The organism is Clostridium sp. HBUAS56017 (assembly GCF_007115085.1).
In the GTDB taxonomy this organism is placed as follows: Bacteria; Bacillota; Clostridia; order Clostridiales; family Clostridiaceae; genus Clostridium; species Clostridium cibarium.
The window spans coordinates 10,074-60,815 of sequence record NZ_SULK01000025.1 but is presented as its reverse complement, the minus strand read 5'-3'; the positions used below and the strand labels follow the sequence as shown (position 1 = coordinate 60,815).

Sequence of the window (50,742 nt, the reverse complement as noted above, 5' to 3'; positions counted from 1 at the left end):
TTGTCTTAAGCTAATGGTTGGCACTATCAACCCCCATATCGGACTTTCACCGACTAGTACGTGCCCATGCTGGGCACACATAAATTAAAAGGCCGCATCTATAAAATGCGGCCTAAAAGGGGGATGGGGGGTTTTAGCTTCTATGAAGAAAATCTTCATTTAGCTATAGGAGAATACTTTCTCCGGTACAATAATATTATTGACTTAATATGAACAAAATATACAATTATTTATCATCCAACATTCCTCCGTTATATAATTCAATAATCCTATCAATTAACTCTATCTTAGCTGGATCAACTATTTTTTTTAAAGCAATTAGTAGTTCTATGTTCTCATCTTCTTCATTACAACTTACTATCTCATCAGCAGTCTCTTTATGTTTTTCTTTTCTAACTCTTCTATTTCCTTCATTATCCCTAGATTTTTTAATGTCATTATTTTTTATAGTATTTCCATTAACACCATTATTAATATTATTAGCATTAATTTGTTCATTAATTGAATTTAAATCAAATCCGTCCTTGCCCATATTCGATAACATGTTTCCTAGTCCAGTCATATCTATATTTCCACCTAATAATCCTAAAAGTTGTTGAGGACTTATACCGAAAGGATTACTATTCATAGACCCGTTCAATTGATTCCTAACCATTCTATTACCTTCATTGGATTTATGTCTATGTTTTGACATAATCTATCCTCCTACTAAAGCCTTATATTAGCTATTATATGTATATATCAATTATTGGTTAACCTTTTAATTCAATTTTTTTGGAGGGCTTAAACTGCCCTCCACTCAACTTTACTAATAACCATACCCGTTGTTGTATCCACAATTTGTTTCGCTCCAACCGTAAAGTATAAATAGTAATATTATTAATATTGAATTGGTGTTTAATATTCCTGCTCCACAAGCTATTAGCCAAAATAATATAGCTTCCCATGCACCACAGCTATCGCAGCCACCACCAAAGATGCCATTTCCACCAAATATGCCATTTCCGCCATAATTATTGCAGCAGCAGCAACAACAATTGTCTTTTTTATGCTTCTTCTTTGACATAACTATCTCTCCCTTCTGATAGCATTAGTTTGTAACTCATTATGCAAAGTTACCATTTCCGTTATTACAGCCACAACCACCACAAATAAATAGAATAACTAATAAGAATAACCACCATGATCCACCTAGGAATGAATTATTGCGATTCATATCGCAACATGGGTCATAATTTTTCTCTTTGCAACAACATGGTTTACAGCAACAAGGTTCACAACAACATTGGTTGCCATATCCGCCAAAGCCGCCACAATTACCTCCGCAACCGCCACAGAAGAAGAATAATATTATAATCCACCATATCCAGCCGCAGTTTCCAAAACCGCCACAGTTTCCAAAACCACCACAATTTCCACTGTTTATATTATTATTGGATTCTCCGTTACAGTTTAATCCGTTAATAATGTCATTAATCTCCATTGTTTTTCCTCCTTGGAATTTATATTTGTTTTTATACTATATACTATTCTCCCAAGGTCTATTTGCCACAAAATTTTAGGATAAAACTCTTTCTATAGTTAATCTTGTTAACTACTATCGAATTCTTTATTGCTTAACATTACAAATGAATAAAAAAAAGAGCTTTCGCTCTTTTTTATTCTTCACTTGCCAAATCTCCAAATAAATTGTCAATTAACTCATCTCTACCCTTTTTGTTTAAAGACGAGAAAAAATACAACTTGTCTTCTGAAGTTAATTTCAATGTATCCCTTATTAATTTTTCACTTTTTCTTAAATCATTGTTTGACAGTTTATCTTTTTTAGTCGCTACAACTATTACATCATATCCATAATGTTTTATCCATTCAAACATTGTAATATCGTCAGCCGTCGGCTTATGCCTTGAATCAACTAACAGTACAACTCTTTTTAATTCTTCTCTACCATGTAAATATGTCTCAATGGTTTTTCCCCAACTTGCTTGTTCTTTCTTTGAAACTTTTGCATACCCATATCCAGGTAAATCCACAAGATGAAAATCATTGTTTATAAGAAAGAAATTAATCAACCTTGTCTTACCAGGAGTTTGACTAACCTTAGCTAGTTTTTTCCTATTTGTTAATGCGTTTATTATAGAACTCTTTCCAACATTAGATCTACCAACAAAAGCAATTTCCACTCTATTATCAGTTGGATATTGTTCCCTCTTTACTGCAGATATTATAAATTCACTTGTTTTAATTAACATTAGTACCCTTTCCAATTAAAGCATTCTCAAGAACAGTGCCAACTTCTTCTGCTTTTATTATTTTTATTTTATTTCTTATGCTACTTGGTATCTTTTCTACATCACTGGCATTTTCTTTTGGTATTATTATAGTATTAACACCAGCTCTAAATGCTGCCAATGACTTTTCTTTAAGCCCACCTATAGGTAATACCCTACCAGTTAAAGTAACTTCTCCAGTCATAGCTACATTTCCTTTAACTTTTCTTCCTGATAAAGCTGAAACTAAAGCTGTAACCATAGTTACACCAGCTGAAGGACCATCTTTAGGAACAGCACCTTCTGGAACATGTATGTGTATATCTTTTTCTTTATAAAAATCTTCTTTTATTCCATACTTTGAAGCATTTGATCTTACATAAGAATATGCAGCCTTAGCTGATTCTTGCATAACTTCTCCAAGTTTTCCTGTCAACTGTAACTTCCCATTTCCCTTCATGACCATAGCCTCTACAGGTAATGTATCTCCACCATATGCAGTCCATGCAAGTCCTGTAACAACTCCAAGTTTATCTTCTTTCTTTATCTCATCAAAAGTAAAAATTCTAGTTCCCATTAGCTTTTCTACCTTCTTTTTATTAATAGTTATAGTTTCCTTATTGTCCTTTAATAATTCAGCTATAGATTTTCTAATAAGCTTTCCTAAAGCTCTTTCAAGAGATCTTACACCAGATTCTCTAGTATAACCATCAATTATTTCTTTAATTGCATCATCTTTAATTGTTACTTTATCATTATTCAAGTTATATTCCTTAAATATCTTAGGCATTAAGTGGTTTTTAGCTATATGGAATTTCTCTTCATAAGTATAACCCGATACTTCTACAATTTCCATTCTATCAAGTAATGGTCTTGGTATCGTATCTAAGCTATTGGCTGTAGTAATGAATAAGGCTTTAGATAAATCTATTGGAAGCTCGATGTAATTATCTCTAAATGTCTTATTTTGTTCACTATCAAGAACTTCTAACAATGCATCAGCTGGATTTCCTTTATAGTCAGTACTTAATTTATCAATTTCATCTAATAATATTAAGGGATTCAATGCTTTTGCTTCTTTTAACCCATAAATAATTCTCCCTGGAATTGCAGCTACATATGTTCTTCTATGGCCCCTTATCTCAGATTCATCTTTAAGTCCACCGAGAGACATCCTTACATATTTTCTATTAATAGCTTTAGCTATAGATTTAGCTATAGAAGTTTTACCTACACCTGGAGGACCAACTAAACACAATATAGGTCCTTTTAGCGATCCGCTCATCTTCTTAACAGCAAGATATTCTAAAATTCTTTCCTTAACATCTTCTAAACCATAATGTTCTGAATTTAATACCTCTTCAGCTTTCTTAATATCAAGAACTTCCTTAGTATATTTACCCCAAGGAATGTCTAACAACCACTCTAGGTAAGATTGTACTGTATTTCCTTCTGAGGAAGAAATATTCATTCTCTTCAGCCTTCCAAGTTCATTAAGCGCCTTTTCTTTTACTTCCTTAGGAAGTTTAGTTTTATTGATTTTCTCTTCAAACTTATTTATTATAACCTTTTCTTCATCATCTTCTCCAAGTTCTTCCTGAATAAATTTAAGTTGTTCTCTTAAATAAAATTCCTTCTGAGAATCATCTACACTCTTTTTCATCTTATTTGCAAGTTTCTTTTGAACTTTTATAACTTTTAGTTCTTTTTCAAGAGAAATTAGAAGTAATTCTATTCTCTTTTTTATATCTATAGTTTCTAGTATTTCCTGCTTCCTCTCTTCCGATAAAGGAAGATAACTTGCCACTATATTCACAAATTCATAAACATTCTTTTCAAGCTTAATATTAGTCATCATTTCAGGACTTTCTTCCCCAGCTGCTTTAATAAACTTTTTAAATGTTTTCTTTAAGCTTTCAAAATAGCCATCTAACTCAGCATCTTCCTTATCATTACTAGGACTATCATCAATTTTCTCTATTACTACTTCAAAATACTTATCATTATCAATATATTTTTTTATTTTCCCTCTAGCTTTACCTTCCACTAATACTCTTATAGTATCTCCAGGCATCTTTATAATTTGTTTTATCTTACACAGTGTTCCTATATTACTTATATCTGAACTGCTTGGATTATCAAGTTCCATTTGTTTTTGAGTTGCAAGAAATATTTCTTCACCATTTAACATAGCTACATCAATAGCCTCAATTGATTTTTCCCTTCCTACATCAAAATGTAGTACCATATTAGGAAAAATAGTTAATCCTCTTAGAGGAATTAATGGAAGTGTATCTTTATTATCCATCTTTCTTCCCTCCATCCACATAATATTTATTTAGTCTTAATTAGTATACCATAATAACTTGTTTTTTCAATAAATAAACCCTTAAATTGGGCATTCTTTTTAACTATTAGAATATCTATAATTCTACAATTAACTCATTCGTAATAGCCCTATAAATTGATTCTTTCAATTATAAATTACTCTTTTCTTCATTTCTTAAACTAGCAGATAATATCTCAATTTTAGTATCATTTACAATTGATGTTTTTTCAAATACAATATCAAAAACATCACCTATGCTCTCAACTGAATGAATCTTTATATCCTTCATCTCTTCTAGACTTTCACTCCAATTATCCTTTGGAATAATAACAACTTTTGCTCCTCCTTTTTTTGCCCCCATTATCTTAGCTTTTACTCCTCCAATTGCTTTTACTCCTCCAAGAACACCAATTTCCCCTGTCATAGCTATACAATTATTTATTTTAATCTTTTTTATAGCACTATATATTGCTGTTGCAATAGCTATACCTGCTGATGGTCCATCTACTGGCATTCCACCTGGAAAGTTAATATGTATATCATATTTGTTACATTCTAAGTTATATATATTATTCAGTACTGTAATAACATTTTCAACAGATGATATTGCTGTACTTTTTCTAGTTATCTTTCTGTTGCTACTTGATATACTCTCTTCTTCTACCATTCCTGATACTTTTAAGCTTCCAAAATCTTTTGATTTCTTTGCTGAAACCTCAATCAACATCAAAACACCTTGATTTGCCCCATATACTGCTAACCCGTTTACAACTCCAATCGTTGGTTCTTTGTTTATAGTAGGTTCAATTCTTTTTATATATTGTCCATTCTCTATTACCCATTCAACATCTTGAACTGTTATAATTTTTCTGTCCTCATTAATTGCTATTCCAGCTGATAACTGTACTAGGTTTACAACTTCACGTCCATTATAGCAATACTCTCCTATTAATTTTTTTGCATTTTCCTCTATAGATAGCCCTATTTTTTTTGCAGCATCATTTCCAATTTTTATTATTTCTTCTGGCATTAATCCACGGAAAAATATTTCTACACATCTTGATCTTATTGCTGGCAATATCTCATCTGGACTTCTTGTAGTTGCCCCTATAAGTCTGAAATCAGCAGGCAATCCATTATCAAATATCTCTTTTATATAGTCAGGTATGTTAGGATCTTCAGAACTATAATAGGAACTATCTAAAAAAACCTTTCTATCTTCTAAAACTTTCAGCAATTTATTTAATTCTATAGGATGTAACTCTCCTATTTCGTCTATGAATAATATTCCTCCATGCGCTTTTGTTACAGCTCCTGGTTTTGGTTGTGGTATTCCTGCTACTCCAAGAGAGCCAGCCCCTTGATAAATTGGGTCATGTACAGAACCAATCAAAGGATCTGCAATTCCCCTTTCATCGAATCTTAAAGTTGTTGCATCTATCTCTACAAATTTTGCATTGTTCCTAAAAGGCGATTTATTATTCTTTTTGGCCTCTTCTAACACCAATCTTGCAGCTGCTGTTTTACCAATACCCGGAGGCCCATATATTATAACATGTTGAGGATTAGGTCCACAAAGCGCTGCCTTTAAAGCCATTATGCCATTTTCTTGGCCTATAACCTCTTCAAATTTTCTTGGCCTACTCTTTTCAGTTAAAGGTATTGTTAATGATACTCCTTTCATCTTATTTAATTTATCCATTTCTTTTCTATTTTCTTTATTTATTATAATTTTTTTAGAATTAGTATGTTTATTACTATAAACCATATAGTAAATTATTATAACCATTAATATTACTTGTAAAAGAATTAATATTTCTGCCATCACTGATTCCTCCGTTAGTTATATTTCTAGTTATAATTATTAACCTACTAACAGAACACTATACAATGGATTTTTTTACTTTTGAAATAATTCTCATAAAAAAAAGTGATAGTCTTTACTATCACTCTCTCTATACTGCACTAAGCAGTTTCCATACCCTTGCTCTTTTTAGCTTTCTTAGGCTTAGGTAAAGCAACTCTCTCCTCACCTTCAGCTAATCTATGAATTTCAGGTTGTTCTTTATTTGTTATCGTTGGTTCTGTAATAATAACTTTAGTAACCCTATTATCAGAAGGTATGTCAAACATTATTTCAGTCATAACATCTTCTATTATTGACCTTAATCCTCTAGCTCCAGTTTTTCTTTCTATTGCTTTTTCAGCAATAGCTTCTAATGACTTTTCAGTAAAATCAAGTTCAACATTATCCATCTCAAATAACTTCTTATATTGCTTTACTAAAGCATTTTTAGGTTGACTTAATATATTTACAAGAGCTTTCTTATCTAATGATTCTAATGTTACAACTATAGGTAATCTACCTACAAATTCAGGTATTAATCCAAATTTCAAAAGATCACTTGGCAGAATATCCTTAAGCAAACTTCCCACATCTTTTTCCTTCTTAGATTGTATGTCTGCTCCAAACCCTATAGAACTCTTTCTTGTTCTCTTTTCTATAATCTTATCAACTCCATCAAATGCACCACCACAAATAAATAATATATTTGCAGTATTTATTTGAATAAATTCTTGGTGAGGATGTTTTCTTCCTCCTTGAGGTGGCACTGAGGCAACGGTTCCTTCTAATATTTTTAACAATGCTTGCTGAACACCCTCTCCCGAGACATCCCTAGTAATAGATGGGTTTTCTGACTTTCTAGCAATCTTATCTATTTCATCAATATATATTATTCCTTTTTCAGCTTTTTCAACATCATAATCAGCATTTTGGATAAGCCTTAAAAGTATATTTTCAACATCTTCTCCTACATATCCAGCTTCTGTTAATGTAGTAGCATCTGCTATTGCAAAAGGTACATTTAAAAACTTTGCTAATGTTTGTGCTAAAAATGTTTTTCCAGATCCTGTTGGCCCTAACAACAAAATATTACTTTTTTGTAATTCTACATCATCACTAGTATCATTTGAATTAACTCTTTTATAGTGATTATAAACAGCTACTGAAAGAGCTTTTTTTGCACTTTCTTGACCTACTACATAATCATCTAAATAATTTTTTATTTCTTGTGGTTTTGGTAATGCTTTTGCATCAAATTCTACTGTTTCTTCAAATTCATCTGCTATTATTTCCGAACATAAATCAATACATTCGTCACATATATAAACTCCAGGACCAGCAATTAATCTCTTAACTTGGTCTTGACTTTTTCCACAAAATGAACACTTTAGTTGCTTTTTTTCATCATATTTAGCCATATATTCACCTCACTCAGACTATATATCTACTATTTATCCTTCCCTAAATCATGACTTGTTATAACTTTATCCACTATTCCATATTCAGCTGCTTCATCGCCGTCCATGAAGTAATCTCTTTCTACATCTTGAGAAATTTGTTTTAACGATTTACCGGTATTTTCACTTAAAATTTTATTAAGTTTTTCCTTAGTCTTTAATATTCTTTTAGCATGAATATCAATATCTGTTGCTTGCCCTTGGAATCCGCCTAAAGGTTGGTGAATCATTATTTCTGCATTAGGAAGTGTAAATCTCTTTCCTTTTGCTCCACTAGACAATAAGAATGCTCCCATTGATGCAGCGAGTCCCATACAGATTGTAGATACATCTGCTTTGATATAATTCATTGTATCATATATAGCCATTCCCGCTGTTACTGAGCCACCTGGACTATTTATGTATAAATAAATATCCTTATCAGGATCTTCACTTTCTAGGAATAATAATTGGGCAATTACAAGATTTGCGGAGTCATCATTAACTTCTCCACTAAGCATAACTATTCTATCCTTTAATAATCTTGAAAATATATCGTAAGATCTTTCCCCTCTACCTGTTTGTTCTACTACCATAGGTACTAATGCCATAATTCTACCTCCTCTTTATATTACTCTATCTTATCTAGAGTCTATTCTCATATTGTAATTATACAAGATTTTAATGTTTTTGTTAATGTTTTATTTGAAATAATTGCCAGAAATAATTTCTGGCAATTTTCTTATAATCATTATATTAAATTATCAAATATATTATTTTACGTTATCTTTTAATAGCTTAATAGTCTTTTCAATAACTATATCTCTTTCAATCATAGACTTTTGAGCATTTATTAACATTTCTGCCATCTTTTCGTGTTCAGAAGCTGAATACATCTTAGCAAGCTCTAAAGCTTTTTCCTTTAATTCTTCTTCTGTAGCTTCAATACTTTCTTTTTTAGCTATTGCATCTAAAACTAAATCTGCTCTAACTTTTCTATCAGCATTTTCTCTCATGTAGTCTCTCATCTTTTCATTTGTATTTCCTGTAAACTCCATATACTGATCTAAAGTTAATCCTTGATATTTTAATCTATTTTCAAGATCTCCAACCATAACATCTATTTCTTTTTCTACCATTACTTGTGGTAAATCAATTTTTGAAACTTCAACTGCAGCAGTTATAATTGCATTTTCAAATTCTCTATCTGCTGTTTCAGCACTTTGTTCTTCTAACTTTTTCTTTATATCTTCTTTAACCTCTGCTAATGTATCAAATTCTGATACTTCTTTAGCAAATTCATCATCTAAAGCAGGAAGCTCCTTAACTTTTATTTCCTTTATAGTTACTTCAAATACTGCTTCTTTTCCATTAAGATCTTCTTTTCCATAGTTTTCAGGGAAAGTAACCTTAACTTCTCTCTTTTCTCCAACAGCTGCTCCTACTAATTGTTCCTCAAAATTATCAATGAATGAACCTGAGCCTATTTCTAGTGAATAATCATTTCCTTCTCCACCTTCAAAAGCAACTCCATCAATAAATCCCTTAAAGTCGATAACTGCAACATCTCCATCTACTACTGTTCCTTCAGTCTTAGTTTCAATCCTTGCATTTTTTTCTTGCATTGACTTTAATTGTTTTTCAATATCTTCTTCTTTTACTTCATATGTTGGTCTTTCAACTTCTAAACCTTTGTATTCTCCAAGTTCAACTTCTGGATATACTGTAACTTCAGCAGTATATACAAGATCCTTATCTTCTCCAACTTCAACAACATTAACCTTTGGATAGTCAACAGGTCTTATGTTATTTTCTTCTAGTGCTTTTCCATAAGTTTCATCTATTGCAAAGTTAATAGCATCTTCAAAAAGAACTTCTATACCATAGAACTTCTTAACCATTGCCATAGGAACTTTACCTTTTCTAAAACCTTGAACATTAAAATTTTGCTTGTTCTTGTTATATGCCTTTTTTAAAGCAGCATTAAATTTTTCTGCCTCAACTCTTACTTCAATTTTAACTAAATTTGCTTCTATTTTTTCCATTTTAGCTTCCATTAATTATATTCCTCCTAAAATAGTCCTTTTTCATATTTATAGACTAAAATATTATATCATATCATATTAAATATTATCAAATAATTTGTTTATTTGCTAGTTTTTATTAACATATTTTATTTTGTAACTGTCTCATCAGCTTTTAGATATGATACTACACCATCAACAGTTATAGTTATACCTTTATCTGGTACTATATCCCCTATTGTTATATTTGTTCCAATTAATGCCCATATTGTCTTATCTTCACCTGATGCAATATCATGAATCCATACATATTTCTTTTGTCCAGCATTTCCAAAGTAAGGCAATTCGCTCACATATACTACTTTTGCATCATCTATAAATCTAGCTTGCGAATGCCATATATATGTTGGATTATTAGCTAATATTTGATCCTTCGGAAAGTTACTTCCAGATTGAGATATATATGCTGTTTTAGTTATATCCTTTATTGCACCTTCAGTATCAGAAATTTTCATATTCTGCGCACTATCTAAAATTAACATTTGTCCTTTTGAAGGGCTAATATTAAAAGTATATCCTTGAATTTGATCTACTGCAACAAACTGTTTCTTACCTTCTTGTAAAACATATTCTGCCTTCACCTCTACCCCTGGTGCTATATTTATATTCACATAAGTTTTTTCAGGTTCTTTAGGTATTTCTTTTTCAGGTTCTACAGTTTCCTCTTCTTCTACTTTAGTCAACTCTTCCTCTTGTTTTCCACTATCTACCCAAGCTTGTATATTAGCTTTTACATTTGAAAAATCAATATTTTTTATTTTTGAATTAAAGATTACAATTGAGATTCCTACTAATACCAACAACACCACTAAAAATATTGTTCTTTTTCTTTTTCTCATCCTCTTCTCATAATCCTTACTAAAAATACTTGGTTTTGCCAACTTCCTAACCTCCTGCAGAAAATATCTATAATATCATTTATTCGTTATACATATTTCATTATATCCTATTACACACTATTTTTGTATATTTACACGTTAAAATTTTATTTCTTGCAACAACCACCACTGCAGGCACTACAGCCCCCACTTTTTTTAGAACAGCCTCCACACTTACTTGATTTTACCAAGTTCTTTGAATACGCTTCATATTCAGGCGTTTCTTTAAGCAAATCTTCATGCCATCTTCCTATTACAACCAAACCTTTCTTACTACTTTCTTCGTTCTCATCTTTTGTTAAAAGAATATAACTTTCTATATCAACAAATCCTTCCTCTTTAAAGAATTTTTGAAATTCTTCTCCCTTTAAATCTATATCGTCAATATCATTATTTACATACCTTAAAATTATAAACCCATTGTTGTTTAAATTCCATGACTTTTTTCTTAATTCTAATTTAAATTTATTCAAGTCTTCTATATTTTCTCTTAATAATAAAATACCATTAAAACTTTTTTTCTCATCTTCTTCATAAAAATCATATCTTCCATTCTTTATATATATAAATAAATTATCTTCTCTCTCTAATGTATCTACTAATAATCTACCTTCACTAATTTTTTTCATAACAAATTGCATAGATTTATCAATCTCTTTTTGAATGTCAAACTTTTTCATTACTTCCTCCTCTGAGCAATGCATTTTATGATTGCATTGTAATATATATATAATATACTATCTATACTAGAATTAATACTTATATTTCTAATCCAGCAATAATTACTAAATTATTTCTACATTTCTGAAATAATTCAATTTATCCATTGGCAATTGTTTATTTTTGTCTTATAATATAAGTAACTAATTATATCAGACAATTTAGCCCATACATCTTAGCTATATATAATAGTTAAGTTGATATAAACCCCACATTATGTTCATTTATCCCTTTCAAAAAATGGACATAACCCTTTAACCTGTACTTACCCGAGTACAGGTTTTTGATTTATATTAAAACAATATCCATTTCATTAATAATATAGAACAATGATAAAAGCGATTTAGAACTGTTTACTAATTCTAAATCGCTTAACTTATCTTATCCTAAATACTGCATAGGATTTGTATGTTTTCCATTAATCCTTACTTCAAAATGAAGATGAGGGCCTGTACTATTTCCTGTTGAACCAACCTTCGCTACAACTTGTCCTCTTGCTACATTTTGTCCATATGATACTAAAATTGAACTACAATGTGCATATAAAGTTTGAACTCCACCACCATGATCTATTATAACAGTATTTCCATATCCACTTTGAACACCAGCAAATACTATTCTCCCACTCTTTGATGCATAGATCGAAGAATTATTAGGTGCGCCAAAGTCTACGCCTGTATGAAATCCATTAGTTCCAAAAATAGGGTGAACTCTAGGACCATATGGGCTTGTCACAGCCCCATTCGCAGGTTTTAAAAACCCCTCACCATTAGAAATTTTATTATCTACATTACTGTTACCATTAATATTATTAAAGAACTCATCTATTTGCTTTTGTAACCCTTCATTAAAGTCATTTAAGTCTCCTATTTTTTCCTGCAATGCTTTTTCTTCTGAACTTAACGAATTTACAACTTTTTGTTTCGCATCTTCTAAATTCTTTAATTCATTCATTTCAGTCTCATACTTATTTTTCTCCAAAATAAATTCTTTCTGAGCATTTACTTGTTCATTCTTTAATGCTTCTACCTTTAGGCTTTCCTCATTGAGATTATCAACCTTTTTCTGTAATGTAACTTTTTCCTTTTCAAGAGCTTCTTTTATTTCCTTTACTTCTTTCATTAGTTTACTATCCATACTCATTAATTTGCTTATAGTAGAAATAGTATTTATCATTTCACTTATGCTTCCGCTTTTTGCTATCACATGTATAATTTGGCTAGACATGTTGTTTTTATAATAACTTCTAAGCCTATCATCTAGCATTTTTTCTCTTTCTATAATCTCTTCTTCATTATCTTTTATAAGCAACTCTTTAAGTTTAATCTCTTCATTATTAGCATTTATACTACTCTGATAATTACTAATATTACTCTGTAATTCATCTATCTTACTTTGAAAGGATTGTACTTTTTTATTTGCTTCTGCTAATTCAGCACTTTTTGCATTTACTTTTTTCATTACATCATCAAGATTTTTTTCTTCATTTGCTTTCTGGTCTTGAACACCCTTTTCCTGTTTTTCCAAGGCATCAATCTGCTGATTATTCTTATTCATTTTATCTTGTAAGCTTGAAGTACCAGCCGCATATGTAATTTGCGAATTTGTAATAAGAGTAAGTGTAATAAATATCGTGACTAGTTTATTTCTTTTTTTATTCATAAGTACTCTCCTCTTTATCTTTTGTTTATAAACTAAAGTTTTCTACATCATCAATTTTCCATCCATTTTCATCATAAATAAGTTTGGTAAAAAACAATTTTGAATTATTACTTTTATTTAAGCCTAAAAAACTTTTCTTTATTTCATAATCAACCTTTACAACTAATATTGCCCTATATATTCCATCTTTATAGTCATACTGACTTTTCTCATTATCTATATTTACATTTTTAATTGTATACTCATTTTTCAAAAATATATATTTCTTTTCCAAAATATCATATATCTTATCTCTTGTGGTTTCTGTTGCTGCTTTTATGCTATTTTTATCTTCATAATTTAATGATTTGAATACGCTATTATAAAAGTCATTTGAAGCCTCTTCTAGCTCTGATTTCATCTCATCGTTTTCCATATTAATATCTAATTTCATGTTAGGAGTATTTCTAACAGCTACATCCTCACTTTTAATTCTTCCCCATGGAAAGTCATTCTCAATATGCAATAAAACAGATCCATCAGTGGCAAATGGTCCTATCTCTTCACCATCCTTTACCTTTATGTTAGTATCTTCTTCATTTACAAATATCTCACTATCTTCATATTTTGATTCAACCTTAACTTTTATTGCTGGAAAATCAACATCTATTTCTTCATCTTTCATGAGAACTAATTCTTTTGAACTTTCTACATCTCCATAATCACTTTTTAATTTTCCGTCAACAGAATATATTCCAGGAATAAGTCCCTTTTGTTCTTCATCCCCATTAACATAATCCTTATTATTTATAGTAAATATCCCTTCTTCAAAATTGCTTTTCACCTTTAATTTATATGTATTCAAATCTATATAGTAGTCCGTTCCAAATAACGAATTTCTAGATTCAAGTTTGAAAGCCTCTGTTTCTCCGCCAACTTTTAAAATTCTTATAGCAGAATCACCTCTAGAAGAATCTACATTATAATAATTAATTAATGGTTTTAGTTTTTCTTTATCTACTTTCTTCCCATCTAACTTAACAATCTTGCTTAACTTACTAACATCTCCATCTTTTAATGCCACTTCTAACTTCCCTATTATCCTATCTCTGCTACTATTAACTCTACCAATAAAGTAGCCTAAAAATAAGAAAATCCCTATTAATATTACTATTATAAGTTTTAATCTTTTTCTTATAAATTTTCTAATATTGCTCTCTCTTAAATTATTCATTAAATCTAAAAAATAATTTAAAAATTTATTTTTTCCATTTATTAATTTGTTCATAAATTCGTCTCCTATCACAACTCTCAAAGACCTTATTCACTAATTTTATTTTAATTTGGAATTAGTAAAATAACAAGGTTTTTAGCTTAAAGAATTTTTAGAATATAATACCAACAAAGAAATCCTTTTGCAAATATCAAAGTATTTACAAAAGGATTTCTTTTATTCTAAAATATCTATTATCCATTTTCCACAGTCAACACATTTATATACTCTTATGACAAAAAGATCTAGCTCTTCTTTTTTTAATGTATTATTAAACATTTCTAACTCTTCTTTAGTAATAAATTCATCATCTTTGTTTATATATCCATGAATTTGGATAAAATAGTTATCTCTACTCTTTCCACAGCACTCATTTTCTTCTGTTACTGCAATTTTTTCATATTGTAACTTATTTTCTAATTCCTTTATTATAGGAATTATATCCTCATATTCACTTAAATCGTCAAGAAAGTCCTCAGCATAAAATGATAAATCTTTAATTTTAAATAGCTCTTTCATAAAAAGCTCCTTTCAAAATTCCATTGTTGCCTTATTATAACACCTTTAAAGGTTAATTAACAATTATAATTTTTTCTTATATTAATTATGCCTTAACTTTAACATTTTAATCAAAGATTTTGAATTTCTTTTCTTTCGCCTTTAAAATTGTTAGTTTTACTTTCTCTTCTAATAAGCTCTTCTTCTACCATTTCTACAGGTATTTCTAACTCTGCCATCAATACTAAAAGATGATATGTTAAATCACAGATTTCATTTACTTGATCAACTTTATTTTCTGAAAGACTGCTTATTACAACCTCTGTTGCTTCCTCACCAACCTTTTTAAGTATTTTCTCTTTTCCTTTATTAAATAGGTATACAGTATATGACCCTTCATCGCCACCTTTTTTCCTATCTAAAATAGTTGAATATAATTCTTTTATTACACTACTCATGTTTCCTCCTACAACTTTCTAAAAAAACAACTTCTATTACCTGTATGGCAAGCTGCCCCCATTTGTTCTACCAGAAGTAGTATAGTATCGTTATCACAATCTATCCTAACTTCCTTTACATATTGATAATGCCCAGATGTAGCTCCCTTATTCCAAAGCTCATCTCTACTTCTACTAAAATACCAAGCTGTTTCGCCTTCTAACGTTTTAATCAAACTTTCTTTCGACATATAAGCAAGCATTAAAACTTCATTACTCTTAAAATCTTGAACAATTGCTGGAATTAATCCATTGCCTTTTGCAAAATCCACCTTTTCTACCTTACTTATTATTTCTTCTTTCATAATTCCTCCATTAAAACCTTACAGGAATGTCTCTCTCTCTTAAATATCTCTTTACTTCTTCTATAGTAAGTTCACCGTAATGAAATAACGATGCTGCAAGTGCAGCATCTGCTGCTTTCTCATTAAATACCTCATAGAAATGCTCAAGACTACCACACCCTCCTGATGCTATTACTGGCACGTTAGTTATATTAGATACAGCCTTAGTAAGTTCTATATCAAAACCTTTTTTAGTACCATCTGCATCCATAGAAGTTAATAATATCTCTCCAGCTCCAAGCTTTACACCTTCTTCTATCCACTTTAAAGCATCTAATCCAGTATCTATTCTTCCTCCATTTATAACTACATTCCATCCAGATTTATCTTCTCTTTTTTTTGCATCTACAGCAAGAACTATACACTGATTTCCGAATGTAAAAGCACTTTTCCTAATTAAGTTTTTATCTCTAACAGCTGCTGAATTTAAGCTAATTTTATCTGCACCTGCTCTTAATATAGTTTTTATATCTTCTAAACTTCTTAACCCTCCACCTACTGTAAATGGAATAAATATTTTTTCAGCTACTCTTTCAACCACTTGCTTCATTATCCCTCTATCTTCATGTGTAGCAGTAATGTCTAAAAACACTATTTCATCTGCTCCTTCTTTATAATAATGTTCTGCAAGTGCTACAGGATCACCTACTTCTTTTATATCAACAAAGTTTATACCTTTAACAACTTTTCCAGCCTTAACATCTAAGCAAGGAATAATTCTCTTTGTGTGCATTTTACACTTCCCCCTTTGTAAGCTTTATGGCTCCCTCTAAGGACAATGTTTTTGCATATATAGCTTTTCCAGTTATAGCTCCATAAATATTCATATCATTTAATGCTTTTATATTTTCTATATCTCTTATTCCACCCGACGCAGTAATATTAATATTCACTTCACTCTTTAGATTACTTAACATCTCTAAATTAGGGCCTTCTAAAGTCCCGTCCTTGCTTATATCTGTAACTATTATATTCTTAACTCCATACTCCTCAAGTTTCTTAGCAAAATCAATATAATAAAGAGAACTTCCTTCTAGCCAACCTCTTCCATAAACATATCCATCTTTACAGTCTATTCCAACAGCTATTTTTTCGCCAAAATTATCTATGGCTTTCTTTAAAAATACTTCATCTTCCATTGCACTAGTCCCAAGTATAATCCTAGACACTCCATTTTCAATTAGATATTTTATGGTTTCATAGGTTCTAATTCCCCCCCCTACTTCCACTGGAATGCTTACTTTATTAGCAACCTCTATAATAACTTCTCTATTAATTAATTTACCAGCTTTAGCTCCATCTAAATCCACAAGATGAATATACTCTGCCCCTGCATCTTGAAATGACTTAGAAGTTTCTAATATATCATCTGCTACTATTTCTTTCTTATTATAATCTCCTTGATAGAGTCTTACCGGCTTACCATCTATTATATCTATAGCAGGTATAATTATCATAAAACCAACTCCTTAAAATTTTTGAGAATTCGAAGCCCATCTTCTCCACTTTTCTCAGGATGAAATTGTGCTCCCATAATATTATCTCTTCTTACCAGCCCTGGAATCTTAAGTTTTCCGTAGGTTGAATATCCTACTAAATCCTCATCTCTATATTCTTGTGCATAATATGAATGAACATAGTAAACATAAGAATTTTCATTTATTCCATCGATTAAAATATCATTATTATTTTTTTCAAGATTGTTCCATCCTATATGAGGAATTTTTTCATAAGGATCTACCATTTTCCTTACTTCTCCTTTAAGTAGACCTAACCCCTTCTTCTCTTCTCCCTCATAACCTTTTTCAAACAATACTTGCATCCCAAGACATATGCCAAGTAGCGGTTTTCCCTTTACTACCTCTTCCTTTATAATATCTGATAATCCGGTTCTCTCCAAATTGTCCATGCAATCCTTAAATGCTCCTACACCTGGTAATATTAATGCGTCTGCTGTTCTTAAATCCTCTTTATCAGAAGATATCTTTGAATGACAATCTATTTTATTTAAAGCATTGAAAACACTTTTTAAATTGCCCATCTCGTAATCTATTATTACTACCATAATAACCTCCTACAGCATACCTTTACTTGAAGGTATGACCATATTACTTTTATCTACTTCTTTAGCTTCTCTTATTGCTCTCCCAGTAGCCTTAAATAAAGCTTCTATTTTATGATGGTCATTTTCTCCATAAATAATCCGTTCATGTAAGGTAATTTCTGAATTAAATGCAAATGCTCTAAAAAACTCCTTTACCATTTCAGTAGAAAAGTTTCCAATACTCTCTCTATTAAAATTACAATCAAATACTAAAAAACTTCTGCCACTTATATCAAGTGAAACTTGAGCTAAAGATTCATCCATTGGAAGAAAAAAAGTTCCATATCTTCTTATTCCTCTCTTATCACCCAAAGCTTTTAAAAAAGCTTTTCCAAATATTATTCCTACATCTTCTACTAAATGATGATCACATACAACCAAATCACCTTTTGCTTTAATGTCCAAATCAAACATTCCATGAAAAGCCATTAAATCAAGCATATGATCAAAAAAACCTACTCCTGTTTCTATAGATGTTTTCCCTGTTCCATCAAGATTTAAGCTTAACTTAATTTGCGTTTCTTTTGTATTTCTTTCTAAAGCTACTATTCTTTTTTCCATATTACTCACCTCCATAGACAAATATTCTCCGTAAACTTTGAAGAAGTTTGCTATTTTCAAAAGGTGAGCCAATTGTAATTCTAAAACTATCATCTTGAAAATCTCTTATATTAATCCCATTCATTTTTAATCCATGAATAAGAGCTTCCTTATATAGAGTTCTCCCAAAAATATAATTTGCTTTAGATTTAAAAAATTCTATCTCTAATGCTGCTTCTTTCTCTATTTTTTTAAGCTCTTCATAAACTTTTTCTCTTTCTTCTACTATCTTTCTGCTATCTTCCCTAGCTCTAGTTTGATCATTCAATGCAACTTCTGCAACAACCTGTGAAAGAGAACTAACACTATACGGTACTCTATTCTCATTAAACTTCTTAATATTATCTTTATTTGAAATCAAAAATCCTATTCTTAATGCTGCAAGGCCCCATGCTTTTGATAATGTCCTCGTTACTAATAAGTTATTATATTTATTTATCTCCCCTACTATACTCTCTCCATAAAATTCATAATATGCTTCATCAACAACAACATAAATATCCTTAAAAGCTTCAACAACCTTTTTTACTTCTTCTAGTGTAAATGCATATCCAGTTGGATTATTTGGATTAGAAAACATAATCAAATCTACATTTTCTTTTTTTCCTAGTTCTATAAACTTATCTACATCTACATAACCATCCCTATTACTCTGATATTTTACAATCTTTCCACCTTGCATAGATACATAATAATCATACATAGTAAAATCAGGAAAAACTGTGAGAAGTTTTTTATTTTCATCTATTATAATATTAATAATTAGCCCTAACATTTCATCTGAACCATTACCAATTATTATATTATCCTTAGTTATTTCATCTCCAATGTAACTAGCATATAATTCTTTGATTTTGACATTATCATTATTAGGATATCTATTAAAATCAATCTTATTAAATGAACTTTTCATCATTCCAAGCAATTCTTTTTCTATTCTTAAAGAACTTTCATTACTATTTAGATTTATTTCATTCTGGCCTTTTAAGGTTATATAAGAATTAATATCTTTCATTATTTTAGCCTCACTTTCACAGAATTTGCATGTGCAGTAAGACCTTCCTTGTTGGCTATGTTAATTATCTTTTCACCATCTTCTTTTATCGCTTCTTCTGAATAATATAAGAATGATGATTTTTTTATAAAACTGTCTACTGAAAGTGCTGAAAAAAACTTTGCAGTTCCATTTGTAGGCAACACGTGATTTGTTCCCCCAAAGTAATCTCCTATAGGCTCTGGTGTATTATACCCAAGAAATACTGAACCAGCGCTCTTTACCTTACCTAAAAGCTCCATTGAATTCTGAACCATTAATTCAAGATGTTCAGGAGCTATTCTATTTGAAACTTCAATACATTCATCAATACTACTGCAGATAATAGCTTTTCCATGATTTATTAGTGAATCTTTAATTATATCTTTTCTTAAAAGATCATTAATCTGTTTTTCTAATTCCGAATTAACTTTTTCATATAGTTCTTTACATGTAGTAACAAGTATCGAAGATGCTAATTTATCATGTTCTGCTTGTGACATTAAATCTGCCGCTATATAACTAGCTTCAGCCCCTTCATCAGCTATTATAAGTATTTCACTCGGACCAGCAATCATATCAATATCAACTGTTCCAAATACAAGTTTTTTAGCTGTAGCCACAAATATATTTCCTGGCCCAACAATTTTATCAACTTTTGGAATAGCTTCAGTTCCATAAGCTAATGCTGCCACGGCTTGAGCTCCCCCGACTTTATATACAGTATCAATTCCTGAAATTTTTGCTGCTACTCCTATATAAGGATTTATTTTTCCGTCTTTATTGGGTGGTGTAACCATAACTATTTGCTCTACTCCAGCAACCTTTGCTGGTATTACATTCATGAGAACTGATGAAGGATATGCAGCTGTACCTCCTGGCACATAAACTCCTACTGAATCTAAAGGCAGGATTCTTTGTCCTAAAAATACGCCTCTTTCTTTATTTAGTATAAAGCCTCTTCCTTTTTGAGCTTTATGATAGTATTCTATATTTTCCTTCGCTTCTTTAAGATTGTTAATAAACTCAACATCTACTTCATTAAAACACTCACTTAATTCTTCTTCACTGACTTTGAAATCTTTAATTTTTACTTTATCAAACTTTTCAGTATATTCTTTTATAGCAATATCTCCTCTTAATCTAACATCTTTTAGTATCTTAGATACAGATTCCAATATCTCTTCACTTTCTGAATTCGCCCTTTCATTTAATTCTTTAATAAGAAGATTCCATCCTTTTTCTTCTAAATTAAAAAGTTTTAACATTTTCTACTCCACCTTTGCTTATTGCTTATTGCTTATCTAATACTTTTCTTATTCTTTCAATAAATGATTCTATTTCTCTCTTTTTCATTTTAAAGCTTGCTTTATTCACTATTACCCTAGCACTAATGTCACAAATTGTGTCATATATAATTAATCCATTTTCTTTAAGAGTAGTGCCTGTTTCCATAATATCAACTATAGCATCACATAATCCTAATATAGGCGCTAATTCAACTGATCCCTCTATTTTTATTATTTCAACATCCATTCCTTTCTTCTTAAAATACTCTTTTGCTACTGTTGGATATTTCGTTCCTATTTTTATATGACCAATTTTTTTTAGAAATTGATTTTCAGGTAATGAAGCTACTATAAATTTACATTTACCTATCCCAAGATCTAAAACTTCATAATAATTATTATCTGATTCTAACAATGTGTCTTTACCAACTACCCCAATATCAGCAACACCATGTTCTACATAAGTTATAGAATCAGCAGCTTTTACCAAGAAATATTTTATATCTTCCTTAGTATCATTAAATACTAATTTTCTACCCTTATCTTTCAATTCGTCTGTTCCAAAACTTGCTTTATCAAGTAACTTAACAGTTTCTTTTTCCAATCTTCCTTTTGTTAATGCTATACTTATACTCATCTATTATTACCTACTTCCTGAACATTAATTTCATCTTGATTGGAATCACAAATCATATTAACTATAAACCCTTGTTTTCTAAGTTCCTCCGCTTTTTTAAAAGCTTCAACTTGAAATTTTTCTCCATAATGAAGTTTATATGATTGTTTATCTACTATTTTCTTATTCTTCATAATATCTAGTACTGAGTCAAGATTTATAGAGAATCCAACAGCTTTTCTATTTTCTCCAAAATATGAAATTAAATTATCATATCTTCCACCACTTAAAACTGTAGCTCCTACGCCACCTACATATCCTCTAAAAATTATCCCAGTATAATAATCAAGTCTAGGTACCATTCCTAAATCATAAGTTACCATTTCTCCATAACCTAGTTCATCTAATACTTTTGAAAGTCTTTCTAGATACTCTATACTATTTTTAATTTCATCATTGAAGCAATAATTTTTACCTTCCTCTAAAACTTCCTTTCCTCCAAAAAGCCAAGGAACCTTTTTAAAAAATTCTTTATAAACTTCTGCCACATCTAGAAAATCTAAATATTCATCTAGCTCTTTTAAACTTTTTCTATCAATAAGTTCTGCTAATTCTAACTTTTCTTCTTCCTCCAAGCCCAAGTCCTTAATTACAGAATTAAAAAAATTGATATTTCCTATTTCAAGCTTATATTGCCTCACCTCTAATGCTTTTAACACATCCAAGGCCGTAAGCAAAATTTCCAAATCTGAACACTTATCTTCTGCTCCAATAAGTTCAACTCCGCAGTCAGTATATTCATTCTTTTTACCACCAAGACTTTCGTGAACTCTATAAACATTGGAACTGTACCTAAATCTAATAGGTCCAGGAATATCTTTAAACTTAGTCGCAACTACCCTTGCTATAGGAATAGTCATATCCGGTCTAAGCACCAATATTTTTCCTTTATTATCAAAAAATTTATACACCTCCTCTTCTTTTAAATTTTGAAATCCACAATTAAAAGTCTCATAAAATTCTATTGTCGGTGTTACAACTTCCTTATAGCCCCATTTATCTAGTAATTCCTCAATGTCAATTTGTAGTTTTTTCTTAATAGCACATTCACCTAAGACTAAATCTCTTGTTCCTTCAGGTATTATATATTTTTTCCCCATAGCCCCTCCTTACTTTATCGATTTAGCGTACTAAATTGATAAATTATATTTTAATAATAATATATCATATTATCACTGTCAATAATAACTTTTGCACAAATGTATTAAAAAATTCATATAATTATTAAGCATATGATAATAACCACTATATTTTTCTTAACGAAAAAGAGTGAAATAAATTATTTCACTCTTTAACATTCATCTTACAGCCTACTCCATAGCTATAAACTCAACTTTTTCAACCCTATCTAATTTTGATAAATCCCCAACTAGTGTTTTTATGTCTCCGTTTAAATTGCTCATATCTATAGTTAAACTGACGTAAGCATATCCGTTTAATGGTATTCCTTGATTTATTGTCAATATACTTCCACCAACACTTGATATATAATTCAATATAGTAGACAACACACCTGTTCCATCTATTATCATTATATTGAATGTAGCTTTTTGCCCTTTGGGACTCTCTGAAAACTCAAATACAAAATCCCTATACTTATAATATACACTTCTACTTACTCCAGCTAACCTTGTAGCCTCTGTTACTTCTTTTACTTTACCTTCTTTTAGTAATTTCTTCGCTTTTACAACTTTTTCATATACTTCTGGTAAAACTCTTTTATCAATTACAAAAAAATTTCCTTGCACTCCTCATCACCCTCTAGTACTATTGCCCCTAATTTATCCACTGATAACTCATAAACATTCCAATCTAAAGATTTAAGCTTTAAAAATTCTTGAATTTTCACTTTAAATTCTCTATCCTGATTCAACGATAGAGCCATAATGGTAGGTCCAGCTCCACTTAAATAAGAAGCTAATCCTTGAGCTTTGTAAATTTCTTCTTTTACTTCATAAAATCCACTTATGAGACTACTTCTATATTTCTCATGAAATGCATCCTTACAAGCATGTTTAAGTAATTCTAAATTTCCATTTGATATTGCAGCAACTAAAAGTGATGCTCTTCCTACGTTATAAACTCCATCATTTAAAGATATTTCACTTGGCAAAACCTTTCTTGCCTCATTGGTAGAAAGTTTAAAATTAGGTATAATAGGAATGAACTTAATTTTTTCATTAACATTTATCTTTTGATAATATATCTTTTTCTCTTCAGTTACAGCAACTACCATGTTTCCAAGCAATGCTGGCGCAACATTATCTGGATGCCCTTCAATTTCAACCGCCATTTCAAGTATTTCATCTTGAGAAAACTTTTTACCTAAAATTTCATTAGCTCCAACTAGTCCCCCAACTATACAGCTAGAACTACTTCCAAGTCCTCTCGATACTGGTATGTCCTGTTTTAAAGTTGATATTTCTATCCCCTTAGGTTTGTACCCAGCCTTACTAAAACATTTCATCATGGCTTTGTAAACTATATTGTCTTCATTGCAAAATTCCTCTGGAACTCCATTAAAACTCAATCCATTATCTATTTCTCTAAATCCAAATATATTATAGAGATTTAGAGCTACTCCTAAAGAATCAAAGCCTGGCCCCATATTAGCTGAAGTAGCTGGTACTCTTATTTTAATCATGGTAGTACCTACTTTAAGTATGATAAAAGAGCTTGTTTCATCTCATTTTTATCCCATACTTCTTTATGTAAAATGCTTTTTTTAGCTAACCCTACTAAATTTGTAGGAATTTCAACTTTTGTTTCTTCAAATAATTTATTTAGCACTTCAAAATCATTTAATTCCTCTATATTAATATTAAGTGAAGAGCAAATACTTCTAGGGAATTTATACGGGCTTGCTGTTGATCCTATTAACACTTGTCTATTATCCCCTGTCTCTTTTACATATTTTTCATTTACTACTTTAGCTACAGCAGTATGAGTATCTATTAGATATCCCTCTTTTTCATATATATCACTTATTGCTTTTGAAACTTCTTCTTGATTTGCAAAGTTTCCATAAAAATCTTTTAAGAATTCACTAATTTTGTTTGAAACTTTATAAACTCCTTTCGCCATTAAAGAATCCATAAGTCTCTTAATCTCTTCTCCATCTCTTCCACTTCCTTCAAATAACAATCTTTCTAAATTTGAAGAAACTAAAATATCCATAGATGGTGATTCTGTCAAAATAAGTTCTCTTCTTTTATCATATATTCCTGTCTGAAAGAATTCAGTTAGTACCTTATTTTCATTTGATGCACAAATAAATTTATGTACTGGCAATCCCATTCTCTTAGCATAATATGATGCTAAAATGTTCCCAAAATTCCCTGTAGGTACTGCTACATTTATTTCTTCCCCTAATTTAATCTTTCCTTGTCCAACTAGTTTGAAATAACCGTAAAAATAGTAAACAATTTGAGGTACAAGTCTCCCTATATTAATTGAATTTGCAGAAGATAAAAGATAGCCACCTCTTCTTACCTCTTCTTTAAAAGACTCATCTCCAAAAATTTCTTTCACCCCGGTTTGTGCATTATCAAAATTACCTGTAATACCAAACACTTTAACGTTATTTCCTTCTTGTGTAACCATTTGCCTTTCTTGAATAGTACTAACTCCATTTTTAGGATAATAAACAACTACTTTAAATCCATCAACATTACTAAAACCCTCTAAAGCAGCTTTACCAGTATCTCCAGATGTAGCAGTCAATATAACTATTTCCTCTTTTAATCCTAAAGCCTTTTTTGCTCTTTTCATAATTTGAGGAAGAAATAATAAAGCAGCATCTTTAAATGCACAAGTTGGTCCATGATATAACTCTAAAAAATCCTTATTTACTTTAACTTCAAAACGATTCTTATACGCATCATTTATTGCATCTTTTAAATCCTCTTCATTAATATCAGTAAAATACTCCTTTATTATCTTAAAAGCTAGTTCTTCATATGATAAATCTTTATCATACTTTATCAAGTTAAACAAATTTGGAAAAGATTCTGGAACATATAGACCTCCATCTTTAGCTATTCCTCTAATTATAGCCTCAGCCGAAGATACATCTTTCTCTAACCCTCTTGTACTTTGAAATTTCATTTTATCACCCCAAGTATATTATTATGTGAAATTTTCTTAATACAATAATATCATGTTCTTCTAATAAAAACAAGTGTTTTTATTAGAAGAACACTCGTGTTTTACAAACTCATCAATATAAGTGCCCCTTTTATAGAGACATTATGACTTTCTACAAACTTTTTTGCATCACTTATTTTTAATTTAAAAACTTCTAAATCCTCATCAGCTTCTGCATGTTCATTTGTTATCTCACCTTCAACCACCATCTTTACTATCGCTGTAGTCTCATCAGTTAATCCTACTGAAGTGTAACTTGGTTTTAAATATACTTCATAGCTCTTTGCTATAAGTCCTGTTTCCTCATATAGTTCTCTTTTAGCTGCACTTTCTATACTTTCTCCTGGATCTACTATTCCTGCTGGAAGTTCATACAAGTAGTCTGATATTGCTGGTCTGTACTGCTTAAGCATTACGATTTCTCCATCTTCTGTTATAGGAATTATCATAACTCCATCGCAAACATTATGATCTTTTGTTACACAACTTAAATGTAATCTATCTCTCCTACTTGCAACAAAATAATCCTTTGGATTCCCCTTTCTATTTATTAATTTTAGCTTATACATGTTTAAAAACTTATTATTTGTTAGTTGTACGATATCAATTAGTTTCATTTATATTTCCTCCTCATTTAAGCATAATTTTCTAAATTTACATTTTCTACATTTACTTATATTATCACACATCAAAAAGTGTTCTTTATGTCTCGGTTTATTTTTATCCTTATCTTCCAAAAAAGCATTTATAACATTTAAGTCCATATTTATTCTATTATTTATCTCTATAATATCATCTAGATTAAATTTATACTCATAATTTTCTCCAATTAATAAATATTCTAGACGTCCTATGACTTTATCTATTGTTACTTTATATCTTTCCATAACATACAATACATAAACCATTAATTGTTCTTTATCATGTTCACTAAATTGGCCAGTTTTCCAATCAACAATAACATAATTACCTTTTTCATCTATATATAGAACATCAATAAGAGCATATACCTTTATACCTGAAACAAAGATAAAATCAAATTTTTCTTCATCTACTTCTAGAATTTCTTTTGCTGTGTTTTTAATTTCATTATACGACTTAGATACTATCAATCCCTTAGTGCAACTTTCTATTCTCTTTTTTATCTCTTCTACATCCTTCTCCTTAAGTTTCTCTCCATAGTAATATTCCTGAAGCATTTCCCCCTTAGGATACTCATCCCAGTCTCCATTTCTATACTTTTGCAAGCTTTCCTTAACACCTAGGTTAAGTTTAACTCTCATATGTTCTTTTATTTCACCTACATTTATTTCACTTCCATCATCTTTCACCAAACTTTTTATTAATTCATGTAACTTATCACCAAACATGATCCATATATTAGTCAGTTTTTTTAATCTCCATGATATTTTTTGCTCATCAGTAGATTGATAAAGCCATCCATTATGAGAGCCATAGTATGTATAGTAATATTCTCTAAAGCAATTATCTATTACCTTCATCTTTGATATACTCCAAGACTTTTCAGGATAATCCATAATTCTATATTCACTCGCCATGAACTCTCCTCCTCTTATACTATTTTTTACTTACTGATATAATTATATCTCTAATTTAATAAAATATATTAAATTTATTTTTTTCTTAATATCATCTTAACTTTTAATTATATTCCAATTATTATATATACTTTTTATTATTCTCGTTTATAATATAATAAAGATATTCTTTCACCATTTTTAGGGAGGATTAATTATTATGGATTCAAAGAAAAAATTATATAAAATTTCAGCTGAACAAAAAATATTTGGTGTATGTGCCGGTTTTGCTGATTATTTTGACGCTGATGTTACTTTAATAAGAGTTTTGTGGATTTTAATTACCTTATTGTCTTTCGGACTAGGCTTTTTTGGTTATATTGCTTGTGCTTTTGTTATGCCAGATAAAAATATTTATTAACAATACAACTTTTAGCTAACTTAATAAAGACTAATTTTCAAGTGAAAAAGCTTGAAAATTAGTCTTTATTTATTTTATTATATTTTCAAAAAATTCTACAATTTTATCTTATATTGATAATTTTTTATTTCATGCTACAATAATACTTGTCAGTATTTTAACAAACTGAACTGTAAATCTAAACTTCAAGATTTGCCGAATTATATCCATTAAGGAATAAGAACGGAGGAAATGTAATGGAAAATCACAAAAAAAGTTTTTTAGAAGTTAGACAATTAGCTGTCATAGGAATGCTCTCTGGAATCTCCATATTTATGGGGTTAACAGGAATAGGATTTATTCCACTTCCTTTTATGAAAGCTACAATAATGCATATACCGGTAATAATTGGCGCTATTATTGAAGGTCCTATTGTAGGTGCTGCTGTTGGGTTAGTTTTCGGTTTATTTTCTATATATCAAAACATTACTGCACCAACAATTTTATCACCAGTTTTCATGAATCCTGTAGTTGCTATTATACCTAGAGTATTAATCGGAATTATATCATATTATGTATATAAATATATTAAAAATAAATTTAACACTCCAAAAATTGCTTATGGATTTGCAGCTGCATTAGGTACAATTACTAATACTGTTGGAGTATTAGGATTAACTTTCATTTTATTTCGTGACCAATATGCTGTATTAAAAAACTTGAGTCCTGAAGCTGTTGCTGGAACACTTGGTACAATTGCATTAACTAATGGAGTCCCAGAATGTATAATCTCAGTATTAATAGTAATCCCTGTGGTAACTGGACTATTAAAAATTTATAGAAACAGAAAATAATTAATAACCATATTATAACTGAAATATAGTTTGTACAATTTTCCTTCTTTACCTATTAAAACATAGTTTATATATTTTGTGTTTACACACAATAATAGTGCAAAGCAGAAATGCCTAGCAAAAAAACTCGTTAGAGGAGGAATTTAATATGTCACAAAACAATAATAATGCATTAGTTCCAGAAGCTAAGAATGGATTACAAAAATTCAAAAATGAAGTTGCAAGTGAAATGGGAGTTCCTTTCACTGAGTACAACGGAAACCTTTCTTCAAAACAATGCGGAAGTGTTGGTGGCGAAATGGTTAAGAGAATGGTGCAACAATATGAAAATGGTTTAAAATAACATATTATGAGGTCACGGCAAAACCGTGACCTTTCCTTTTTTATGTCCATTCAACATCAACATTATCTAGTATTCCCACAATACCTTTATCATATGCATTTAAATGAATATCTTTTTTTAACAATTCTTTAATTAATTCGTCTTTTTCATCTTGAAACATACCAGATTCTCTTATAGCCTCTAGTAAAGTATCCATATCATAAATTTGACATTCACCGTTATCTACTCCGTAAATAATACCTGAATCCTGCATATCGTCAAATTGCCACATATCAAACATATGTCCTTTTCTGGGTTCTTCACATAATGCTAAAATATTTTCTAAATCATATGAGTCTACTGCTCCTACAGCTTCATCAATTTCTACATATCCTTGCATATCCCCATTTGGATTAACTACTACATAATTATTCATTGCAGTTATATACTCCATAAAAATTCCTCCTTAAATTATTCATAATCAAAAATTGATTATAAATTTTCAAAACTGAGTAATTCTTTATATATATATTTTCTGCATTTTATTTTTTTTGATACAAGCTATTTTTACCTTGTAGAAAGTGTTATTTCTTCTCCGTCTCCATCTACCAGTACATTTGAACCATAATGAACATCACCTTTTATAATTCTTCTAGCAAGACTATTTTCAAGGGTATTTTGGATATATCTCTTAAGTGGTCTAGCTCCATAAACTACATCATATCCCTCTTTTGCCAAAATATTTTTTGCACTCTCTGTAACTTCTAATGTAATATTTTTATCTTTTAATCTATTTCTAACTTCTTCTAAGAAAATATCAATTATTTTCTTTATACCTGTTTCTGATAAAGGTTTGAACATTATCGTATCATCTACTCTGTTTAGAAATTCTGGTTTAAACTTACTTCTCAAAGCAGACATAACTAAATTTTTACTTTTTCCACTTATTTCCTCTTGATTTTCATTTTCTAATAAATATTGAGATCCTATATTGGAAGTCATTATTATTATTGTATTTTTAAAATCAACAGTTTTACCTTTATTATCAGTTAACCTTCCATCATCTAAAATTTGAAGAAACATATTAAATACATCTTCATGTGCTTTCTCAATTTCATCAAATAAAAGCACACTATATGGCTTTCTTCTAACAGCTTCTGTCAATTGACCTCCTTGTTCATATCCAACATAGCCTGGAGGCGCACCAACAAGTCTTGATACAGCATGCTTTTCCATATATTCAGACATATCAATTCTTATCATGGCATCTTCACTATCAAATAATGTCCTAGCTAAGGTTTTTGCAAGTTCAGTTTTACCAACTCCTGTTGGTCCTAAGAATATAAATGATCCTATTGGCTTGTTTTCATCTTTTAGTCCTGCTCTAGCTCTAAGTATTGCACTAGATACAGCCTCTATTGCATCATCTTGGCAAATAACTCTGCTTTGAAGTTCTGAATCAAGTCTTAATAATTTTTCTCTTTCTCCTTCAAGAAGATTACTTACAGGAATTCCAGTCCATTTTGATAGAACCTGTGAAATTTCTTCTTCTGTAACTTCTTCTTTTAAAAGAGCACCTTCATAATTTTCCTTTACTTCACTTTCTCTCTTTTCTATTTCTTCTTCTAATACTGGTATAGTGGAATATTTAAGCTCTGCAACTTTATTATAGTCATAAGCTCTCTCATATTTTTCTATTTCACCACGTGCATCATCCAGTCTTGTTTTTAATTCTCTTAAAGATGTAATATGCTCTTTTTCCTTTTCATATTTTGCAGTCATTTCGTCATTCTTTTCTTTAAGTTCTGCTATTTCTTTCGAAATCGCTTCTAGCCGTTTTATAGAACCTTCATCATTTTCTTTCTCTAAAGCTCCCTTTTCAATTTCCAATTGAAATAATTTTCTTCTTATAATATCTAATTCTGTAGGAAGAGAATCTATCTCTGATCTAATCATAGCTCCTGCTTCGTCTATTAAATCTATAGCTTTATCTGGTAAAAATCTATCTTGAATATACCTATGAGAAAGTTTTGCAGCCGCTACTATTGCATTGTCATGAATTCTAATACCGTGATGTATTTCAAATTTTTCTTTTAATCCCCTTAATATAGAAACAGTATCTTCTACTGTTGGTTCATCCACTATTACCGGTTGAAATCTTCTTTCCAAAGCTTTGTCTTTTTCAATATATTGCCTATATTCATCAAAAGTAGTTGCTCCAATACAATGTAATTCTCCTCTTGCAAGTAATGGCTTAATTAAATTACCAGCATCCATTGCTCCATCTGTTTTACCAGCACCTACAATAGTATGGATTTCATCAATGAAAAGAATTATTCTTCCTTCACTTCTTTGAACTTCTTTTAAAACAGCTTTTAATCTCTCTTCAAATTCCCCTCTATATTTTGCACCTGCAATTAATGATCCCATGTCAAGTGAAAAGATTACCTTATCTTTTAAACCTTCGGGCACATCACCCTTTACTATTCTTTCTGCTAAGCCTTCAACTATAGCAGTTTTACCAACTCCCGGTTCACCAATTAAAACAGGATTGTTTTTTGTTCTCCTTGAAAGTATTCTTACAGTCCTTCTAATCTCTTCATCTCTTCCAATCACAGGGTCTAACTTATGTTTCTTAGCTAATTCAACTAAATTGCTACCATACTTTGTTAGTGCATCATAAGTCCCTTCTGGATCCTGTGTTTCAACTCTTTGATTTCCTCTAACTTCTTCTAATACTTTCATAAAATCTTTTTTTGTAATATTAAATTTTTTTAATATTTCTCCAACTATACCCTTAGAATCAACTTCCATAATGGATAACATTAAATGTTCAACACTAATGTATGAATCTTTAAATTTTTTCGAAATATCTTCTGCTTTTACAAGTACTTCATCTACTCTTCTAGTTATATATACACCCGAAGAATTTGCTCCTTCTCCCATAACTTTAGGCATAGCTTCTAATTTGTTATTAATTTCTGATCTTACATTCTTTATATCAACACCAATTTTAGTGAAAATATTAGGAATTAACCCGTCTTCTTGTTCCATAAGGGCAGCAAAAAGATGAACTACTTCAATTTGTTGATGATTAAATTTAACTGCTATAGAGTTAGAATCACTTAAACATTGTTGTACTCTTAATGTCATTTTATCAACATTCATATATTACTCCTCCTTACTACTGTAAATAGTTTTTTCTATATTTTTATAATAATACAAAGGTCAAAGAAAGTCAAAGTTTTATTTTCATTTTTTTACTTTTTTAAATAACTAATAATTGTTATAATTTCTATATACAACAGGAGGTGTTATTTTGAGAAAAGAATTCATTAACTTTGCATCTGATATGCCTGTTAATATTTCATTTTGTTCAGTTAAGGAATATCCTATACATTGGCATAATTCTATTGAAATAATATATGTAATAAAAGGTAAAGTTAAAATATCCATAGATACAGATAGCTTTGAACTATTTGAAAATGAATTAGAAATAATAAATGTTGATGAAACTCACAGTATTACTTCTAACTTTGATAATATGTTATTAATATTCCACATTGATCCTAGCTTTCTATCTAAATACTATAAAGATATTAAGAATGTTTATTTCTATACGAATACTTCTGACCTTGGAGCTCAAGAAGGTGCTGAGTATGACGAATTCAGAGCATTTTTAGCCGAACTTCTATATGAATATGTACAAAGACAAGAAAACTATGACGAAGAAATTGAAAATATATTAATTAATTTACTTTTTCATCTAATTAATAATTTTCATTATCTCCTTTATGAACAAGAAGATTTAAAAGATAACAAAGAACAATTAGAAAGGTATCATAGAATTTCAAAATATATATATAACAATTATAACAGTAATATAACTCTACAAGAAATAGCTAAAAAGGAATTCTTAACACCACATTACCTTTCACATGAAATCAAAAATGCTACTGGTTATAGCTTTACGGATTTACTTAACCTCACTAGGGTTGAAGAATCGGTAAAACTCCTTTTAGATACAGATATGAGTATTTCAGAAATATCAGATGAAATAGGATTTTCTCATACTAGGTACTTAAATAAGCATTTTAAAATTTATTATGGTTGCACTCCACTTCAATTTAAAAGAAAAAATAAACTTTCTCCTAAATTATATGAAAAAGCAAAAAAGATTACCTATTTACCAATATATGATTCTATAGAACTATTATCATCTTACCTAGATGATTATGAAAGATATAATTACGAAAACAAACTTTGGAATATACATGTTGATATGAGCTTGACTAAAGGAAAATTCACAAAAAAATTTAGAGAAATTCTAACTCTAGGTGACACTTTCGACCTTCTAATTGAAGAAAATAAAAATATTCTGGAAGAACTTCAAGAGGAGCTTCATTTTAATTATGGAAGACTTGAAAACTTCTTTAATGAAGATATGGGAGTATTTAAAGGAAATGATTTTATTAACTGGAATAGGATAAGAACAGTACTTGAATTTCTTGATTACATAAATTTGAATCCTCTTATTGTTCTTGATAATACTAGCTTCTCTGACCAGGATTATATAACAGCATTAGAAAGTTTTAAATCATATTTTTCAGATATTGAAATCTTTGATCTTTCTAAAATTAAATTCCAGCTTTCTTCTAATCTAAATTATATGATAAAAGAAAGTTTAAAAAATTATATTACTAATTCTCTTAAGTTTAGCATTCTAGATAATGAGTTTACTCAAAATAGAGAATTGAACACCATCTATGATACATCATATATGGTTCCATATATAATTCATAAAGAACTATTTACCAACGATGATATGAGCCATTTGAGAGCTTTTGATGTTTTAGAAAGAGAAACTCATTTAAATAACGAAGTTTTTATTGGAGCTTCAGGACTTGTTAACGATATGGCTATAAGAAAGCCTTCGTATTATGCATATTATCTTATGAGCAAACTAAATGGCGACATAGTTGAAATGGATAATGGCTATATAATAACAAAATCATCCGATGGTTTTAGTATACTTTTATATACATACACTGAAACTTTAGAAAGTATTTTTAACAGTCATAACTTAATTAATAAGCGCGGAATGTCTAAATCTACAGAAAAGAAAATTTCATTAAATTTAACTAATATAAATAAAGATTCAAGAATAACCTTTTATGAAATTAATGAAAAAGTAGGTTCATCTTATAACTACTGGGTTTCTATGGGAAAACCTGACAGGTTAAGTAAAGAAGAAATGGAGATTCTATCAAAGGCTTCTTTCCCTAAAATTGAATTTAAATATGCAAAAAGAAGTTCAGTTCTTAATATAATAACCAAATTAAAAGGCTATGGTGCTGTCCTAATTATAATAAAATAAAAAGAACTGGATTAAATGAATTCATTTAATCCAGTTTCATTTTATAGAATATTCTTTTCTTTCGTCATAGCTAAAGAGAAATATTTTAAAGAATCTTTTACATCACCTAAATTATAGTACATACTTGCCATATCCATATATCTTCTTCTTCTTTCTTCCTTAGTTCCAAACTTCAATAATGAATCTAATGCAAGATTCATATACATTTCTGCTTCCCTAAAGTTACCTTTCCTTTGCAATATACTTCCTTTAAAATAGTATGATTTTTCGATAAGTTTTATTTCACCTGTTTCAATAGCTAAATCTAATGCTTGTCCTGCTAGATCATATGCCCTATCATATTCTTTATATTTATATAATGTTTCAATCGATTCATTTAAAAACTGCACATACTTTTCTTTGTTATGTCTTGGAAACATTTTTATCCCCTCTAGAATTTCTTCTACAGCTTTATCATTTTGTCCAACTTCAAAGTAAGCTTTCCCATATTCACCTTTTGCACTAGCTACTATCATTGGATTGCTTTTCTGATATTCATATGTTTTTTTTACATATTTTTGAGCATCCTCAGCCCCTAGTCTTATACATACCATAGCATATGCCTGGCATACTTTTCCCTTATTAATATCTCCTTGTAGGTAATCTTCATATCGTATTGATTCCTTTAATAAATCATATGCTTTTATATCATTATGCAATCTGCAATAACAAATTCCTTCATTGTATGCTACAGTTGAAAACAACTCTTTTCCTGTAGAATCCTCAATATCTATTATTTCTCTAAGCCTTACATAGTAAGCTATAGCTTCACTGTATTCTTCATTTTGAAGAAGATATTTTGCCATATCATTATAGTATACTATTGTATTTTCATCTTTATTATTTTTTTGATAAAGATCATAATATTGAGATATTATTAGTTGAACTTTCTCATATTTCTGCTCTTCTAGATAATAAGAAAATAATATATGTATCAAGTCAAACGCAAGTTCGTAATATTCATATTCCACAGCATAATATAAATTATGTTTGATATCTTCTTCGATATTTTCGCTATTCCCCTTACCAGCTTTAATAGTAGCTAGATTCTCTACTATCTGTTCATAAACATCCTGTATTAAGTAATCATAATCAAGTTCAATTTTATTAGCAATAAATTGTACTATTTCCTTATCTGCCTTGACCTTTCCATTCTCAATACAACTCATTTTTGAAATTGATATTTTATCTTCGCACAAATCTTTTAAGGTTATTCCCTTATATATCCTAGCTCTTTTTATTTTTTCCCCAGTAGACAATATTTCCATTTTTCTCACCCATCTAATTCTAATTTTGTAGAACTCCTACCTCTTTAAATAAACTTACTCCCTGATCTAAATACCTTGTAGCTTCCTCAACCTTTTTATTATCCATATAATATTTACCTAGTATTATTGCTATCTCACCTGCTTTTTGTAGTAATCCACCGTCTTTCGCTATGAGATAACTTTCATTTAACATTCTTTCAGCATTCTCAAAATCATCTTTAATTGTATAAAGCCTATACTTAATTAGATTATATTCTATCATTTTATCTATATTACCTTGCTTTATCTTGCCTATAATTTCATCTAATAGCATTTCACATTTATCAATATTTTTTAATTTCAAATGATTTTTGCAAATGTTTAAGCTTGTCTCTATTAATAAATCATCATCACAATTCGGCGCAAATCCATTAGCAATTTCAAAATGTTTAAAGGCTTCTTCAGTCTTTTCAAAATTATAAAATATCTTTCCTAAATTATTTTCAATATAAGATAGATTCTTTAATTTGTTTATTTCTTCATATATTTTTAGAGTTTTATTAGAGTATTTAATAGCATTAACTAAATCTCCGTTTTCATTATACTCCTCCGAAATATGAAGTAATGTCTTTGCATATTCTTCTCTATTGTAAATTTGCTTAAATTTGTCTTTTGCTAAACATGCATATTTATTGGACTTTTCTTCATCTTCCATGGCAAAATATATTATTGAAATATAATAATATATTTCTCCCAGCATGTAATCATTTCCAATTTTGTTGTCAATATAAACTTTTTCTGCTTGCTTTAAATAACTACCAGCTGAGTGATAAGCTTTTAAATTTATAGTTATTTTTCCAAGATTCAGAAATGTTTCAACTATTTCTTCATAATTATTATTCTTTATGAATATTACATTTGATGACAGAAAAAATTGTTGTGCTAATGCAATTTCCCCCTTAAAAGTACTTATTTTCCCCCTTAAAGATAGTATTTTTGCTTTTCTATATTCTAAGTTGTATTTTTCAGCATAGATTAAAGCTTTTTCAATATAACTTTCTCCTAAACTATATTCTCCACTTAAAATATAAGATTCAGCAACCTGTGAATAATATGTACTAATCTTTTCAGCTTGACTTTCTTCAGACTCCATAAGATATTCTACTGATGTATGTAGATTTACAGATAAATATTCTAATAGATCCATTGAAGGATTTGATCTTCCTGACTCTACTAAACTTATCTGTCCAGGAGTAATTCTATCCTTGGCTAAGTCTTTTAAAGTCATATCTAGCTCTTTTCTTCTTCTTTTTATTTTCTCTCCTAATGACAGAATTTCCATTATATCCTCTTCCTTTTTTAAATTTTATTATTTCATACAGGTAAATAATCAAATTAATAACTAAATTATAACATAAATTTGTAAAAGTAAACAACTTAATGTAATATTCTCAACACATATTAACCAATTTGTTAACATTTATTTTAATAATATAAAAAAAAGCAGAGTAATCAACTCTGCTTTTCCCAATTAAAACATTTTGGTCATTCCATCATAAGAATCCTCAACATAATCTAGTATTTTTTGTCCGGCTTTTCTCACGTTTTTCTGAGTTCTCCTATCTAGTTGAGGTAATACCATCATTCCAACTGTAGCTCCAACTACTACTCCAGCTATCATTCCATTTACATATCTGCCCATATAAAACACCTCTTTTTAAAATTATCTAAATTGGATTCTATATTTATATTATGTATTTTTTTTTCTTTTAACCTATGAAATGATTTCCAAAGCCTTCTTTGCAAGTTTATCTGCTATATCATTATACTTGTCTCCACTATGACCTTTAACTTTTATGAATTTTATGTTAATTTTTTTCATATTTTCTTGCATTGATTTATGATATGCTTCTGTTAACTCCTTATTCCTCTTCCAAGTTCCCAGTGCCCAGCACTCTACTCCTTGATAATCATAAACTATTTTAACATCTTCATATCCATTGCTAATAGCATATTCAACAGCCTTTAAGGATCCTAGCACTTCACCTGCCACATTTCTTAATGCAATTGCATCCGAATCTTCCCCAGCTCCACAATCTCTATAAATCTCTTCTCCATTTCTAATTGCTACTAATCCATATGAATAGTTACCCTTTTCTAAAGAAAAACTTCCATCTACATAAATAACTAATCCATTCATATCTAAATGTAAACTTTTTTCTTCATCCACAACATTTGTGCTAGAAATCTCACTTTTCCCTTTTGAACTTAAAGATAAAAATTCTATAGCTTCCTCCTCTGTTTTAAAACTTTTATATATTGCCCCCTTACATCCTATGACTTCTTTTTTGCATTCTTCCCAATTTGTAAGAATCTTAGGTATTCCTGATTTCCCTCTATATACTGAATAATATTTTGTCATACTTTTACCTTCCTATAATGTACTTAATTCTGTAATAACGTTATAAAGTTTTTCTACATTTCTTGCGTTTGTGAAGTTCACTAAATATTCTACCCCTTTTTTAAGTACTAAAACCAATTCCGTTTTCCCTTCCCAGTTCTCAGCTATAACCTGCACTGGAACAGTACTTGCAACCTTATTTAAGGCAAAAAAAGCAACTGCTAATTCATCAATGTTACCTATAAAAGGAATCCTATCTGGTATTATGTCTATAGGAAACATCATATATCCAAGTGATGCTGCTATAGATAATTTTGTTTTAAGAGGTACCCTGTTATCCTTTAATAATCTAGATATTAATGCTATTACATCTGGAACTACAAGAATAATATCACTAGCTTTTTTAACACCTTCTGGTAGCTTGTCCTCTATAAATTTTCTTCCAGTAGTATATCCATCTTTAACTTTTTCAACAGGCAACTCTAATTTCTCCACATCTTCTGTTAATTCCTCTTCAGCTTCTTCTTCCTTTATTAAGCCTCCATTAACTGATATGTTAATTTCTTCAACTTCAACTAAAAGAATATCTTTTCTTACATAAGCGGCTGAGATATCTAAATCAACATATGGTACTGGATTTAATAACTTGTGTATATTTAATACTATTACATCTTTATCGTTTTCTATTCCACTTATAGCAAGATATTTAAAAGCAGTTTTTAATGCAAAACTGCGTATAATTCTAAAGATACCAAGCTTTAGCACCTTAAACTTTGACAATCTGCAGTATATCTTTCCGTCTCTGACACCCTCTATCGCTAAACTTCCTTTGAAACCAAAAGATATTCCTTTTTTGAAAGTACCTTCTATTGTAATTTCATTATCTATATTTACTTTATTAAGAGTTAATCCTTCAACTTTAACAAATTCATTTATTATACTTAAAATATCTTGTCCAGTTAGTTCTGCATTTACCTTTGAAATCTTCATTATATTTTCCTCCACTAACATATAATCTTAATTTATTTTAACCTGATTTTTATTTATTGTAAAACTATATATATTTATTGCCTGATATAAGCAATGATGAACAAAAGGAAAATTCAACGATATTTAAAATCACAAATTATATACCAAATAAAATATTTGTATATAAAAAAAGAATTGATTACAATTTGTAATCAATTCTTTTTTTCATTAAAATACTGGAACTACAGCACCCTTATAAGTATCAGTAATATATTTTTTAACTTCATCAGAAGTAAGTGCCTTTGTTAAAGCCTTAATCTTTTCTGAATCTTCATTTCCTTTTTTAACCGCTAATATATTTCTATAATTTTTTATAGATTCATCATTTTTATCTTCTGTAAATAATGCATCCTTTGTAGCATCTAATTTAGCTTCAAGCGCATAGTTACCATTAATTACAGCACCATTTAATTCATCTAAAGTTCTTGGAAGTTGTGCTGCTTCTAATTCTTTGAATTTTATATTCTTAGTATTTTCAGTAACATCTGCAATTGTTATAAGTTCTCCATCTTTAACTTTAATTAGACCTGCTTTTGCAAGTAATCTTAAAGCTCTTGCTTCATTTGATGGATCATTAGGAATTCCTATTGTTGCACCATCTTTTAATTCATTAAGATTCTTAACCTTTGTTGAATATAAAGCCATAGGTTCTATATGAATTTCTGCTGTGTAAGTTAAATCATAGTTTTTCTTTTCATTTGTTGTATTCAAATAAGCAATATGTTGGAAGTAGTTCGCATCAATTTCTCCATCTTGTACTGCTGTATTTGGTAATTCATAATCATCAAATTCTTTTATCTCTAACTTATAGCCTTCCTTTTCTAATATAGGCTTAATTTGTTCAACTATTTCTTTATGTGGAACAGGTGATACTCCAATAGTTATTGTTTTATCATCTGTTTTCTTTGCTCCGCATCCAGCTAATCCTAGTGCTAATATTCCTGCTAATACTACTGAAATTATACTTTTCTTTTTCATTTATAAATCCCCCTTTAAATCACTAAATCTATTTAGATAATCTGTTATATAAATAATTGCCTAAACTTTGTAATCCTTGAACTATAATAATAAGTACTATTACTGTCACTATCATTACATCTGTTTGAAACCTTTGATATCCATATCTTACAGCTAAATTTCCAAGACCACCTGCTCCGATAGTCCCTGCCATAGCTGAATATCCTATAATACTTATTAATGAAAGTGTTATACCTGAAATGATTGCAGGTACAGCTTCTTTAATCATTACTTTAAATATTATTTGAGTTGTACTAGCCCCAAAAGCTTTTGCTGCTTCAATAACTCCTGGATCGACTTCCTTTAAAGCTGATTCTATTATTCTAGCTATAAAAGGTGCCGAAGCTACAGTTAATGGCACTATAGAAGCTACTTCTCCAATAGAAGTTCCTACAATTAATTTCGTAAATGGTATAATAACTACCATTAATATAAGGAACGGTAAACTTCTAAGTGTGTTTACTATAAAGTCTAACCCTTTATAAACCGCCTTATTCGGTTTTAATCCATTTTCATCTGTTAAAGTTAATATAATAGCTGGTATAAAACCAATTATCACTGCTAATATAGTTGATGGAACAACCATTACTAAAGTTTGTTGTATTGCTGGCCAAAGTAATTCCCACATACTATATTACCTCCCATTCTATATTTTTATCTTTTAAATAATTCATAACTAGGTTCTTGTCCTTTTCTTCTACATTTATTACTAAGCTACCAAGAACATTACTTCTAAACTTTTCTAGTTTGCCCCAAACTACTGAAAAATCTACATTTGTTTCTCTAGCCATTCTTGTGATTATTGTATTTTCAGAACAATCTGCTGGGAAGAATAACTTTATATTAACTCCTGTATCAGGTAGAGTTTCCTCCTCTTCTTCTCCTAAGAACTTCTTTAGAGATAGTCCTGGTTTTAAGAATAACTCATCTGATCTTCCTTCTATTTTAATTTTGCCCCCTTCGATTAATGCTACTTTTTCACATACTTCTTTTACTACTTCCATTTGATGTGTAACCATAACTATGGTAATTCCAAGTTCTTTATTAATCTTTAATAGCAAAGATAATATATCCTTTGTTATCTTTGGATCTAATGCCGATGTTGCTTCATCACATAAAAGTACTTTTGGTTCAAGTGCTAAAGCTCTTGCTATAGCAACTCTTTGTTTTTGTCCCCCACTTAGAGATGCAGGTTTACTGTTAATCTTTTCTTCTAGCCCAACTAATCTTAACAGTTCCATTACTCTCTCATCTATTTTTTTCTTACTGTAGCCCCAAACTTCAAGTGGAAGAGCAATATTTTGATATACTGTTTTTCTTTTTAGTAAATTAAAGTTTTGGAATATCATACCTAAGTCTTTTCTAAATTCTCTAAGTTCATTATTATTAAGCTTAGAAACTTCTTTCCCCATCACAATTACAGATCCATTATCATATGACTCAAGACCATTTATGCATCTAAGCAAAGTTGATTTTCCTGCCCCACTATGCCCGATAATACCGTAAATTTCCCCTTCATTTATGCTTATTGAAATATCTTGTAAAACTTCTACATCCCCAAAACTCTTACTTACATTTTTAATTTCAATCACTAATTGTCTCCTCCTCTATGAATGTAAGATAAAAAATAAATGCGCTAGAGAATAAATCTCTAGCGCAATAATAAACACTAAAATATTATTCTCTCATCTTTCAGTAATTTAAAAAATTTACCGCAGGATTTAGCACCATAGTAAAATAGTAAATGAACTATTATATTGGTTGCTGGGCTTCAAAGGGCCAGTCCCTCCACCACTCTTGATAAGATATCGTTGTATTAAATTTTCTGAGCAATTGCTTCATGTTATTTATAATATTATCTTAATTGCAATTTGTCAATATCTTTTTATGAATTTTTAACAAGACAAGCAGCAATTGAAGCAATCTCTTCTTGTTTTGCTGTTTCCTCTTCTTGCTTCTCCAACCCTAGCTGCCTCTATAGATACATTTATCATGTTAGTTTGATTAAACTATTTTCTTTATAAGAAAATTAAAAACTTTTATCGTAGTATTTTGTATAATTTCACATAAAAAAAGTTGCATTAATCAGAAATATCCCTAATCAATACAACTTTCCATTAAGCCAATTTTATAAACTAATTATTATTTTCTACAGCTTTTTGTATATTATCAATTGCTTCTCTTAAACTTTCACTCTTTTCATTTACAATATCTGCAACCTTATAAATATCAACTATCATCTTAAGCATTTCATTTTGATCTTTAACTGTTGATTCAGCCACCTTACTACTCATATCAGATAACTTCTTAACTTCTGTTGCAACTACTGCAAATCCTTTTCCAGCTTCTCCAGCTCTAGCAGCTTCAATAGATGCATTTAAAGAAAGCATATTAGTTTGAGATGCAATTCCCACTATTTCTTGTGAAGAATTTTTAAAACTATTCACCATATCCTTCATACTGTCTACTTTGCCATAAAGACTTTCTGCTGTACTCTTCATTTCATCAATTTCTTTACTAATTTTTTCAATAGACTTACTTATTGATTCCATTTGTTCCATGATATCCTACTCCTCTTTCCTATAGATTCCCAACCTAATTATTATTATATACCATTAAAATACTAAAACCAATATTCTATTATTGATTTCATACTATCTACCTAAATTAGCATTCAAAATACTTTTCAATTCTTTTGTAGTATTTCGTATATTTTGCTTTTGTAAAATCGCTGACACCACGGCTATTCCATCTATTCCTGACCCACTTAATTCATTAACATTCTTGTCATTTATTCCTCCAATTGCAACTACCGGAATACATAACTTACTTTTAATTTCTTTTAATGAATCATATGTAACCTTAACAGTATCTTCTTTCGTACTTGTAGCAAATGCAGCACCACAGCCAATATAATCTGCCCCATCTGCTTGAGCCTTTAATGCTTCATCCAAATTATGTGCTGATACCCCTACTAATTTATCTTTACCTAAAATTTCTCTAGCTACTTTGCAAGGTATATCACTTTGTCCTAAATGAACCCCTGAAGCATCAATAGTTTGAGCTATATCCAGTCTATCATTTATTATTAATGGTATATTATATTTATCGGTTACAACCTTAATTTCCTTAGCTATTTTATAAAAATCTAATGAAGATATTTCTTTTTCTCTAAGTTGAACTAAAGTCACTCCTCCAAGGATACTCTCTTCAACTGCTTTACTCAAATTTCTTCCTTTTAATACAGATCTATCTGTAACTAGATAAAGTGAATAATCAATAACTGATTTGTCCATTTATTTTTCCCCTTTTCTAAAACTCTTATATAAATTATCAATAAAAATTCCTAATTGCTGTATAAAAACTTACAATTCTCTTGTATACTATTATAGCTAATCAACTCTTTCATGACCATAGTATAAAGTGGTATTATTTTTTATATTTGAAATAATGTTATATTTACATTATACTAAGTATGTTTATATGAAATATAAGTAATAAATTTTCAGGAGGTGCTAACTATGAATATTTATTTAGATAATGCAGCAACAACTAAGCCTTCAAGCGAAGTAATTAACGCTATCTGTGACAGTATGAATAACTTCTATGCTAATGCTTCATCTCTTCATAAGCTTGGTATGGAATGTGATAAAAAAATAAATGAATGTAGAGAGGAAATTGCAAAAACTATAAATTGTTCTAAAGATGAAATTTATTTCACATCAGGTGGAAGTGAAGGAAATAACTTTATCCTAAAAGGACTAGCAAAGAAAGATCTTCATGTAATTACTACTAATTTTGAGCATAGTTCTATAAAAAATACAGTTCAATTTTTAGAAAACAATGGAGTTAAAGTTACTTACATTCCTGTTGATTCAAACGGATTTATAGATATAGACAATTTAAAATCTGCTATTAATAAAGATACTGTATTAGTATCGATCATGTATGTAAACAATGAAGTAGGTACAATACAAAACCTTGAGGAAATTGGGAAAGTTATAAAAGAAATAAGTTCAAGAGCAAAATTTCATGTAGATGCCGTTCAAGGTTATGGGAAACTTCCTATTAATGTAAGCTCTATGAAAATCGATGCATTAACTGTAAGTGCTCATAAAATCAATGGTCCAAAAGGAATTGGATTTTGTTATATAGGAAAAGGTATTACTCCTATTCCCAATATAATTGGTGGAGCTCAGGAAAAAGGGCTCAGAGCAGGAACTGAAAACTTACCTGGTATAGTAGGTCTTACAATAGCCGCTAAGGATAAAATTAACCATCTCAAGGAAAACTATAAAAAAGTAGAAGAATTAAAAAATTATATGATTAATAAACTTAGCGATATTGATAACATTAAAATTAATAGCCCTATGGATGAAGGTTTTTCTCCATACATACTAAACGTATCTTTTGCAAAAATACGTGGAGAAGTATTACTCCATTTCTTAAGTGAGGAAAACATCTTTGTTTCAACTGGATCAGCTTGTACTTCTAAAAGTAAAGGTGGAGTTGTTGGAAGCCATGTGTTAGAGGCAATGTGCCTCACAAAAAGCGATGTTGAAGGTGCAATAAGATTTTCATTTTCACCTGACAACACTAAGGAAGAAATAGACAAGACCATTGAGATTTTAAAAAAAGGATTATTATTGTTAAGGAGAATTAAAAGATGAATAAATTAATTTTAGTTAAATATGCTTCGGAGATATTCTTAAAAGGTCTAAATAGGAATACTTTTGAAAAAAAATTAAGAAATAATATTTCAAGAAAACTTAAGGGCCTAAATTTTGAAATTATAATGGACCAAGGTAGACATTTTATAAAAGTTGACGAAATAGAAGAAGGAATAAAGAGAATTAGAAATGTCTTTGGAGTTTCTGAAGTTTGCTTAGTAACTAAAGTAAATAGAGATCTAGATGTAATTAGAAATGAAGCTGTTAAATGTATTGCCGATGTGGATTGTAAAACTTTTAAAGTTATTACTAATAGGGCTAATAAAACTTTTCCTCTAAATTCTATAGATACTTCTAGAGATGTTGGAGGATTCATTCTTCATAATTCACATAAAGAACTATCTGTTGATGTTAAAAATCCGGAATGTGCAATACATATTGAAATAAGAGAACATGCTTATATTTGGTCTAGTAAAGATAAAATCAAAGGAGTCGGAGGTCTTCCTTATGGTATTAATGGAAGCACAATGCTTATGCTCTCTGGTGGTATAGATTCTCCTGTTGCAGGATATCTTATGGCTAGAAGAGGTGTTGCACTTAATTGCGTCTACTATCATAGTCACCCTTACACATCAGAACGTGCTAAAGACAAAGTAAAAGAACTTGCAAAAATCTTAGCTAGATACACTGAAGAAGTTAATTTATATATAGTTCCATTTACTGAAATTCAAATGAGTATTATAGAAAAATGTAGAGAAGATGAATTAACAATAATAATGAGAAGATTTATGATGAGAATAGCTTGTACTTTATCCGAAAAACTTGGTATAGATTCTATTTCTACTGGTGAAAGTATAGGTCAAGTTGCAAGTCAAACTATGGATGGACTTATAGTAAGTACAGATTGTGCTGATAGACCAGTATTTAGGCCACTTATTGCTATGGATAAAGAAGATATTATGAACATAGCTAGAGAAATAGATACATATGAAACTTCAATTCTTCCTTACGAAGATTGCTGCACAATATTTGTTCCAAAACATCCAAAAACTCATCCAAAAGTTGATAAAATGAGAAAGAGTGAAGAAGTCCTTGATATAGCTTCATTAGTTAACTTTGCTATAGAAAATATGGAAGTTATTAAACTAAGATAAAAAAGATGTCTCTTAATCGAGACATCTTTTTTATTAATTATTAATTATTAATTCATTGTCATTCCTAATATTATCAACATTCAGTTGAATTATCACCTTTTCTATTCTTTTTTCATTCACTTCATGAACCTTAAAAATTACTCCATCATATTCTATAACTTTCTCATTCTCTTCTGATGGAATTTTGCCTATAGTATTTATTAAGAATCCACTTAAAGTATCTATATCTTCCGTTTTAAAGTCTATGTCCAATTTTTCTTCAAGGTCTTCTAAAGGCATAGTACCTTGAGCTAAGAAAGAATTTTCGCCAATTTGTACTATATCCTCTTCTTCAATATCATACTCATCGTTGATTTCTCCCATTATTTCCTCTACCAAGTCTTCTATAGTTACTATACCTGAAAAACCACCATACTCATCTATTATTATTGCTAGCTTACTCTTTGATGCTTTCATTTCTTTAAATAAGTCTTTTACTCTTTTACATTCAGGTACGAAACTAGGTTCTATAAGTATATCTCTAAGATCCACATTTTCAAAACCTTTTTTCTTTGCTTCAATTAAAAAATCTTTCATGTAGAGAATTCCAATAATATTGTCTATATTTCCTTCATATACAGGTATTCTTGTATATCTCTTTTCTAGCAATTCATCTATATAATCATCTAATGTATCCTCTATGTCTATACAATAAACCTCTGTTCTTGGTGTCATTACCTTTTCAGCACGCTTATCATCAAACTCAAGAATGCCATCAATCATTTCTTTTTCATTTTCATTTATAGTACCACTCACTTGACCTTCTTCAAGAATAGACTTAATTTCTTCCTTTGTCACTTTTTCATTTAAGTAATCTTTGTTAAGTCCTGTTATTTTAACTAAAAAGTTAGTTGATACAGCTAAAATTTTAATGAAAGGTGATAATACCTTTGAAATAAGCATTATAGGTCCAACAAATGACATAGCTATATTTTCTGAATTATTCAAAGCTAATCTCTTTGGAAACAATTCTCCAAAAACAAGAGTAAAGTAAGATAATATAATAGTTACTCCTATAAAAGCTATCTCTTCTCCATAGGAAATATTTAAACTGATTAATAATTCTCCTAACTTTTTTGATACTCCTGTAGCTGCACTTGCACTGGCAAAAAATCCGGCCAATGTTATACCAACTTGAATAGTTGATAAAAACTTGGTAGGCTCTTCAATAAGTTTACAAACTACCTTTGCCTTCTTATTCCCTTCATTCGCTAACATCTTTAGTTTATTTTTGTTTACTGATACTATTGCCATTTCTGCAGCTGCAAAAAAAGCATTAATTAAAGTTAATGCTACTAATAATAAGATGTATGAAATATTACTAGCATTCGGTCCAGGTCCTTCGTCCATTTCTTTCCTCCAATATCTTTTTATATTCCTTGAGTATTATAACTTACTCATATCTATATAATAACATATTTCCTATACTTGCTTCCACATCTTACACCTTAGCTTATTCTTTTAACACCTAACCATAGATTGGCCACAATGATACTAATTAAAATAGCAACAATTCCTATTGATAATAAAGTTATAAATATGAAATTATAAGTATATATAAATTTAATTATAAGGTTTGTATCCATTTTTAAACTTACAAATATAGTAGCAATCGCCATATTTATAAATAGTAGAACTATTGCTCCAAAATAGCTATTTTCTATATCAGGTTTGCTTAATGACATGTGAGAACTTATAGAAATAGCTAAAATCATAAATATCCAAAATTTATAGTCTGAAATATTTTTTACTGAAAAAATAGTTTTTACTATATACGTAAGGTCAAATTCTTTCATATTAAATAAAGCGTTAAAAGTATCTGGTAATAACCATCTACTAAGAGTAACAATAATAATACTACCTACAATTAGTGGTCCAATTCCAATAAAGAAATCTCCTACCCTTTGGTATAAACTATCATGTCTACTATGCCTGACATATCCCAGCACTCCACCTTTTTCTACTGCACTTGGAATAAACCATTTCACTTCTACAACCCTATGCATAAACAATATGCACATTATAAAATGCCCAAACTCATGTACTGGAGTTCCTATAAAAGATGTTATATATAAAGCTGGTTTTCCAAAAGCTCCATAAATATAATTTCTACTTCTATTATTTAACCATCCTATCAAAAAACCAAATATAACAAAAACTCCTACCATACCTATGGTTAAATATAATCCTAATTTTATTACTTCCATTAAACTACTTCTCCTTTTAAATATTATATTACCTATTATAAATTACATTTATAACAATTATATGTCATTATTATTAATATGAATTTTCATTCATATAGAATGCTATTTAAAAATTTCTCTTTATATGATTACTTTTTCGAAACAAAAGAATTCACCCTTTCTAAAGGTTATAATGCCCCTTTTTTCATAGCCATTCTTTGCATATAACCTGCATGAATATTTATTTAAAGTAAATGTATCTAAGCGTATCGATTCATAACCTTTCTCTTTTCCTAGCAATTCCGCATATTTTAGAAAACTTGTTGCAATTCCATTACCTTTATACCTGGGATCAATACACACTCTATGAATCACTAAACTTTTCCCTTTAGTATATTGCCAATTTATTTCTTTATATTCTATATCCTGAAATTCATTTAATGTAATAATTCCTTTAATAATGCCATCTTCTTCATATACAAAAAGATTTTCTTCAATAATATCATTAGTTATTACTTCTTCGTTAGGGTATAGATCATCCCATTGCATTATATTTTCTGATTCCATATCACTGGTAGCACTTTTTATTATACTTATTATTCTTTTAATATCTTCTTTTTTTCCTTTTCTTATTTCCATATGTATTGCCCCCTAAATATATTTTTAAAAAAGAGCGTTTTAATATTCTAATATAGAATACTAAAACGCTCTTTTCATTGAATTTGGCTAGGGTAAGAGGATTTGAACCTCCGATACTCAGAGTCAGAATCTGATGCCTTACCACTTGGCTATACCCCATTACACAAGATATTATACCACATTTTATATAAATTACACACATATTTCATAATTTTTTTTAATTACTTCCACTCTATTTTAAAGTAGAAATTTAGAATAGCTGTTGACTAACCAAGTTTTTACCATAACTACAGATAATGATTATTTTATATTCACATTAGTACCAATATATACATAAGATAAATTAAGAACGTAAAACAAAATATATTATATGAGGATGATGAACTATGGGTAAAAAAGAATATAATGAAAAAGAGTATGTAGAAAACTTTTATGAAGAAGAAAGCATATATAGAAGACCTAATCCTTGTGACTGTGATGAAAACTACGAAGAAGAAATAGAAAATCTCATTAACTTCATATTGAGAGAATTATGCGAAGTTGAAAGAGACGTTGATGAAATCGAAAAAGCTTTCGTAAGACTTGCTAAATTGTTGGTAAAAGAAGCTTGCTTAGATGATGAAGAAACTGAAGTTGTTTGTACTGTTGCAAAAGATCTTAAAGCTCTTGATTGTTTAGTTGATAAAACTATAAGAGATATGAAATGCTTAAGAAAGGTTATCCTAAAGTAATTTTGTAATAAATATCACCAATACCTTGGTATTGGTGATATCCTAAATTATCCTCATATGAAAAAGGCTATAAGAGTAATTCTCTTATAGCCTTTGCAACATTCTCTTAGAAACTATCTTCTGTTGTTTTGTTGCTTCTTAGCTCTTCTGCAGTCTGGGCATCTCTTTGGTTCGTTTTCGAATCCTTTTTCTTTGTAGAACGCTTGTTCTCCTTCAGTGAAGATGAATTCCTTACCGCAATCAACACATACTAAAGTCTTATCCATTTTAATTCCTCCAATTTAAAGACCATTTCGATTAATGAATCCTAAACCGGAGAACATTATTATCTACTGAATCTTTAATTTCTAATTTTATTTTGTATTTCTACAAAATCATAGTATCATATCTAAATAAAAATTGCAAGAAAATTTTCTGAATTTTTTATAATATTTTTAACCTTTTAAAAAGCTTTACATATGTTGATTTTGAGCCAAATACAGCAATATATAGATATGTAAGTTCTTCATGAATATTTTCCCTTAATTTTCTATAAAAGTTCGCTTTTTACCATGCACTTTTATAGATACAAATAAAGATTTTCTGAAACAAAAATTCCTAATATGATATTAACATTAATTGTATTAAAATGAATAAAAAAACATAGCCATATCTACATGGCCATGTTCTAAAATATATCTATTCTTGATTATTATTTTTTTGTTCCATTCTCTCGTTTTTAGAAAAAACACATCCACAGTAATCTTGCCTATAAAGACCATATTCCTTAGAAAGCTCGATAGATCTTTTATAACCATTTTTCTTCTTAAAATCAGAGAACAAATAATTTGTCCCATGTTTTTTAGCTACTAGTTCACCTATTTCATTTAACTTCTTTGCATTTTTATGTGGACTTATAGTTAATGTAGTTGTAAAGTAATCATAATTTTTTTCTTTAGAAACAATAGCTGCTTCATTAAGTCTTAATTCATAACACCTAAAACAACGTTCTCCACCTTCTCTTACCTTTTCCAACCCTTTTGAAATAGCATAAAAACTTTCTGTATCATATTTTCCTATAATAAAATTTATATCATACTTAGTATTAAGTGATGAAATAAATTTTTTTTGTTCCTCTACCCTTCTTAAATATTCCTCTTCAGGATAAATATTAGGATTATAGAAAAAAACTGTTATCTTAAAGTAATTTGATAAATACTCTAAAACATAACTACTACAAGGAGCACAACAACTGTGTAGTAAAAGTCTTGGAACTTTTTCCTCTTTCACTAAATTTTTTATAAGAGAATCTAATTCTTTTTGATAATTTATATTGACATCCATACTTTTCCAGTCCTTCTTAAGTAAATTTTCTTTAGTTCTTATTATACCATGTCTTTACCCTCAATATAAATCTGATGCCACAAACAAAATATAAATATTGTCCAAATCTTTC

At 29.5% G+C, this 50,742-nt stretch carries 53 protein-coding genes, 1 tRNA gene and 1 riboswitch; of the genes, 7 read left to right on the top strand and 47 right to left on the bottom strand.

The genetic code is table 11. From position 1 onward, the window contains the following. Positions 1-226: 226 nt before the first annotated feature. The 29 genes from FAY47_RS17275 to FAY47_RS17135 form a co-directional block, all read right to left on the bottom strand. On the bottom strand, positions 227-694 hold the full coding sequence (locus FAY47_RS17275; protein ID WP_143318183.1) for a hypothetical protein: 468 nt from the start codon (positions 692-694) through the stop codon (positions 227-229). 114 nt (positions 695-808) lie between these two features. Next, the gene (locus tag FAY47_RS17270) at positions 809-1,066 is read right to left on the bottom strand and encodes a hypothetical protein (RefSeq protein ID WP_143318182.1); all 258 of its coding nucleotides are present in this window, start codon (positions 1,064-1,066) and stop codon (positions 809-811) included. 39 nt (positions 1,067-1,105) lie between these two features. Next, positions 1,106-1,483 carry a hypothetical protein gene (locus FAY47_RS17265; RefSeq protein ID WP_143318181.1) on the bottom strand — a complete coding sequence of 126 codons (378 nt, stop codon included), beginning with the start codon at positions 1,481-1,483 and terminating at the stop codon, positions 1,106-1,108. 175 nt (positions 1,484-1,658) lie between these two features. Continuing rightward, a complete protein-coding gene (gene yihA / locus FAY47_RS17260; RefSeq protein WP_143318180.1) occupies positions 1,659-2,252 on the bottom strand; it encodes a ribosome biogenesis GTP-binding protein YihA/YsxC in 594 nt (197 codons plus the stop codon). Then, positions 2,242-4,578 carry an endopeptidase La gene (gene lon / locus FAY47_RS17255; protein WP_143318179.1) on the bottom strand — a complete coding sequence of 779 codons (2,337 nt, stop codon included), beginning with the start codon at positions 4,576-4,578 and terminating at the stop codon, positions 2,242-2,244. The genes yihA and lon overlap by 11 nt, the downstream gene beginning before the upstream one ends. Positions 4,579-4,747: 169 nt before the next feature. Continuing rightward, positions 4,748-6,424, bottom strand: a complete 1,677-nt coding sequence (gene lonB, locus FAY47_RS17250; RefSeq protein ID WP_143318178.1) for an ATP-dependent protease LonB — start codon at positions 6,422-6,424, stop codon at positions 4,748-4,750. A gap of 140 nt (positions 6,425-6,564) precedes the next feature. After that, positions 6,565-7,863: an ATP-dependent Clp protease ATP-binding subunit ClpX gene (gene clpX, locus FAY47_RS17245; protein WP_143318177.1), complete on the bottom strand. Its 1,299-nt coding sequence runs from the start codon at positions 7,861-7,863 to the stop codon at positions 6,565-6,567. A gap of 29 nt (positions 7,864-7,892) precedes the next feature. Beyond that, a complete protein-coding gene (clpP, locus tag FAY47_RS17240; RefSeq protein ID WP_143318176.1) occupies positions 7,893-8,492 on the bottom strand; it encodes an ATP-dependent Clp endopeptidase proteolytic subunit ClpP in 600 nt (199 codons plus the stop codon). Positions 8,493-8,654: 162 nt separating this feature from the next. Then, entirely contained in the window at positions 8,655-9,938 is a 1,284-nt protein-coding gene (tig, locus tag FAY47_RS17235) for a trigger factor (protein WP_143318175.1), read from the bottom strand. 116 nt (positions 9,939-10,054) lie between these two features. Then, a complete protein-coding gene (locus tag FAY47_RS17230; protein WP_143318174.1) occupies positions 10,055-10,846 on the bottom strand; it encodes a hypothetical protein in 792 nt (263 codons plus the stop codon). 104 nt (positions 10,847-10,950) lie between these two features. Beyond that, positions 10,951-11,523 (bottom strand): hypothetical protein, encoded by a 573-nt coding sequence (locus FAY47_RS17225; protein WP_143318173.1) that lies wholly within the window; start codon positions 11,521-11,523, stop codon positions 10,951-10,953. Positions 11,524-11,944: 421 nt separating this feature from the next. Then, on the bottom strand, positions 11,945-13,225 hold the full coding sequence (locus FAY47_RS17220; protein ID WP_143318172.1) for a peptidoglycan DD-metalloendopeptidase family protein: 1,281 nt from the start codon (positions 13,223-13,225) through the stop codon (positions 11,945-11,947). A gap of 25 nt (positions 13,226-13,250) precedes the next feature. Continuing rightward, positions 13,251-14,492 carry a hypothetical protein gene (locus tag FAY47_RS17215; RefSeq protein WP_143318171.1) on the bottom strand — a complete coding sequence of 414 codons (1,242 nt, stop codon included), beginning with the start codon at positions 14,490-14,492 and terminating at the stop codon, positions 13,251-13,253. A gap of 162 nt (positions 14,493-14,654) precedes the next feature. After that, positions 14,655-14,996 carry a hypothetical protein gene (locus FAY47_RS17210; protein WP_143318170.1) on the bottom strand — a complete coding sequence of 114 codons (342 nt, stop codon included), beginning with the start codon at positions 14,994-14,996 and terminating at the stop codon, positions 14,655-14,657. A gap of 110 nt (positions 14,997-15,106) precedes the next feature. Next, positions 15,107-15,433 (bottom strand): phosphoribosyl-ATP diphosphatase, encoded by a 327-nt coding sequence (gene hisE / locus FAY47_RS17205; protein WP_143318169.1) that lies wholly within the window; start codon positions 15,431-15,433, stop codon positions 15,107-15,109. An 8-nt stretch (positions 15,434-15,441) separates the two neighbouring features. Continuing rightward, positions 15,442-15,777, bottom strand: a complete 336-nt coding sequence (gene hisI / locus FAY47_RS17200; protein WP_143318168.1) for a phosphoribosyl-AMP cyclohydrolase — start codon at positions 15,775-15,777, stop codon at positions 15,442-15,444. 10 nt (positions 15,778-15,787) lie between these two features. Continuing rightward, positions 15,788-16,549 carry an imidazole glycerol phosphate synthase subunit HisF gene (gene hisF / locus FAY47_RS17195; protein WP_143318167.1) on the bottom strand — a complete coding sequence of 254 codons (762 nt, stop codon included), beginning with the start codon at positions 16,547-16,549 and terminating at the stop codon, positions 15,788-15,790. Between the two features lies 1 nt (position 16,550). Further along, positions 16,551-17,273: a 1-(5-phosphoribosyl)-5-[(5-phosphoribosylamino)methylideneamino]imidazole-4-carboxamide isomerase gene (gene hisA, locus FAY47_RS17190; RefSeq protein WP_143318166.1), complete on the bottom strand. Its 723-nt coding sequence runs from the start codon at positions 17,271-17,273 to the stop codon at positions 16,551-16,553. Further along, positions 17,270-17,881 carry an imidazole glycerol phosphate synthase subunit HisH gene (hisH, locus tag FAY47_RS17185; RefSeq protein WP_143318165.1) on the bottom strand — a complete coding sequence of 204 codons (612 nt, stop codon included), beginning with the start codon at positions 17,879-17,881 and terminating at the stop codon, positions 17,270-17,272. Before hisH ends, hisA begins: the two co-directional genes overlap by 4 nt. Positions 17,882-17,890: 9 nt before the next feature. Continuing rightward, complete coding sequence (gene hisB, locus FAY47_RS17180; RefSeq protein ID WP_143318164.1) at positions 17,891-18,481, bottom strand: imidazoleglycerol-phosphate dehydratase HisB; 591 nt, start codon at positions 18,479-18,481, stop codon at positions 17,891-17,893. A gap of 1 nt (position 18,482) precedes the next feature. After that, positions 18,483-19,535 carry a histidinol-phosphate transaminase gene (gene hisC, locus FAY47_RS17175; RefSeq protein WP_143318163.1) on the bottom strand — a complete coding sequence of 351 codons (1,053 nt, stop codon included), beginning with the start codon at positions 19,533-19,535 and terminating at the stop codon, positions 18,483-18,485. Continuing rightward, on the bottom strand, positions 19,535-20,821 hold the full coding sequence (gene hisD, locus FAY47_RS17170; RefSeq protein WP_143318162.1) for a histidinol dehydrogenase: 1,287 nt from the start codon (positions 20,819-20,821) through the stop codon (positions 19,535-19,537). The genes hisC and hisD overlap by 1 nt, the downstream gene beginning before the upstream one ends. 25 nt (positions 20,822-20,846) lie before the next feature. Then, entirely contained in the window at positions 20,847-21,479 is a 633-nt protein-coding gene (gene hisG / locus FAY47_RS17165; RefSeq protein WP_143318161.1) for an ATP phosphoribosyltransferase, read from the bottom strand. Further along, the gene (gene hisZ, locus FAY47_RS17160) at positions 21,476-22,618 is read right to left on the bottom strand and encodes an ATP phosphoribosyltransferase regulatory subunit (RefSeq protein WP_143318160.1); all 1,143 of its coding nucleotides are present in this window, start codon (positions 22,616-22,618) and stop codon (positions 21,476-21,478) included. Before hisZ ends, hisG begins: the two co-directional genes overlap by 4 nt. Before the next feature lie 210 nt (positions 22,619-22,828). Beyond that, on the bottom strand, positions 22,829-23,266 hold the full coding sequence (locus FAY47_RS17155) for an ACT domain-containing protein (RefSeq protein ID WP_143318159.1): 438 nt from the start codon (positions 23,264-23,266) through the stop codon (positions 22,829-22,831). Beyond that, the gene (gene thrB, locus FAY47_RS17150; RefSeq protein ID WP_143318158.1) at positions 23,245-24,162 is read right to left on the bottom strand and encodes a homoserine kinase; all 918 of its coding nucleotides are present in this window, start codon (positions 24,160-24,162) and stop codon (positions 23,245-23,247) included. Before thrB ends, FAY47_RS17155 begins: the two co-directional genes overlap by 22 nt. 8 nt (positions 24,163-24,170) lie before the next feature. After that, the gene (gene thrC, locus FAY47_RS17145; protein WP_143318157.1) at positions 24,171-25,625 is read right to left on the bottom strand and encodes a threonine synthase; all 1,455 of its coding nucleotides are present in this window, start codon (positions 25,623-25,625) and stop codon (positions 24,171-24,173) included. Positions 25,626-25,726: 101 nt separating this feature from the next. Beyond that, positions 25,727-26,281, bottom strand: a complete 555-nt coding sequence (locus FAY47_RS17140; RefSeq protein WP_143318156.1) for an NUDIX hydrolase — start codon at positions 26,279-26,281, stop codon at positions 25,727-25,729. After that, a complete protein-coding gene (locus tag FAY47_RS17135) occupies positions 26,282-27,223 on the bottom strand; it encodes a PD-(D/E)XK nuclease family protein (protein WP_143318155.1) in 942 nt (313 codons plus the stop codon). 199 nt (positions 27,224-27,422) lie between these two features. On the opposite strand from FAY47_RS17135, the gene FAY47_RS17130 reads away from it, so the two are divergent. The 3 genes from FAY47_RS17130 (at position 27,423) to FAY47_RS17120 (ending at position 28,799) form a co-directional block, all read left to right on the top strand. Next, positions 27,423-27,623, top strand: coding sequence for a PspC domain-containing protein (locus tag FAY47_RS17130; protein ID WP_143318154.1), 201 nt, complete (start codon positions 27,423-27,425; stop codon positions 27,621-27,623). Positions 27,624-27,859: 236 nt separating this feature from the next. After that, positions 27,860-28,456, top strand: coding sequence for an ECF transporter S component (locus FAY47_RS17125; RefSeq protein ID WP_143318153.1), 597 nt, complete (start codon positions 27,860-27,862; stop codon positions 28,454-28,456). Positions 28,457-28,604: 148 nt separating this feature from the next. Continuing rightward, complete coding sequence (locus FAY47_RS17120; protein ID WP_143318152.1) at positions 28,605-28,799, top strand: alpha/beta-type small acid-soluble spore protein; 195 nt, start codon at positions 28,605-28,607, stop codon at positions 28,797-28,799. A 40-nt stretch (positions 28,800-28,839) separates the two neighbouring features. Here FAY47_RS17120 and FAY47_RS17115 read toward each other — a convergent pair whose 3' ends face one another. Both FAY47_RS17115 and clpB read right to left on the bottom strand, forming a co-directional pair. Further along, entirely contained in the window at positions 28,840-29,232 is a 393-nt protein-coding gene (locus FAY47_RS17115; protein ID WP_143318151.1) for a hypothetical protein, read from the bottom strand. Between the two features lie 113 nt (positions 29,233-29,345). Beyond that, a complete protein-coding gene (gene clpB / locus FAY47_RS17110; RefSeq protein WP_143318150.1) occupies positions 29,346-31,946 on the bottom strand; it encodes an ATP-dependent chaperone ClpB in 2,601 nt (866 codons plus the stop codon). Between the two features lie 151 nt (positions 31,947-32,097). Here clpB and FAY47_RS17105 point away from each other — a divergent pair, with 151 nt between their 5' ends. Beyond that, a complete protein-coding gene (locus tag FAY47_RS17105) occupies positions 32,098-34,155 on the top strand; it encodes a helix-turn-helix domain-containing protein (RefSeq protein WP_143318149.1) in 2,058 nt (685 codons plus the stop codon). Between the two features lie 41 nt (positions 34,156-34,196). On the opposite strand, the gene FAY47_RS17100 is transcribed toward FAY47_RS17105, so the two are convergent. From FAY47_RS17100 to thiE, 10 genes are all read right to left on the bottom strand, one after another. After that, on the bottom strand, positions 34,197-35,462 hold the full coding sequence (locus FAY47_RS17100; RefSeq protein ID WP_143318148.1) for a helix-turn-helix transcriptional regulator: 1,266 nt from the start codon (positions 35,460-35,462) through the stop codon (positions 34,197-34,199). Between the two features lie 19 nt (positions 35,463-35,481). Next, positions 35,482-36,783, bottom strand: coding sequence for a helix-turn-helix transcriptional regulator (locus FAY47_RS17095; protein ID WP_143318147.1), 1,302 nt, complete (start codon positions 36,781-36,783; stop codon positions 35,482-35,484). Positions 36,784-36,972: 189 nt separating this feature from the next. Beyond that, positions 36,973-37,143 carry a YtxH domain-containing protein gene (locus FAY47_RS17090; RefSeq protein WP_143318146.1) on the bottom strand — a complete coding sequence of 57 codons (171 nt, stop codon included), beginning with the start codon at positions 37,141-37,143 and terminating at the stop codon, positions 36,973-36,975. Between the two features lie 72 nt (positions 37,144-37,215). Continuing rightward, the gene (locus FAY47_RS17085; RefSeq protein WP_143318145.1) at positions 37,216-37,863 is read right to left on the bottom strand and encodes a ribonuclease H family protein; all 648 of its coding nucleotides are present in this window, start codon (positions 37,861-37,863) and stop codon (positions 37,216-37,218) included. A gap of 12 nt (positions 37,864-37,875) precedes the next feature. Then, positions 37,876-38,832: a YkvA family protein gene (locus FAY47_RS17080; protein WP_143318144.1), complete on the bottom strand. Its 957-nt coding sequence runs from the start codon at positions 38,830-38,832 to the stop codon at positions 37,876-37,878. Between the two features lie 207 nt (positions 38,833-39,039). Continuing rightward, the gene (locus FAY47_RS17075; RefSeq protein ID WP_143318143.1) at positions 39,040-39,849 is read right to left on the bottom strand and encodes a MetQ/NlpA family ABC transporter substrate-binding protein; all 810 of its coding nucleotides are present in this window, start codon (positions 39,847-39,849) and stop codon (positions 39,040-39,042) included. Between the two features lie 28 nt (positions 39,850-39,877). Further along, a complete protein-coding gene (locus FAY47_RS17070) occupies positions 39,878-40,516 on the bottom strand; it encodes a methionine ABC transporter permease (protein ID WP_143318142.1) in 639 nt (212 codons plus the stop codon). A gap of 1 nt (position 40,517) precedes the next feature. After that, positions 40,518-41,480: a methionine ABC transporter ATP-binding protein gene (locus FAY47_RS17065; protein WP_143318141.1), complete on the bottom strand. Its 963-nt coding sequence runs from the start codon at positions 41,478-41,480 to the stop codon at positions 40,518-40,520. A 90-nt stretch (positions 41,481-41,570) separates the two neighbouring features. Continuing rightward, positions 41,571-41,695: riboswitch (SAM riboswitch) on the bottom strand. Between the two features lie 328 nt (positions 41,696-42,023). Next, on the bottom strand, positions 42,024-42,449 hold the full coding sequence (locus FAY47_RS21245) for a methyl-accepting chemotaxis protein (RefSeq protein WP_143318140.1): 426 nt from the start codon (positions 42,447-42,449) through the stop codon (positions 42,024-42,026). A gap of 93 nt (positions 42,450-42,542) precedes the next feature. Then, positions 42,543-43,184 carry a thiamine phosphate synthase gene (gene thiE, locus FAY47_RS17055; protein ID WP_143318139.1) on the bottom strand — a complete coding sequence of 214 codons (642 nt, stop codon included), beginning with the start codon at positions 43,182-43,184 and terminating at the stop codon, positions 42,543-42,545. Between the two features lie 225 nt (positions 43,185-43,409). Here thiE and FAY47_RS17050 point away from each other — a divergent pair, with 225 nt between their 5' ends. Continuing rightward, complete coding sequence (locus FAY47_RS17050) at positions 43,410-44,558, top strand: cysteine desulfurase family protein (protein WP_143318138.1); 1,149 nt, start codon at positions 43,410-43,412, stop codon at positions 44,556-44,558. After that, the gene (gene thiI / locus FAY47_RS17045) at positions 44,555-45,712 is read left to right on the top strand and encodes a tRNA uracil 4-sulfurtransferase ThiI (RefSeq protein WP_143318137.1); all 1,158 of its coding nucleotides are present in this window, start codon (positions 44,555-44,557) and stop codon (positions 45,710-45,712) included. Before FAY47_RS17050 ends, thiI begins: the two co-directional genes overlap by 4 nt. A gap of 33 nt (positions 45,713-45,745) precedes the next feature. On the opposite strand, the gene FAY47_RS17040 is transcribed toward thiI, so the two are convergent. The 4 genes from FAY47_RS17040 to FAY47_RS17025 form a co-directional block, all read right to left on the bottom strand. Further along, the gene (locus FAY47_RS17040) at positions 45,746-47,101 is read right to left on the bottom strand and encodes a hemolysin family protein (protein WP_143318136.1); all 1,356 of its coding nucleotides are present in this window, start codon (positions 47,099-47,101) and stop codon (positions 45,746-45,748) included. A 98-nt stretch (positions 47,102-47,199) separates the two neighbouring features. After that, positions 47,200-47,958: a hypothetical protein gene (locus FAY47_RS17035; protein ID WP_143318135.1), complete on the bottom strand. Its 759-nt coding sequence runs from the start codon at positions 47,956-47,958 to the stop codon at positions 47,200-47,202. A 120-nt stretch (positions 47,959-48,078) separates the two neighbouring features. Then, positions 48,079-48,576, bottom strand: a complete 498-nt coding sequence (locus tag FAY47_RS17030; RefSeq protein ID WP_143318134.1) for a GNAT family N-acetyltransferase — start codon at positions 48,574-48,576, stop codon at positions 48,079-48,081. Positions 48,577-48,660: 84 nt separating this feature from the next. Further along, positions 48,661-48,735 (bottom strand) — tRNA-Gln (locus tag FAY47_RS17025). A gap of 227 nt (positions 48,736-48,962) precedes the next feature. Between FAY47_RS17025 and FAY47_RS17020 the strand changes: the two genes are divergently transcribed. After that, a complete protein-coding gene (locus FAY47_RS17020) occupies positions 48,963-49,307 on the top strand; it encodes a hypothetical protein (RefSeq protein WP_143318133.1) in 345 nt (114 codons plus the stop codon). Positions 49,308-49,420: 113 nt separating this feature from the next. On the opposite strand, the gene FAY47_RS17015 is transcribed toward FAY47_RS17020, so the two are convergent. Both FAY47_RS17015 and FAY47_RS17010 read right to left on the bottom strand, forming a co-directional pair. Further along, the gene (locus tag FAY47_RS17015) at positions 49,421-49,573 is read right to left on the bottom strand and encodes a zinc-ribbon domain-containing protein (RefSeq protein WP_143318132.1); all 153 of its coding nucleotides are present in this window, start codon (positions 49,571-49,573) and stop codon (positions 49,421-49,423) included. 412 nt (positions 49,574-49,985) lie between these two features. Continuing rightward, the gene (locus FAY47_RS17010) at positions 49,986-50,630 is read right to left on the bottom strand and encodes an epoxyqueuosine reductase QueH (protein WP_143318131.1); all 645 of its coding nucleotides are present in this window, start codon (positions 50,628-50,630) and stop codon (positions 49,986-49,988) included. Positions 50,631-50,742 lie beyond the last annotated feature (112 nt).

Excerpts from the sequence above, each read along its gene's own strand:
- thrB (WP_143318158.1), bottom strand. The coding sequence starts at position 24,162 with ATGATTAAAATAAGAGTACCAGCTACTTCAGCTAATATGGGGCCAGGC.
- FAY47_RS17070 (WP_143318142.1), bottom strand. The coding sequence starts at position 40,516 with ATGTGGGAATTACTTTGGCCAGCAATACAACAAACTTTAGTAATGGTT.
- hisD (WP_143318162.1), bottom strand. The coding sequence starts at position 20,821 with ATGTTAAAACTTTTTAATTTAGAAGAAAAAGGATGGAATCTTCTTATT.
- lon (WP_143318179.1), bottom strand. The coding sequence starts at position 4,578 with ATGGATAATAAAGATACACTTCCATTAATTCCTCTAAGAGGATTAACT.
- FAY47_RS17215 (WP_143318171.1), bottom strand. The coding sequence starts at position 14,492 with ATGAACAAATTAATAAATGGAAAAAATAAATTTTTAAATTATTTTTTA.
- lonB (WP_143318178.1), bottom strand. The coding sequence starts at position 6,424 with ATGGCAGAAATATTAATTCTTTTACAAGTAATATTAATGGTTATAATA.
- FAY47_RS17020 (WP_143318133.1), top strand. The coding sequence starts at position 48,963 with ATGGGTAAAAAAGAATATAATGAAAAAGAGTATGTAGAAAACTTTTAT.
- FAY47_RS17030 (WP_143318134.1), bottom strand. The coding sequence starts at position 48,576 with ATGGAAATAAGAAAAGGAAAAAAAGAAGATATTAAAAGAATAATAAGT.
- clpP (WP_143318176.1), bottom strand. The coding sequence starts at position 8,492 with ATGGCATTAGTACCTATGGTAGTAGAACAAACAGGTAGAGGGGAAAGA.
- FAY47_RS17090 (WP_143318146.1), bottom strand. The coding sequence starts at position 37,143 with ATGGGCAGATATGTAAATGGAATGATAGCTGGAGTAGTAGTTGGAGCT.
- FAY47_RS17015 (WP_143318132.1), bottom strand. The coding sequence starts at position 49,573 with ATGGATAAGACTTTAGTATGTGTTGATTGCGGTAAGGAATTCATCTTC.
- FAY47_RS17120 (WP_143318152.1), top strand. The coding sequence starts at position 28,605 with ATGTCACAAAACAATAATAATGCATTAGTTCCAGAAGCTAAGAATGGA.
- hisZ (WP_143318160.1), bottom strand. The coding sequence starts at position 22,618 with ATGGGGAAAAAATATATAATACCTGAAGGAACAAGAGATTTAGTCTTA.
- FAY47_RS17225 (WP_143318173.1), bottom strand. The coding sequence starts at position 11,523 with ATGAAAAAGTTTGACATTCAAAAAGAGATTGATAAATCTATGCAATTT.
- hisI (WP_143318168.1), bottom strand. The coding sequence starts at position 15,777 with ATGAAAGAAGAAATAATAAGTAAGGTAGAAAAGGTGGATTTTGCAAAA.
- FAY47_RS17010 (WP_143318131.1), bottom strand. The coding sequence starts at position 50,630 with ATGGATGTCAATATAAATTATCAAAAAGAATTAGATTCTCTTATAAAA.
- FAY47_RS17270 (WP_143318182.1), bottom strand. The coding sequence starts at position 1,066 with ATGTCAAAGAAGAAGCATAAAAAAGACAATTGTTGTTGCTGCTGCTGC.
- FAY47_RS17210 (WP_143318170.1), bottom strand. The coding sequence starts at position 14,996 with ATGAAAGAGCTATTTAAAATTAAAGATTTATCATTTTATGCTGAGGAC.
- FAY47_RS17085 (WP_143318145.1), bottom strand. The coding sequence starts at position 37,863 with ATGACAAAATATTATTCAGTATATAGAGGGAAATCAGGAATACCTAAG.
- FAY47_RS17220 (WP_143318172.1), bottom strand. The coding sequence starts at position 13,225 with ATGAATAAAAAAAGAAATAAACTAGTCACGATATTTATTACACTTACT.
- hisG (WP_143318161.1), bottom strand. The coding sequence starts at position 21,479 with ATGAGTATAAGTATAGCATTAACAAAAGGAAGATTGGAAAAAGAAACT.
- hisB (WP_143318164.1), bottom strand. The coding sequence starts at position 18,481 with ATGGAAAAAAGAATAGTAGCTTTAGAAAGAAATACAAAAGAAACGCAA.
- hisF (WP_143318167.1), bottom strand. The coding sequence starts at position 16,549 with ATGCACACAAAGAGAATTATTCCTTGCTTAGATGTTAAGGCTGGAAAA.
- FAY47_RS17080 (WP_143318144.1), bottom strand. The coding sequence starts at position 38,832 with ATGAAGATTTCAAAGGTAAATGCAGAACTAACTGGACAAGATATTTTA.
- hisA (WP_143318166.1), bottom strand. The coding sequence starts at position 17,273 with ATGATAATTATACCTGCTATAGATATAATAGATGGTAAGCCGGTAAGA.
- thiI (WP_143318137.1), top strand. The coding sequence starts at position 44,555 with ATGAATAAATTAATTTTAGTTAAATATGCTTCGGAGATATTCTTAAAA.
- thrC (WP_143318157.1), bottom strand. The coding sequence starts at position 25,625 with ATGAAATTTCAAAGTACAAGAGGGTTAGAGAAAGATGTATCTTCGGCT.
- FAY47_RS17125 (WP_143318153.1), top strand. The coding sequence starts at position 27,860 with ATGGAAAATCACAAAAAAAGTTTTTTAGAAGTTAGACAATTAGCTGTC.
- FAY47_RS17040 (WP_143318136.1), bottom strand. The coding sequence starts at position 47,101 with ATGGACGAAGGACCTGGACCGAATGCTAGTAATATTTCATACATCTTA.
- FAY47_RS17130 (WP_143318154.1), top strand. The coding sequence starts at position 27,423 with ATGGATTCAAAGAAAAAATTATATAAAATTTCAGCTGAACAAAAAATA.
- yihA (WP_143318180.1), bottom strand. The coding sequence starts at position 2,252 with ATGTTAATTAAAACAAGTGAATTTATAATATCTGCAGTAAAGAGGGAA.
- thiE (WP_143318139.1), bottom strand. The coding sequence starts at position 43,184 with ATGGACAAATCAGTTATTGATTATTCACTTTATCTAGTTACAGATAGA.
- FAY47_RS17265 (WP_143318181.1), bottom strand. The coding sequence starts at position 1,483 with ATGGAGATTAATGACATTATTAACGGATTAAACTGTAACGGAGAATCC.
- clpX (WP_143318177.1), bottom strand. The coding sequence starts at position 7,863 with ATGGCTAAATATGATGAAAAAAAGCAACTAAAGTGTTCATTTTGTGGA.
- hisE (WP_143318169.1), bottom strand. The coding sequence starts at position 15,433 with ATGAGTAGTGTAATAAAAGAATTATATTCAACTATTTTAGATAGGAAA.
- FAY47_RS17115 (WP_143318151.1), bottom strand. The coding sequence starts at position 29,232 with ATGGAGTATATAACTGCAATGAATAATTATGTAGTAGTTAATCCAAAT.
- tig (WP_143318175.1), bottom strand. The coding sequence starts at position 9,938 with ATGGAAGCTAAAATGGAAAAAATAGAAGCAAATTTAGTTAAAATTGAA.
- FAY47_RS17100 (WP_143318148.1), bottom strand. The coding sequence starts at position 35,462 with ATGGAAATATTGTCTACTGGGGAAAAAATAAAAAGAGCTAGGATATAT.
- FAY47_RS17135 (WP_143318155.1), bottom strand. The coding sequence starts at position 27,223 with ATGGCGAGTGAATATAGAATTATGGATTATCCTGAAAAGTCTTGGAGT.
- FAY47_RS17050 (WP_143318138.1), top strand. The coding sequence starts at position 43,410 with ATGAATATTTATTTAGATAATGCAGCAACAACTAAGCCTTCAAGCGAA.
- FAY47_RS17275 (WP_143318183.1), bottom strand. The coding sequence starts at position 694 with ATGTCAAAACATAGACATAAATCCAATGAAGGTAATAGAATGGTTAGG.
- FAY47_RS17075 (WP_143318143.1), bottom strand. The coding sequence starts at position 39,849 with ATGAAAAAGAAAAGTATAATTTCAGTAGTATTAGCAGGAATATTAGCA.
- FAY47_RS17140 (WP_143318156.1), bottom strand. The coding sequence starts at position 26,281 with ATGAAACTAATTGATATCGTACAACTAACAAATAATAAGTTTTTAAAC.
- hisC (WP_143318163.1), bottom strand. The coding sequence starts at position 19,535 with ATGAAAGATATTAATTCTTATATAACCTTAAAAGGCCAGAATGAAATA.
- FAY47_RS17035 (WP_143318135.1), bottom strand. The coding sequence starts at position 47,958 with ATGGAAGTAATAAAATTAGGATTATATTTAACCATAGGTATGGTAGGA.
- FAY47_RS17095 (WP_143318147.1), bottom strand. The coding sequence starts at position 36,783 with ATGGAAATTCTGTCATTAGGAGAGAAAATAAAAAGAAGAAGAAAAGAG.
- hisH (WP_143318165.1), bottom strand. The coding sequence starts at position 17,881 with ATGGTAGTAATAATAGATTACGAGATGGGCAATTTAAAAAGTGTTTTC.
- clpB (WP_143318150.1), bottom strand. The coding sequence starts at position 31,946 with ATGAATGTTGATAAAATGACATTAAGAGTACAACAATGTTTAAGTGAT.
- FAY47_RS21245 (WP_143318140.1), bottom strand. The coding sequence starts at position 42,449 with ATGGAACAAATGGAATCAATAAGTAAGTCTATTGAAAAAATTAGTAAA.